General features: G+C 70.9%; 50 protein-coding genes and 9 pseudogenes (2 of these 59 cut by a window edge). 31 read left to right on the forward strand and 28 right to left on the reverse strand.

Translation table 11 applies throughout. From position 1 onward, the window contains the following. The 3 genes from ACZ470_RS18785 to ACZ470_RS18795 form a co-directional block, all read right to left on the reverse strand. A protein-coding gene (locus tag ACZ470_RS18785) for a type I polyketide synthase (protein ID WP_468428476.1) crosses the window boundary here: on the reverse strand, positions 1-5,833 show its 5' portion. The gene continues 2,462 nt to the left of window position 1, outside the view; 5,833 of the gene's 8,295 nt are visible here — the first part of the coding sequence; it begins with the start codon at positions 5,831-5,833; its stop codon lies beyond the left edge, outside the window. Between the two features lie 615 nt (positions 5,834-6,448). Continuing rightward, on the reverse strand, positions 6,449-6,916 hold the full coding sequence (locus ACZ470_RS18790) for a hypothetical protein (RefSeq protein ID WP_468428478.1): 468 nt from the start codon (positions 6,914-6,916) through the stop codon (positions 6,449-6,451). 231 nt (positions 6,917-7,147) lie between these two features. Next, positions 7,148-8,059 carry an SDR family oxidoreductase gene (locus tag ACZ470_RS18795; protein WP_468428479.1) on the reverse strand — a complete coding sequence of 304 codons (912 nt, stop codon included), beginning with the start codon at positions 8,057-8,059 and terminating at the stop codon, positions 7,148-7,150. 437 nt (positions 8,060-8,496) lie between these two features. On the opposite strand from ACZ470_RS18795, the gene ACZ470_RS18800 reads away from it, so the two are divergent. Next, a complete protein-coding gene (locus ACZ470_RS18800; protein WP_468428481.1) occupies positions 8,497-9,144 on the forward strand; it encodes an SMI1/KNR4 family protein in 648 nt (215 codons plus the stop codon). Positions 9,145-9,608: 464 nt separating this feature from the next. Here ACZ470_RS18800 and ACZ470_RS18805 read toward each other — a convergent pair whose 3' ends face one another. Both ACZ470_RS18805 and ACZ470_RS18810 read right to left on the reverse strand, forming a co-directional pair. Then, complete coding sequence (locus tag ACZ470_RS18805; RefSeq protein ID WP_468428483.1) at positions 9,609-9,815, reverse strand: transposase; 207 nt, start codon at positions 9,813-9,815, stop codon at positions 9,609-9,611. Positions 9,816-9,901: 86 nt separating this feature from the next. Further along, positions 9,902-10,423 (reverse strand): SMI1/KNR4 family protein, encoded by a 522-nt coding sequence (locus tag ACZ470_RS18810; RefSeq protein ID WP_468428485.1) that lies wholly within the window; start codon positions 10,421-10,423, stop codon positions 9,902-9,904. Between the two features lie 232 nt (positions 10,424-10,655). Between ACZ470_RS18810 and ACZ470_RS18815 the strand changes: the two genes are divergently transcribed. Both ACZ470_RS18815 and ACZ470_RS18820 read left to right on the forward strand, forming a co-directional pair. Next, positions 10,656-10,925 carry a hypothetical protein gene (locus tag ACZ470_RS18815; RefSeq protein ID WP_468428487.1) on the forward strand — a complete coding sequence of 90 codons (270 nt, stop codon included), beginning with the start codon at positions 10,656-10,658 and terminating at the stop codon, positions 10,923-10,925. 176 nt (positions 10,926-11,101) lie between these two features. Then, positions 11,102-11,296 (forward strand): hypothetical protein, encoded by a 195-nt coding sequence (locus ACZ470_RS18820; protein WP_468428489.1) that lies wholly within the window; start codon positions 11,102-11,104, stop codon positions 11,294-11,296. Between the two features lie 473 nt (positions 11,297-11,769). Here ACZ470_RS18820 and ACZ470_RS18825 read toward each other — a convergent pair whose 3' ends face one another. From ACZ470_RS18825 to ACZ470_RS18840, 4 genes and pseudogenes are all read right to left on the reverse strand, one after another. After that, positions 11,770-12,153, reverse strand: a complete 384-nt coding sequence (locus ACZ470_RS18825) for a hypothetical protein (RefSeq protein ID WP_468428491.1) — start codon at positions 12,151-12,153, stop codon at positions 11,770-11,772. A gap of 47 nt (positions 12,154-12,200) precedes the next feature. Then, positions 12,201-12,284: pseudogene (locus tag ACZ470_RS18830) on the reverse strand (IS5/IS1182 family transposase); the annotation flags it as partial. Between the two features lie 386 nt (positions 12,285-12,670). Then, positions 12,671-12,864 (reverse strand): annotated as a pseudogene (locus tag ACZ470_RS18835) (IS5/IS1182 family transposase); the annotation flags it as partial. Between the two features lie 36 nt (positions 12,865-12,900). Further along, positions 12,901-13,335: an Rrf2 family transcriptional regulator gene (locus ACZ470_RS18840; protein ID WP_468428493.1), complete on the reverse strand. Its 435-nt coding sequence runs from the start codon at positions 13,333-13,335 to the stop codon at positions 12,901-12,903. Positions 13,336-13,461: 126 nt separating this feature from the next. Here ACZ470_RS18840 and ACZ470_RS18845 point away from each other — a divergent pair, with 126 nt between their 5' ends. Then, entirely contained in the window at positions 13,462-14,199 is a 738-nt protein-coding gene (locus ACZ470_RS18845) for an SDR family NAD(P)-dependent oxidoreductase (protein ID WP_468428494.1), read from the forward strand. A 25-nt stretch (positions 14,200-14,224) separates the two neighbouring features. Here the strand turns inward: ACZ470_RS18845 and ACZ470_RS18850 are convergent. Together ACZ470_RS18850 and ACZ470_RS18855 are read right to left on the reverse strand one after the other, a co-directional pair. Then, positions 14,225-14,834 (reverse strand): annotated as a pseudogene (locus tag ACZ470_RS18850) (RNA-guided endonuclease TnpB family protein); the annotation flags it as partial. Continuing rightward, a complete protein-coding gene (locus ACZ470_RS18855) occupies positions 14,800-15,054 on the reverse strand; it encodes a GntR family transcriptional regulator (RefSeq protein ID WP_468428496.1) in 255 nt (84 codons plus the stop codon). The gene ACZ470_RS18855 and the pseudogene ACZ470_RS18850, both read right to left, overlap by 35 nt. 232 nt (positions 15,055-15,286) lie before the next feature. Between ACZ470_RS18855 and ACZ470_RS18860 the strand changes: the two genes are divergently transcribed. The 5 genes and pseudogenes from ACZ470_RS18860 to ACZ470_RS18880 form a co-directional block, all read left to right on the forward strand. Further along, positions 15,287-17,473, forward strand: a complete 2,187-nt coding sequence (locus ACZ470_RS18860) for an MMPL family transporter (RefSeq protein WP_468428498.1) — start codon at positions 15,287-15,289, stop codon at positions 17,471-17,473. A 106-nt stretch (positions 17,474-17,579) separates the two neighbouring features. After that, positions 17,580-18,302 carry a response regulator transcription factor gene (locus ACZ470_RS18865; protein ID WP_468428499.1) on the forward strand — a complete coding sequence of 241 codons (723 nt, stop codon included), beginning with the start codon at positions 17,580-17,582 and terminating at the stop codon, positions 18,300-18,302. After that, positions 18,299-19,735 carry a sensor histidine kinase gene (locus tag ACZ470_RS18870; protein WP_468428501.1) on the forward strand — a complete coding sequence of 479 codons (1,437 nt, stop codon included), beginning with the start codon at positions 18,299-18,301 and terminating at the stop codon, positions 19,733-19,735. Before ACZ470_RS18865 ends, ACZ470_RS18870 begins: the two co-directional genes overlap by 4 nt. Positions 19,736-19,805: 70 nt before the next feature. Then, the gene (locus tag ACZ470_RS18875) at positions 19,806-20,489 is read left to right on the forward strand and encodes a LuxR C-terminal-related transcriptional regulator (RefSeq protein WP_468428503.1); all 684 of its coding nucleotides are present in this window, start codon (positions 19,806-19,808) and stop codon (positions 20,487-20,489) included. Between the two features lie 78 nt (positions 20,490-20,567). Continuing rightward, positions 20,568-21,518: pseudogene (locus tag ACZ470_RS18880) on the forward strand (AMP-binding protein); the annotation flags it as partial. 366 nt (positions 21,519-21,884) lie between these two features. On the opposite strand, the gene ACZ470_RS18885 reads toward ACZ470_RS18880, so the two are convergent. Then, positions 21,885-22,754 (reverse strand): helix-turn-helix domain-containing protein, encoded by an 870-nt coding sequence (locus ACZ470_RS18885; protein WP_468428505.1) that lies wholly within the window; start codon positions 22,752-22,754, stop codon positions 21,885-21,887. Positions 22,755-22,951: 197 nt separating this feature from the next. Here ACZ470_RS18885 and ACZ470_RS18890 point away from each other — a divergent pair, with 197 nt between their 5' ends. Both ACZ470_RS18890 and ACZ470_RS18895 read left to right on the forward strand, forming a co-directional pair. Beyond that, positions 22,952-23,869, forward strand: coding sequence for an alpha/beta hydrolase (locus ACZ470_RS18890; protein ID WP_468428506.1), 918 nt, complete (start codon positions 22,952-22,954; stop codon positions 23,867-23,869). A 536-nt stretch (positions 23,870-24,405) separates the two neighbouring features. Then, positions 24,406-25,119: an Lsr2 family DNA-binding protein gene (locus ACZ470_RS18895; protein WP_468428508.1), complete on the forward strand. Its 714-nt coding sequence runs from the start codon at positions 24,406-24,408 to the stop codon at positions 25,117-25,119. Between the two features lie 34 nt (positions 25,120-25,153). Here the strand turns inward: ACZ470_RS18895 and ACZ470_RS18900 are convergent. Continuing rightward, a pseudogene (locus ACZ470_RS18900) lies at positions 25,154-25,390 on the reverse strand (IS5 family transposase); the annotation flags it as partial. Between the two features lie 281 nt (positions 25,391-25,671). Next, positions 25,672-26,622 carry a YcxB family protein gene (locus tag ACZ470_RS18905; protein ID WP_468428510.1) on the reverse strand — a complete coding sequence of 317 codons (951 nt, stop codon included), beginning with the start codon at positions 26,620-26,622 and terminating at the stop codon, positions 25,672-25,674. An 89-nt stretch (positions 26,623-26,711) separates the two neighbouring features. Between ACZ470_RS18905 and ACZ470_RS18910 the strand changes: the two are divergent. Next, positions 26,712-26,885 (forward strand): annotated as a pseudogene (locus ACZ470_RS18910) (APH(3'') family aminoglycoside O-phosphotransferase); the annotation flags it as partial. Positions 26,886-27,003: 118 nt separating this feature from the next. Here ACZ470_RS18910 and ACZ470_RS18915 read toward each other — a convergent pair. Then, positions 27,004-27,399: a winged helix-turn-helix transcriptional regulator gene (locus tag ACZ470_RS18915; RefSeq protein ID WP_468428665.1), complete on the reverse strand. Its 396-nt coding sequence runs from the start codon at positions 27,397-27,399 to the stop codon at positions 27,004-27,006. 120 nt (positions 27,400-27,519) lie between these two features. Here ACZ470_RS18915 and ACZ470_RS18920 point away from each other — a divergent pair, with 120 nt between their 5' ends. Then, positions 27,520-28,347, forward strand: coding sequence for an enoyl-CoA hydratase/isomerase family protein (locus ACZ470_RS18920; protein WP_468428511.1), 828 nt, complete (start codon positions 27,520-27,522; stop codon positions 28,345-28,347). A 455-nt stretch (positions 28,348-28,802) separates the two neighbouring features. Further along, positions 28,803-30,125 (forward strand): MFS transporter, encoded by a 1,323-nt coding sequence (locus ACZ470_RS18925; RefSeq protein WP_468428513.1) that lies wholly within the window; start codon positions 28,803-28,805, stop codon positions 30,123-30,125. A 139-nt stretch (positions 30,126-30,264) separates the two neighbouring features. On the opposite strand, the pseudogene ACZ470_RS18930 reads toward ACZ470_RS18925, so the two are convergent. Further along, positions 30,265-30,429 (reverse strand): annotated as a pseudogene (locus tag ACZ470_RS18930) (alpha/beta hydrolase); the annotation flags it as partial. A gap of 25 nt (positions 30,430-30,454) precedes the next feature. On the opposite strand from ACZ470_RS18930, the gene ACZ470_RS18935 reads away from it, so the two are divergent. The 3 genes and pseudogenes from ACZ470_RS18935 to ACZ470_RS18945 form a co-directional block, all read left to right on the forward strand. Beyond that, the gene (locus ACZ470_RS18935; RefSeq protein WP_468428514.1) at positions 30,455-31,147 is read left to right on the forward strand and encodes a molybdopterin cofactor-binding domain-containing protein; all 693 of its coding nucleotides are present in this window, start codon (positions 30,455-30,457) and stop codon (positions 31,145-31,147) included. Positions 31,148-31,208: 61 nt separating this feature from the next. Further along, positions 31,209-31,379: a hypothetical protein gene (locus ACZ470_RS18940; protein ID WP_468428515.1), complete on the forward strand. Its 171-nt coding sequence runs from the start codon at positions 31,209-31,211 to the stop codon at positions 31,377-31,379. A 158-nt stretch (positions 31,380-31,537) separates the two neighbouring features. Then, positions 31,538-31,753, forward strand: a pseudogene (locus ACZ470_RS18945) (class I SAM-dependent methyltransferase); the annotation flags it as partial. 125 nt (positions 31,754-31,878) lie between these two features. Here ACZ470_RS18945 and ACZ470_RS18950 read toward each other — a convergent pair. Further along, positions 31,879-33,075, reverse strand: a complete 1,197-nt coding sequence (locus tag ACZ470_RS18950; RefSeq protein WP_468428517.1) for a fumarylacetoacetate hydrolase family protein — start codon at positions 33,073-33,075, stop codon at positions 31,879-31,881. A gap of 54 nt (positions 33,076-33,129) precedes the next feature. Beyond that, on the reverse strand, positions 33,130-34,866 hold the full coding sequence (locus ACZ470_RS18955; RefSeq protein WP_468428519.1) for an IlvD/Edd family dehydratase: 1,737 nt from the start codon (positions 34,864-34,866) through the stop codon (positions 33,130-33,132). Between the two features lie 76 nt (positions 34,867-34,942). Here ACZ470_RS18955 and ACZ470_RS18960 point away from each other — a divergent pair, with 76 nt between their 5' ends. Beyond that, positions 34,943-35,686, forward strand: coding sequence for a FadR/GntR family transcriptional regulator (locus tag ACZ470_RS18960; protein ID WP_468428521.1), 744 nt, complete (start codon positions 34,943-34,945; stop codon positions 35,684-35,686). Positions 35,687-35,755: 69 nt separating this feature from the next. On the opposite strand, the gene ACZ470_RS18965 is transcribed toward ACZ470_RS18960, so the two are convergent. After that, positions 35,756-36,073: a tetratricopeptide repeat protein gene (locus tag ACZ470_RS18965; RefSeq protein ID WP_468428667.1), complete on the reverse strand. Its 318-nt coding sequence runs from the start codon at positions 36,071-36,073 to the stop codon at positions 35,756-35,758. Then, entirely contained in the window at positions 36,010-37,866 is a 1,857-nt protein-coding gene (locus tag ACZ470_RS18970) for an AfsR/SARP family transcriptional regulator (RefSeq protein ID WP_468428523.1), read from the reverse strand. The genes ACZ470_RS18965 and ACZ470_RS18970 overlap by 64 nt, the downstream gene beginning before the upstream one ends. Before the next feature lie 169 nt (positions 37,867-38,035). On the opposite strand from ACZ470_RS18970, the gene ACZ470_RS18975 reads away from it, so the two are divergent. Both ACZ470_RS18975 and ACZ470_RS18980 read left to right on the forward strand, forming a co-directional pair. Beyond that, positions 38,036-38,227 (forward strand): hypothetical protein, encoded by a 192-nt coding sequence (locus ACZ470_RS18975; protein WP_468428525.1) that lies wholly within the window; start codon positions 38,036-38,038, stop codon positions 38,225-38,227. A gap of 91 nt (positions 38,228-38,318) precedes the next feature. Then, positions 38,319-38,807 carry a MarR family winged helix-turn-helix transcriptional regulator gene (locus ACZ470_RS18980; RefSeq protein WP_468428527.1) on the forward strand — a complete coding sequence of 163 codons (489 nt, stop codon included), beginning with the start codon at positions 38,319-38,321 and terminating at the stop codon, positions 38,805-38,807. Between the two features lie 4 nt (positions 38,808-38,811). Here ACZ470_RS18980 and ACZ470_RS18985 read toward each other — a convergent pair whose 3' ends face one another. The 4 genes from ACZ470_RS18985 to ACZ470_RS19000 all read right to left on the reverse strand — a co-directional run bounded on the left by ACZ470_RS18985 (position 38,812) and on the right by ACZ470_RS19000 (position 42,583). After that, positions 38,812-39,651, reverse strand: coding sequence for a hypothetical protein (locus ACZ470_RS18985; RefSeq protein WP_468428529.1), 840 nt, complete (start codon positions 39,649-39,651; stop codon positions 38,812-38,814). Positions 39,652-39,690: 39 nt separating this feature from the next. After that, entirely contained in the window at positions 39,691-40,074 is a 384-nt protein-coding gene (locus ACZ470_RS18990) for a RidA family protein (RefSeq protein WP_468428530.1), read from the reverse strand. Positions 40,075-40,137: 63 nt separating this feature from the next. Then, entirely contained in the window at positions 40,138-41,646 is a 1,509-nt protein-coding gene (locus ACZ470_RS18995) for a carboxylesterase/lipase family protein (protein ID WP_468428532.1), read from the reverse strand. Between the two features lie 22 nt (positions 41,647-41,668). Then, positions 41,669-42,583 (reverse strand): MBL fold metallo-hydrolase, encoded by a 915-nt coding sequence (locus tag ACZ470_RS19000; protein ID WP_468428534.1) that lies wholly within the window; start codon positions 42,581-42,583, stop codon positions 41,669-41,671. 130 nt (positions 42,584-42,713) lie between these two features. Between ACZ470_RS19000 and ACZ470_RS19005 the strand changes: the two genes are divergently transcribed. The 6 genes from ACZ470_RS19005 (at position 42,714) to ACZ470_RS19030 (ending at position 49,851) form a co-directional block, all read left to right on the forward strand. Then, complete coding sequence (locus tag ACZ470_RS19005) at positions 42,714-45,707, forward strand: helix-turn-helix transcriptional regulator (protein ID WP_468428536.1); 2,994 nt, start codon at positions 42,714-42,716, stop codon at positions 45,705-45,707. Between the two features lie 181 nt (positions 45,708-45,888). Next, positions 45,889-46,533 carry a hypothetical protein gene (locus ACZ470_RS19010; protein WP_468428538.1) on the forward strand — a complete coding sequence of 215 codons (645 nt, stop codon included), beginning with the start codon at positions 45,889-45,891 and terminating at the stop codon, positions 46,531-46,533. Positions 46,534-46,751: 218 nt separating this feature from the next. Beyond that, positions 46,752-48,347: a serine/threonine-protein kinase gene (locus tag ACZ470_RS19015; RefSeq protein ID WP_468428540.1), complete on the forward strand. Its 1,596-nt coding sequence runs from the start codon at positions 46,752-46,754 to the stop codon at positions 48,345-48,347. Positions 48,348-48,355: 8 nt separating this feature from the next. Further along, entirely contained in the window at positions 48,356-48,871 is a 516-nt protein-coding gene (locus ACZ470_RS19020; protein WP_468428542.1) for a DUF2975 domain-containing protein, read from the forward strand. A 263-nt stretch (positions 48,872-49,134) separates the two neighbouring features. After that, on the forward strand, positions 49,135-49,452 hold the full coding sequence (locus tag ACZ470_RS19025) for a helix-turn-helix domain-containing protein (RefSeq protein ID WP_468428668.1): 318 nt from the start codon (positions 49,135-49,137) through the stop codon (positions 49,450-49,452). A gap of 60 nt (positions 49,453-49,512) precedes the next feature. Further along, entirely contained in the window at positions 49,513-49,851 is a 339-nt protein-coding gene (locus ACZ470_RS19030) for an MmyB family transcriptional regulator (protein WP_468428544.1), read from the forward strand. Here ACZ470_RS19030 and ACZ470_RS19035 read toward each other — a convergent pair. Then, positions 49,841-50,872 carry an SDR family NAD(P)-dependent oxidoreductase gene (locus tag ACZ470_RS19035; protein WP_468428546.1) on the reverse strand — a complete coding sequence of 344 codons (1,032 nt, stop codon included), beginning with the start codon at positions 50,870-50,872 and terminating at the stop codon, positions 49,841-49,843. The genes ACZ470_RS19030 and ACZ470_RS19035 overlap by 11 nt on opposite strands. Positions 50,873-50,945: 73 nt before the next feature. Between ACZ470_RS19035 and ACZ470_RS19040 the strand changes: the two genes are divergently transcribed. After that, a complete protein-coding gene (locus ACZ470_RS19040; protein ID WP_468428548.1) occupies positions 50,946-51,899 on the forward strand; it encodes an AraC family transcriptional regulator in 954 nt (317 codons plus the stop codon). An 89-nt stretch (positions 51,900-51,988) separates the two neighbouring features. After that, the gene (locus tag ACZ470_RS19045) at positions 51,989-52,120 is read left to right on the forward strand and encodes a hypothetical protein (RefSeq protein WP_468428550.1); all 132 of its coding nucleotides are present in this window, start codon (positions 51,989-51,991) and stop codon (positions 52,118-52,120) included. A 135-nt stretch (positions 52,121-52,255) separates the two neighbouring features. Here ACZ470_RS19045 and ACZ470_RS19050 read toward each other — a convergent pair whose 3' ends face one another. From ACZ470_RS19050 to ACZ470_RS19060, 3 genes are all read right to left on the reverse strand, one after another. Next, on the reverse strand, positions 52,256-53,191 hold the full coding sequence (locus tag ACZ470_RS19050; RefSeq protein ID WP_468428552.1) for a hypothetical protein: 936 nt from the start codon (positions 53,189-53,191) through the stop codon (positions 52,256-52,258). Between the two features lie 164 nt (positions 53,192-53,355). Next, complete coding sequence (locus ACZ470_RS19055) at positions 53,356-53,484, reverse strand: hypothetical protein (protein WP_468428553.1); 129 nt, start codon at positions 53,482-53,484, stop codon at positions 53,356-53,358. 262 nt (positions 53,485-53,746) lie between these two features. Then, entirely contained in the window at positions 53,747-54,298 is a 552-nt protein-coding gene (locus ACZ470_RS19060) for a TetR/AcrR family transcriptional regulator (protein ID WP_468428555.1), read from the reverse strand. Between the two features lie 121 nt (positions 54,299-54,419). Between ACZ470_RS19060 and ACZ470_RS19065 the strand changes: the two genes are divergently transcribed. From ACZ470_RS19065 to ACZ470_RS19075, 3 genes and pseudogenes are all read left to right on the forward strand, one after another. Beyond that, entirely contained in the window at positions 54,420-54,860 is a 441-nt protein-coding gene (locus ACZ470_RS19065; protein ID WP_468428556.1) for a nuclear transport factor 2 family protein, read from the forward strand. 111 nt (positions 54,861-54,971) lie between these two features. Beyond that, positions 54,972-55,172, forward strand: a pseudogene (locus tag ACZ470_RS19070) (helix-turn-helix domain-containing protein); the annotation flags it as partial. 197 nt (positions 55,173-55,369) lie between these two features. Then, on the forward strand, positions 55,370-55,411 hold the 5' portion of the coding sequence (locus tag ACZ470_RS19075; RefSeq protein ID WP_468428669.1) for an MmyB family transcriptional regulator. Its footprint extends 264 nt past the window's final position; 42 of the gene's 306 nt are visible here — the first part of the coding sequence; its start codon is at positions 55,370-55,372; its stop codon lies off the right edge, out of view.

Raw genomic sequence — 55,411 nt, forward strand, 5'->3', positions numbered from 1 at the left:
CCGCGGCCGGGTCCTCGGCCCCACCGGCCGTCTCCGGGGGCGGCGGGAGCGGTGCGACCACCACGGCCGGTGAGGCGTCGGCCGCCGCGGCCGGGTCGGCGTACACCGGGACGCCGGATCCCCGGGGCGCGAGGGCGTCCACGGGCCGGGTGCCGACCGCGCCGAGGACGCCCCACACGGGCACCGGGGGCGGCACGGGCGGCTCCGACAGCGCCACCCACTCCATCCGGTGGAGCGACGCCGTGGCGGTGTCCGCCGGGCCCGGTCCGGCCGGAAGGGGGCGCAGCGTCAGCGCGCGCAACGTCGCCACCGGCGCGCCCGCCGCGTCGGTCAGCTCCACCCCGGCCCGTCCGTCCGGCCCGGGGGCGACCCGTACCCGCACCGCGCGTGCACCGGGGGAGTACAGGCGCACCCCGTCGAAGGCGAACGGCAGGGACACACCGCCCCCGTCGGCACCATCGGGCCGCGCCACGCGGCCGTCGAGCGCCAGGACGTGCAGGGCCGCGTCCAGCAGCGCGGGATGCAGCAGGAACCCCGGGCCGTCGTCCTCCTGGGTTCCCGCACTCCCCGGGAGCTCGACCTCGGCGTACAGCTCGTCCCCGAGCCGCCAGGCGGCGCGCAGGCCCCGGAAGGCGGGGCCGTAGTCCAGGCCCCCTTCGGCCAGCAGCTCGTACGGATCGGCGTGCGTCCCGCCGGCGGTCAACGGCACCGCCCCCGACGGTGGCCACGTCGCGGCACCGGCCGCGCGGTCCGCCGACGGCTGCTCCGGCGCGAGTGTCCCGGACGCGTGCCGCTGCCAGGGCCGGTGACCGGCCGACGCGTGCGCCCGGCCGTGGAACAGCACGGTCCGCCGTCCCGCCCCGTCCGGCCCCGACACCGTCACCTGGAGTTCGACCGCTCCGTCCGCGGGCAGCGACACGGGCGCGGTCAGGACGAGTTCCTCCAGAACGGGCGCGCCCACCGCCGCACCCGCGTGGAGGGCCATCTCCACGAAGGCGGTCGCCGGCAGCAGCACCGACCCCGCGACCTCGTGGTCGGCCAGCCAGGGCCGGTCCGGCACGGAGAGCAGCCCACCCAGCAACAGCCCGTCGTCCTGCGCCGTTTCCGTGCGCGACGACAGGAACGGGTGCCCCGGGGAGTCCCTCAGCGGGGCGGCCCCGTGCTGCGCGGAGGCGTCCAGCCAGTAGCGGCGGCGCTGGAAGGCGTACGTGGGCAGGGGAACGCGCCGCCCACCGCGTCCCGCGCCATACGCCTCCCAGTCCACCGGCACGCCATGGGCGTGCAGAGCGGCGACGGTGTCGGTCAGCGCGTCCGCCTCCGGCCGGGCCGCGCGCAGCGTCGGCACGACCAGCGGCACCGTCGGCCGCTCACCGTCGTGCGCCCGATGCCCGCCCTCGCCCGCCGGTGCCGGTCCCGACGCGGCGAGGCAGCCGCGCACCAGGCCGGTGAGCACCCCCTCCGGGCCCAGCTCGACGTAGTGTCCCGCGCCCCGCTCCCGCAGGTACGCCACCGTGTCGGCGAAGCGCACCGGACGACGGACGTGGTCCACCCAGAACTCCGGTGTGCACAGCTCCTCGTCGGTGGCCGCCCGCCCCGGCACGGCGGTGACCAGGCCGAGGCGGGGCGCGGCGAAGGACAGGCCCCGCACGACCTCCGCGAAGTCGGCCAGCACGGGGTCCATCCGCGCGGAGTGGAAGGCGTGGCTCACCCGCAGCGTCGTCGTGGACCGGCCCAGCTCCCGGAAATGCCCGACGGTCTCCCGCACCGCGGACTCGTCCCCGGAGACGACCACCGAGCCGGGCCCGTTGACCGCGGCGATCTCCACCGCGTGCCCCCGCTCGGTGAGCCGGGCGGCCACCGCGGCCACCTCGTCCTCACCGGCGGCCACGGAGGCCATCGCGCCTCCCGGCTCCAGCGCGTCCATCAGCCGGCCCCGGGCCGCCACCAGCGTGCAGGCGTCCGTGAGGGACAGCACCCCGGCGACATGCGCCGCGGTCACCTCGCCCACCGAGTGCCCGGCCACCAACTCCGGGCGTACGCCCCAGGCCTCGAGCTGCCGGAACAGGGCCGTCTCCAGGGCGAAGAGGGCCGGCTGCGCGAACCGGGTCGTGTGCAGGAGAGCGGCCTCCCCGGTGCCGGGAGCGGCGAACACGACGTCCCGCAGGGGCACCGGCAGCAGCGGGTCCAACCGGGCGCAGGTCTCGTCGAACGACCGCGCGAAGCCCGCATGCAGCTCCCGTGTCGCGTACAACTGACGTCCCATGCCCACACGTTGGCTGCCCTGCCCGGTGAAGAGGACGGCTGTCGGCGCAAGTTGGCGGGCCGTGCCCGTGTGAACCCCCGGTCCGTCGGTGCCTTCCGCGACCGCCCGCAGGCGGTCGAGCAGTTCCGTACGGCCGCGCGCCACCACCACGGCCCGGTGCTCGAACGCCGACCGGGTGGTGGCGAGCGCGTACCCGATGTCCACCGGGTCGGCGTCCGGATCGGCGGTCACCCGCTCGTACAGCCGCCGTGCCTGGTCCCGGAGTCCCGGCCCGCTCCTCGCCGACACCGGAACAGCCACGGACACCGGCGCACGGTCGTCGACGCGGCCGCTTCCCGCCGCGTCGTCCGCACCGGGCACCCGCGCCGCTGCCGCCAGGTCTGCTGGGGGCTCCTCGAGCACCACGTGGGCGTTGGTGCCGCTGATGCCGAAGGAGGACACCCCCGCTCGGCGCGGACGGTCCGTCCTCGGCCACGGTACCGCCCGGTGCAGCAGCTCCAGCCGCCCCGACGACCAGTCGACCCGGCCGGTCGGCTCGTCCGCGTGCAGAGTGCGCGGCAGCATGCCGTGCGCCATCGCCTGCACCGTCTTGATCACACCCGTCACCCCGGCGGCGGCCTGCGTGTGACCGATGTTCGACTTCACCGACCCGAGCAGCAGCGGACGCTCCCGCTCCCGCCGCCCGTACGTCGCCAGGAACGCCTCCGCCTCGATGACATCGCCCAGCCGGGTGCCGGTGCCGTGCGCCTCCACCGCGTCGATGTCGCCGGGGGACAGCCCCGCGTCCGCGAGAGCCTGCCGGATCACCCGCTGCTGCGCCGGACCGTGCGGTGCCGTCAGCCCGTTGCTCGCCCCGTCCTGGTTCACCGCCGACCCGCGCACCACCGCCAGCACCGGCAGCCCGGCGCGGCGCGCCTCCGACAGCCGGCTCAGCAACAGCATCCCGGCGCCCTCGGCCCACCCCGTGCCGTCGGCTGCCGCCGCGAACGCCTTGCAGCGGCCGTCCGGGGCCAGCGCCCGCTGCCGGCTGAACTCCACGAAGGACGAGGGCCCCGACATCACCGTGGCCCCGCCGGCCAGCGCGAAGGAACACTCGCCCCGGCGCAGCGCCTGGGTCGCCAAGTGCAGCGCCACCAGAGACGACGAGCACGCCGTGTCCACCGTGAGCGCCGGTCCCTGCAGACCGAACGTGTAGGCGATGCGCCCCGACGCGACGCTCCCCGCGTTGCCGAGACCGAGGTAGCCCTCGACATGTTCCGGTGTCCGCGTCAGGCGCCGGGCGTAGTCGCTGTACATCAGACCGACGTACACCCCGGTCGGCGAGCCACGCAGGGCGCGGGGGACGACACCGGCGTGCTCGAAGGCCTCCCACGCCACTTCGAGCAACAGCCGGTGCTGCGGGTCCATGGCCAGCGCCTCGCGCGGGGAGATGCCGAAGAACCCGGGGTCGAAGCGGTCCACGCCGGACAGGAACCCGCCCTCGCGCACATACGTCCGGCCGGGGCGCCCGGGGTCCGGGTCGTACAGCGCCTCGATGTCCCAGCCCCGGTCGGTGGGGAAGGGGCCGATGGCGTCCGTGCCCTCGGCCACCAGCCGCCAGAGCTCCTCGGGGGAGGTCACCCCGCCGGGGGCGCGGCAGGCCATCCCCACGATCACCACGGGATCGTCGTCCGGCCGGACCGCGCCGCCGTGCGTGACCTCCGTGTCCGACGGTGTGCCGGCGCTCCGCGCACGCAGGTGGGCGGCGAGCGCGGCGGCCGTGGGGAAGTCGAAGGCGACAGCCTCGGAGAGCGGCAGACCGGTCGCCGCGGACAGCCGCTCCCGCAGCACCGTCGCCGTCAGCGAGTCCATGCCCAGGTCCCGCAGCGCCGTCATGGGCTCCACCGCCTCCGCCGCCCGACCGAGCACGGCCGCCGCCTCGCGTCGCACGAGGGACAGCAGGTCCTTGGCCGGTTCCCCGGCCGCTGCCGTGCCCAGTGCCCGCGCGGGCAGGGCGGCCAGGGCGTGCCGCCGCACCTTCCCGGAGGCGGTACGGGGAATGGCGTCCACCTCGTACAGTTCGGCGGGCACCTTGAACGCGGACAGTTCCGCCCGGCACGCGGCGAGGACCGCCCCCTTGTCCGGCGCGCCGCCGCCCGGCTCGCGAACCACGTAACCGACCGGCACCTCGCCGAAGACGGGGTGCGGGCGCCCGGCCACCGCGGCGTCCGCCACGGCGGGTAACCGCCGCAGCACCGCCTCCACCTCCGACGGGTGGATGTTCACCCCGCCCCGGACGATCAGCTCGCTCACCCGGCCGGTGATCACGAGGTCACCCGAGGACTCGATCCTCGCCAGGTCACCGGTGCGGAACCAGCCGTCGCGCAGCACCTCCGCGGTGGCCTCCGGCCTGCCGTGGTAGCCGGCCATGACGCCGGGCCCGCTCACCCACAACTCGCCCTCGCCGGCCTCCCGTCCGTCCGCGCCGCCGCCGACCCGCACCCGGGTGCCGGGCAGGACCCTGCCGCACGACGCGGTCGGCGTCGCGTCGTCCGGCCCCGCCATGGTGACCGGGCCGGCCTCGGTGCTGCCGTAGTGCTCCAGGTAGGGGACGCGGCAGACCGCCTCGAAGGACCTGCGGAATTCCTGCCCCGCCGAAGCGCCCCCGCTGACACAGCCCCGCAGGGCGGACGTCCCGAGACCGCCGTCGCTCCCGTCGCGACCCTCCTCGCCGCGGACCGCGTCGAGGAGCGCCGAGTACGTCGTCGGCACCCCGCCGAGAAGGGTGCAGGGGTCGTCCGTGCGGCGCAGTTCGCGGAGCACTGCCGCCACCGAGAAGCGGGGCAGCAGCACGGCGCTCGCCCCGGTCACCGTCACCCCGAGGACGCAGACCACCTGACTCATGGCGTGATGGAGGGGCAACGGCCACAGCAGCCGGTCCCGTTCCGACAGGCCGAGGACCCCGACGAGCCCCGAGGCGACCGGCGCGAGGCGGTTGCGCTGGGTGGACATGACCCCCTTGGGGACGCCGGACGACCCCGAGGTGTACAGCAGCCAGGCCACCTCGTCCGGCCCGAGGTCGTCCCGGGCGGGAAGCCCCGGCTCGGTGCCCGCCAGATCCTCGTAGCGCAGCACACCGTCCATCGGCGTGTCGCAGCCCCCGGCCGCCGGGGCGTCCCCGTCCTCGTCCTCGCCGCCCTCGGCCACCACCAGGGTCAGCCCGGGACGGGCCCGGAGCTCCGGCCGACGGGCCAGCCGCGCCTCGTCGGTGACGAGCACGCGCGCGCCGCAGTCGTCCAGCAGACGGGCCAACTCGGCCCCGGAGCCGCCGGGATCCAGCGGTACGCCGACCCCGCTCGCCCGGGTGACGGCGAGCAGGCTCTCGACCGCCTCGACGCGGTTGCCCAGCAGGATCGCCACCCGCTCGCCCCGTGCCACACCGAGCCGCGCCGCGTGACCGGCCAGCCGCCCGGTCCTGCGCTCCAGGTCGCGGTAGGTCAGCCGCGTGCGGCCGTCCTCGAAAGCGACCTTGTCCCCGAGACGCCGGGCATGCTCCCGGACCGATTCCGGCAGCGGCCTGATGATGTCCATGTCCGTACCCACCCGTTCGAACCCCCCTTTGTGGACCCGTGGTTGAGGATGCCGCGAACGCCCCGCGGGGTTGCGTGCCCGCGGCCACCTGCGCGGTGCATCCGTGCGACTCCCCGGGCCACCGGTAGCAAGGAGTTCGACGACGCCCTCAGGGTCGTCACGCTTGCCTTCGCCGTCGCAGAAGAAGACGTCGAAAGGGGCGTGCTGCTCGAGTAGCCGCCAGTCCCCGGTGAGCACGCTGACGCGGTCGTCGTCCGCGAAGACGCCAGCCGCTCGACGGGCCAGTTCCTCGTCCCGTTCCGCGGTGAACAAGCGGGCCTCGGCACCCATCCCACTGTGCAGCCAGGCGGTACCCACGCCCGAACCAGTGCCGCTCTCCGCGATGACTCCGTGGGGATTCGCAGCGGCGGCCGGCCTGAGCAACCTGCCCACCTCAGGGACGCAGCTCCTCTTGAAACCCGCCTCGGAGGCGAGACGCTTCGCGGCCACGACACGAGGCGGGACCGCACGCTCTGCCATGCTCACGAATCCCCCTACATCATGAACACGACGCTATCCCTCAGCAGAGGCGTCCGTACGGTGTTTCGCCTGTCCGGACCCGGCATATCTTCCCGGTCAGAGCACTAGTCGGGGGAGTGGCGCTGCGGGACGCCGGCCATTATCGGCAGCACCGGCTGGGAGCGGTCCAGCGCCGGGGCTGAGACTTCTCGTCCACGCAGAACACCAGAGCGCGCCCGGGCGGGTCCGGATACAGGCCGACGTCGTCGTGGACCTTGTCGACGAGGTAAGGGACCGCGGACAGCTTGAAGGTCTCGGTGCGGCCGCGGGCCGAAGGCCCGCCAGATCCGCGACACGGTCGCCTGCGACAGGCCCATCTCCTGGGCCATGGCCCGCGTCGACCAGTGTGTGGAATTCCTCCAGGCCGACTCCAGCGTCCGTTTCACCACGCGGCGACCTCTCGGCGGTCACTGTCCTCGGCCCGCCGGACCGCGGCATGTCGCCCAGGCCGGCGATCCGGTGCTCGACGAACCGCTTCCGCCAGCGGCTCACCGCAGGCGGTGTCGAACCTAGCTGGCCGGCCACCTCCTTGTTCGACGCGCCGGTCGCGCAGGCCAGGAGGCTCCGTCACCGCAAGGCCCACGCCTGGGGAGTGGAACGGCGCCGCACCCATCCCTCCAGCGCAGCCCGGTCCGTATCCGACAGGATCAACTCGGCCTTCGGCCGCCCAGTACGCGGCACCCCGCAACGCCACACATCTGAACAGCATTCCCGACTCAGAGGACTGGCGCCGGCCGTGCACGGTGCTCCGGGCGGTCAGTCGGTGGTGGTGATTCCGCCGGTGACGGCGATGACCTCGCCGACGGTGAAGCTGGAGTCGGCTTCGGAGGCCAGGTACACGTATACCGGCGCGATCTCCTCCGGCTGCGCGACACGCGCGAGCGGACCCTCACTGCCCAGACGGGCCAGGCCCTCCTGCGGCATGTTCGGGTCGGCGACGTTCAGCACCGTCCAGGTGGGTCCGGGAGCGACCACGTTCGCGCGGATGCCGTCCTTGGCGAGATGCTCGGCGATGGACTTGGTGAAGTTGACCAGCGCCGCTTTGGACGCCCCATAGTCGATCATGGTGTCGCTGCCCCTGAGGGCCTCTTCCGACGCGGTGGCGATGATCGCGTCGCCCGCCCGCAGGTGCGGGCGCGCGGCCTGTACCAAGTGGTAGTAGGCGTACACGTTGACCTTGAAGGACCTGTCCCAGTCCTCGAAGCTGAGCTGCGAGAGGTCGGTCTGGCTTTTCAGGTGTGCCGCGTTGTTCACCAGGACGTTCAGGCCGCCCAATTCCTGCGCCGTTCGCTCGACGGTCTCCCGGCAGAAGGAGCCATCGGCCAGGTCGCCGGGCAGGAGCAGGCACCTCTGCCCCACGGCCTCCACCGCGTCGCGGGTCTCCTCGGCGTCCGGCTGCTCCTCGGGCAGGTACACGATGGCCACGTCCGCGCCCTCGCGCGCGTACAACAGGGCGACGGCGCGGCCGATGCCGGAGTCACCGCCCGTGATGAGCGCGACCTTGCCGCGGAGCTTGTCCGCCGCACGGTAGCGCTTCGCCTCGTAGCGCGGCCGTGGGCGCATGTCCCGCTCCAGCCCCGGGGCCTGCTGCCGCTGCTTGGGGTAGGGCGGCTCCGGTTCGGTGCGGTTCCGCAGACCGGTGCTCTCTGTCCTGCCGTTGTCCTGCATGTTCGAGAACCTCCTGAGGAAGTGGGGCATGCTCCGCAGTCAGGTATCCCATGGCGTCCGGCACACACCCGGCTGGCCCGCGGGCTCGTCGGGACAGGTGATGAAGTACGCCGGCCACTCGGATCACCCCGTCTCAAGGCACGCTCCGGGATTGATCCGAGGAACTTCGCCGCCGCTGACTGGTGCGAACCGTCCGGCCTCACGTGCGGGCTGAAGCCGGTTCTGGAGGCAGCCGTGCGACGTGAGATCGCCGTACGGATCCCAGTTCACGCGTACGCAAGCTGTCGGGGATGTTGGTCGTACCGCGTTGGGTGATCACGTAGATTCCCGACCCTGGTGCGGTATGACGGCCAGCTCAGCCCTGACCGAAGTCCTCGACTGACATTCCACACCCTCGAAACTCAATGTCGGTGGCGCCGGATACCTTGCATCAGACGATGCACACCACTGGAGGGGACATGCCGTCTCAAGGAACGGTTCTCACCGCACTCACGGCAGTAATGCCGCCACATGACGGGGCCGATGAGCAGGTGGACTGGGATGCGATCCGGCGGGCTTGGGGAGTCGGCTTCCCCTCCGACTACGTGGCTTTCATGAGCACGTACGGAGCCGGCTGCATCGACGGCGCGTTGAGCGTTGTGACGCCCGAAGCGAGCACGCAGCCGGCCGACAGCCCTGACCTTGGGGGCATGGCGGCCGAGACAGCCAACATGCGGCACATGTGGGCCAAAGGAGGACCGGACGAGGTCGATGCCGGACCTGGTTCTGTCGTTGCTTGGGGCGTCAGCTGCGGAGCCGACATCCTCGGCTGGCTCACCGTTGACCACGATCCCAACAAGTGGCCCGTTGTCGTGTGGGAACGGCACGGCTGGCCCCACTGGAAAATCTACGATTGCGGAATGGCGGAGTTCCTTCGGCGCCTGTTCACCAAGGGCTTCGACGAGTGCCCGCTCAGCGACGCCTCCCTCTGGGGAGAGCCCTCTCCGCACTTCGTCCACTGGCGCGAGGAACGCCGACGGTGGGAGTCCGGCCTCGACCCCTACACAGGCGAACCCGACCCGTACTTCGGTATGAAGTACGGCTGATTGCGCCTCGGCACCTTGCCGACGACCGCGACACCTCGCCGGCCGAGCAGGTGGCCGGCCTCACCGAGGGTGCAAGACGCGTCAGCGTGGGGCTGAAGAACAGGCTGCATGCTCAAGAACCAGCGGTTCGCCGCCGCTGGCTACATCTGGGCCTTCGCCTCTCTCCGGTCCGACGCCCCACGGGCTCACCACGACAGGTGCCGAGCCACACCTCATGTCGCTGAGGGTCAACTGCAGGGTTCACGTAGCGAGTGCAAGTGATGTCGTGAAGGCTTGGCCGGCGTCGTACTTGTCTCGTGGTCAGTCCGCCGCGGGACCGGCCGATGGCATGGTCGTTCGGCTCTCCGGCAGGGGCCTCCTTTTGCGGGTCCCAGCCGCGTGCTGGTGAGCCCGCACGATCGTGGAGTCGACCGACACGGCCCAGTTCAGGTCCTCATCCGCCTCGGCCTGTGCCACCAGTGCGGTCAACACCCGCTCAGGGTCCCGTCCACGGCCCACATCCGCAGCCGGTTGCAGGCACCTCGCCAGTTGCCGTCCCCCTCCGGCAGGTGCACCCACTGCGTGCCGGTCTGGGACGTGAAGGCGATCGCGTCGATCACCTCGCGGTGTCCCGCCAGCGGCCACCCCGCTTCGGCGTCCGGTGCGGGAGCAATGGCTCGATCCGCGCCCACTGCGCGTCAGTCAACGGCACATCCGGACCAACGATTGGTTGAGCCCGAAGGGTACTGCCCGGCGACGCGGAAGGTGAGCAGGTCAGTCAGTCCGAGAGTTGTCTCGGGCTGTAGGAACCATCCGTAATGTAGGCGACAAGATCGCGGAAGGTGTGGAAGAACATGTTGTCTCCCTGACCGCTCCACCAGAAACGTTCCAGGGCATCGTTGCTGTGATGAAGCATCAGGATCCCCGCAGATCCCTCGGCGTTCACATGGATCGGGAAGACACGCGTCTCTTCCGGCAGCCCGGCCTCGGTCAGCGGGCCGGTCTCCACGACGATCTCCCGGAACATGGAGCCAAGTCCGCTCCGTTCCGGGTCCTTCCAGTCACGACATCCCAGGAGCGGCATCGTGTACTGGAATCCGTCCAGCCCGTCCGTCAGGTACAGAAACCGCCGGTACTCCGGATCCAGCGGCTGGCCGGCCAGGGCTTCCAGTTCCCTGACCTGTGCGGGGGTCGCCGGGGACCTGAGCCTGGGCATTTCGTCCGGGCTCAAGGGCGAGGAGGAGAGGTACTCGCGCGTCCTGGCGCGCATCAGCTCACCAATGAGCATCCACACCTCCACGAGTTCCTCCACTTGGACGGCGAAGACTGACCACTCAGTATCCGTAACCGCCCACGCGCGACAGCAACCCGTGATCCAAAACGAAAGACCCTAGTCCAGGACTGCGCCCGCGTGCCGTCATGGTCGGGTCAACCAGGACCCCGACCATGAGGCCGACCATGCCTCCGGCGGCAACGCGTCCAAGCCCCGACCATGGCTGGTCAGCGCACGGCCGGGGTGGGCGACCACTCCAGTGATCTTCCACTTCGTTGACTTCACCGTCGCCCTGTCGGCCGTGTGCATAGCCCTGATCAGCCTCCCCGGCTCCGCCGCCACCCTGGGACCGATCCCAGTCTGGCTGGTCGCGGGAACGCCCGACCTCGCTGTCGCCGCCATGATCTTCGTCATCCACCTGCACCGCGAACGCGCCCGCTTCCCCCTCTGGTCAACTTGCCTGCGCGTCAGCCTGGGTGCGGCCGTCGTGGTCGGGCCGATCGAAGCAGGGGTTTCCGTCCTGCTGTGAGTTCCCGAAACCCGGCCTCACACGGGCCGCCGTCGCTGATCACCGCCGCATCCCGGTGCGCTGTCTGCGCCGGCTCTTCCACGACCACGAGAGCACGGCCGCGATTCACCCGGTGCCGCACCGGGACGGCCAACAGAAAGAACTACTCGGGCAAGAGCAAATGCCACGGCCTGCTCGTGATCGCCCTCACCGACGACCGGGGCCGGCTGCTGGGGATCTCTGTGGCCCGGCCCGGACGCACCTCGGAGATCACCGCCTGCCGACACGACTATCTCACCGCCCACCTCCGCACGGCCGGCCTCGGCGCCATCGCCGACCTGGGCTCATCGGCCTGGACGACGCCGACGAACCCGACGCGGACCCGGCAGTGATCACCGGCTACAAAGCCGCCCGCAACGGGCCCCTCACCTCTGGCCAGAAACGGTCGAACACCGTCCTGGCCGCCGTCCGCGCCCCCGCCGAACCCGGCTTCGCCCACCTGAAGAACTGGCGCGTACTGAGTCTTCGGCAGCGGACGCAGAGCCGTGTGATCACTCACGGCCCGGTGCCCGATGACCTCGCCGTGGGTGCCGTGGACCTTCGCCCGACGCAACGGAAACCAGGCAGCGAAAGCGGCGTTCATCTCCTCGACCGCGGCGAACACCCGCCCCGCGAGCACGTGGTCCCGGACGATGCCGACCTGCCGCTCGACCCGGTCCTTGCCCTGGGGGCCAGCAGGCGGCCAGCACATCGATGTCGAAGCCGTAGTGCCCGGCGAAGACGACCGCCTCAGGATGCAGCGCAACCGCCTCGCCCGGAGCGACGGGCCGGCGCACGACCGTCGTGGTGCGGTCGTAGACGATGCTCATCGGCACCCCGGCGAGGTGCGCGAACGCCTGCCGGCGGCAGTCGAAGAGCGTGGCCAGTCCTGGCTGGTGGTGAAGCAGCGGAACGGATCACGCGAGTACGACAGCGTCATGTGGAACGAGTAGACCTTCGGAATGCCGACATGGGCGAGGATTTTGCCCTCGTCGCCCCAGTCCACCTGGGCTTGAGCTCCTGGAACGACCTCGAACGTCGGTGGAGGCCCCGCCAGCTCGCCCGGACTGGTGCCCAGTTCCTTTGCGATCCGCGGCCGGGCCTCCTGCAGATAGAGCTTCTCCCGCTGGTAGTTGATGCTGACCGCATAGTCCTGGACCAGGCGTTCATGGATCACCGACGCCTTCAGCAGAACCTCGGCCCTGAGCATTGCGTCGATCAGCGGCTGACCTCGTCCACCACCCGTCGCGGCTGGGCGAGCAGCTTTCCGAAGGCTCGCGGACTCAGCCCGGTGAACGGGGCTGTCCAGGAAGACTTCGACGCCGAGATCACACGAGGCACCGCAAGATCATCGCAGCCGCCATGGGAGCGCTGGAGGCCGGACCAGCCTCAGAACTCCCACCAGAGGTCGATGCTCGGATGGACTCGCTCGCGCAGACAGCTCGAGTGGGCGTAGGCCTTCTGCCGCACCTGGCCTCCGCGCCTCGGGTCCACGGCGCCAAGCCGGAGCTCGGTTGCTGCTCCGTCTTGGTCGAGGTCGATGACCTGGTAGCAAAAGCAGCAGGTGGGGTTCGGGTGCAACGATGCCCTCTCAGATCGGCAGGACGGCGCCACTGGCCGTGCCGTCCCGCCGACCCTACGCCGCGGAGGTCGATAGCGGGACAGCCCTTGAAGCATGTTGCACAAGGCCGTGTTCGGGCAGGTCAGGGCCTTGGAACGCGGTCTTCTGGTCATCGTGCGGTAGTAAACCGCAACCATGAGCACCCGGTCGGCCAACGGCAGCGACCACGGTGGGCCCCCGCAAGGTGCCGTTGCCGCCCCGCTCCCGCACCACCTGCCACAGACCCGAAAACTGCGTTACCCGCAGCCCCGTGAACGTCTCCGCCCACACCTGCTCAGCCTCAACACCCTGGCCATGCAAGGGAGATGTCTAGTTCACAGCCTTGTGCAACACCCTTCAACGAGGTGCTGCGAGTACGTCCTGGAGTACGTTCTCGAGTGTGACGCGGGCGAGTTCGTGTTTCAGGGTTTCCTCGATGCCCTCGTAGATGTTCTGCATGGCCGGCTGGATGCCGTGGCCCACCACGCATTCCTGGTCCGGGGTGGTGCGGTGCATGGCGAACAGCGGGCCGGTTTCCACTGCCTCGTACACGTCGAGCAGGGTCATCGACTCCAGCTCGCGCGCCAGTGACCAGCCCGCGCCCACGCCCCGCCGGGACTCCACGAGCCCGGCCCTGCGCAGCTCGCCGAGCAGCCGCCTGATCACCACGGGGTTGGTGTTCGCGCTGGTCGCGATCTGCTCGGAGGTGGCGACCTCATGACCCTGGCGCTGGTAGAGACCGATCCATGCCAGCGCGTGGGCGGCAATGGTCAGCCTGCTGTTGGCACTCATGAGCCCCTCCTCCCGGCCGCAACGCTTCATGTTACGACAGCGCAGTCGTAACAGTGAAAGTTGCAACAGGCTGTCGTAACAATTAATGTTGCGACTGTCAGGAAGTCGATCGATGAGGTGGGAAGAATGAGCAAGTCGCTCACGGGCAAGGTCGCCGTGGTCACCGGAGGGAGCAGCGGTATCGGATTCGCGACCGCACGCGCATTCCGCGACGAGGGCGCCAGGGTTTTCATCACCGGTCGCCGCAAGGACGCGCTCGACGCCGCGGCCGCCGAGCTCGGACCTGCCGTGACTGGCGTGGTCTGCGATGTTTCGGTGCCCTCGGACCTCAACGCGTTCTACAGCACGGTGCGCGACCAGGCAGGCCGCATCGACGTGCTGGTCGCCAACGCCGGCATCGGCACCGCGGCTCCGTTCGGCGAGGTGACGGAGGACCTGGTCGACTCGGTGTTCGCCACCAACGTCAAGGGAACGATCTTCACTCTGCAACAAGCGCTGCCGCTGCTCAGCGCCAACGCTTCGGTGATCCTCACCGGTTCGACCGCCACGACACGGCCCAGCCAGGGACTCGAGGTCTACGCGGCATCGAAGGCCGCAGTCCGCAACCTCGCCCGCGGTTGGGCCCTCAGCAGCCGCGCGCATGGCTTCCGGGTCAACGTCGTATCCCCGGGCGGTACACGCACCCCTGGTCTGCTCGAGCTGCTCCCGCCCGAGGTTCTCAAAGAGGCCGAAGGCGAAGTCCCCCTTGGTCGGCTCGCCGAACCCGAGGAGATCGCCGCCGTGACGACGTTCCTTGCCTCGGACGCGTCGAGTTACGTCAATGGTGCCGAGTTCTTCGCCGACGGGGGATACGCGCAGGTGTGAGTGCTCTCTTGACGTGCTCCCTGGCCTAAGGTCCAGGGATTCCGGCCTGGGTCGTCCGACCTTTCCGGGGGCTTCCTGCTTCACTGCGCCGTGCGGGCACGGGTGCCCGTCTTACCGGCGTTCCACAGGCGTTCGGCGTCGCCGCCCGTCCGGCGGCGACGATTCGGCGTCCTTCGAAGAGGACGTTGCGGGCTGCGTTGTGGTCACGGTCGTGCACGGTGCCACAGGCCCCGCACGTCCACTCCCGGACGTGCAGGGGCTTGGGACCGTCCCGGAATCCGCAGGCCGAGCAGACCTGAGAGGAGGGGAAAGCACGGTCCGCCCTGGCGAAGGTGCGGCCGTGCAGAGCCGCCTTGTACTCCAGCATGCCGACGAACGCGGACCATCCCGCGTCGTGCACGGACTTGGCGAGCCGGGTGCGGCCCAGGCCGGACACCGCGAGGTCTTCCACATACACCGCTTGGTTGTCGCGGATGATCTGTGTGGATGCCTTGTGGTGCCAGTCCCGGCGCCGGTCGGCCACCCTGGCGTGCTGGCGTGCTGGCGTGCTGGCGTGCGACCTTGACGCGGGCCTTGGCCCGGTTCCTCGATCCATTGGCCTTACGGGACAGCTCCCGCTGAAGACGCATGAGACGCGGACAGATCCGGGCCCCGTCCGCTCCACCAGCGGTCCTGTTCCAGTCGCCGCAGCGCCTCGGGCACAGGGGTGGTGCTGATGCCGAGCGACTCGGCCGGCCCTCGCTCCGTGACCTTCTCGCCACACCGCAGCGTGCCGGTGACGATCGCGTCGCGGATGGCCGCGTAAGCCTGATCGCCGAGCGTCACCGGCGACGAGAGTTGAGGTAGCCGACCCATAGCGGCCTGTTATTTGCTACAGCATCAAGCCAATCGCGGCTCCCGTGGCCGTTCGGCTGCGGCGAACCTGACGGTGCCGCGGCGAGACCGTCAAGAAACCCTCAGGTTCGCCGGCGGGAGGCCGTCAAGTCGGCCCGGAAGAGTCGGGGTCTCAACCACCAACGATGAGGGATGAGGCATGGCTACGCTCTTGTACCGCCTGGGGGCTTTCGGCGCCCGACGGTGGCGAACGATGCTGGTCGGATGGCTGCTGGCCCTGGCGGCCGTGATCGGTTCGGGCTTCTCGCTCGCCGGTGAGTTCGAGGACAGCGGCTCCATTCCCGGCTCGCCCGCCCAGACGGCGCTGACGAAGATGGACCGTCACTTCCCGTCGCCGGACACCCAGTCCGCCCAGATCGTCTTCCAGGCACCCACGGGGCAGAAGGTGACCGACCCGGGACTCGGTGAGGCGCTGGAGTCCAGCCTGGCGGCCATCGGCGACGTGAGGGGAGTGACGGAAGTCGGCAACCCCGTCCAGGACGACGCCGTCTCCAGGGACGGGCGCACCGCGGTCGCGGACGTCTCCTTCTCCACCAAGGCGGAGGAGGACGTGCCCGCCGGCACGCTGGACGCGGTCAGGAAGGCCACGGATCCCGCCGAGCGGGCCGGTCTGAAGACCATCCACGGCGGTGACGCCTTTGCCGAGTCGACTCCTCCCGTGGGGCCGACCGAGCTGGTGGGCATGGGAGTGGCTTTGGTCATCCTCATGATCACGTTCGGCTCGCTGGTCGCCGCCGGTCTGCCGCTGCTGACCGCCGTCCTTGGTGTCCTCGGCACCATGGCCGCGATGATGGGCGCGGCCTCGATGCTCGGGGTCAGCGACAACGCGCCCACGCTGGCGATGATGCTCGGTCTCGCGGTCGGCATCGACTACGCCCTGTTCATCGTGTCGCGGCACCGTGCCCAACTGGCCACCGGTATGCCGGTAGTGGAGTCCGTCGCGCGGGCCAACGCGACCGCCGGCAGCGCCGTGGTCTTCGCCGGAGCCACCGTCGTCATCGCCCTGGCCGGCCTGACGGTGGCCGGTGTCCCCATGCTGACCTCCATGGGGCTGGCCTCCGCGGGTGCCGTCGCCTCCGCCGTCGTGCTGGCGCTGGGCCTGCTGCCCGCCCTGCTGGGCATGGCCGGCGGTACGCTCGTCCCCAAGACCGGGAGCGACATGCGCCGCGGGCCGGTACCTGGCCTCGGCCGGCGAACCCGGCGGCGGGCGGTGCCCGGCGGGCGCACTCCCTGGGGGGTGCGCTGGACGGAGGCCGTACTGCGCCGCCCCGTCCGTACTCTGATCGTCGGCACGGTCGCGGTCATCGCGCTCGCCCTTCCGGCGATCCAGCTCAAGCTCGCGGTCACCGACGACGGCAACAGCCCCGCCACCTCGTCCAGCCGTCAGGCCTACGACGCCATCAGCGACGCCTTCGGTCCCGGAGCCAACGGTCCGCTTGTCGTCCTCGTCGAGGACGAGGACCCCAAGGCCGTGGAATCGGCGGCCGCTGCCGTCAAGGACGAGCTGGCCGATGTCGCCGGCATCGCGGATGTCAGCGGTGTCGACGTGGCCGAGGACAAGGGCGCCGCACGGATCCGGATCGTCCCGGAGACCGGCCCCAGGACCCCGGAGACCAGCAGCCTGGTCTCCCACCTGCGCACCGAGCTGAAGCCGCTGGCCCCGTCCACCGGCACCTATATCGCCGTGACCGGTCTGACCGCCGTCAGCATCGACGTCTCCGACAAGCTCAGCGGCGCGCTCGTGCCCTTCGGGATCGTGGTGGTGGGCTTCTCGCTGCTGCTGCTGATGGTCGCGTTCAGGTCCGTCGCCATCCCGGTGAAGGCCACCATCGGGTTCCTCCTCTCCCTGGGGGCCGCGTTCGGTGCGACGGTCGCGGTGTTCCAGTGGGGATGGCTGTCCGGGCTGCTGGGCGTGGACAGCACGGGGCCGGTGGCCAGTTTCATGCCGATCATCGTGATGGCCGTACTGTTCGGTCTGGCCATGGACTACGAGGTGTTCCTCGTCTCCGCGATGCGCGAGGACTACGTCCGCCACCGCAACCCGCGGCTCGCGATCTTCACCGGTGCCCGCAACGCGGCCCGCGTGGTCACCGCCGCGGCCCTGATCATGATCTCGGTGTTCATCAGCTTCCTGTTCTCCCACGACGCGGACACCATGGCGATCGCCTTCGCGCTGGCCTTCGGCGTGCTGGTCGACGCCTTCGTCATCCGGATGACCCTGGTTCCCGCGGTCATGGCACTGCTGGGCGACCAGGCCTGGAAGCTGCCCCGCGGGCTCGACCGGATCCTGCCCCACCTCGATGTCGAGGGCGAGAAGCTGAACGCCCCCGGCACCACCACCCCGGTTCCCGCCGAGCCCGCCGTCCCTGTGAACCAGTGATGCCATGATCAGCCGGGCCGATACCGGGACACATATCGCTTGCGCCGCACCGGCCCAAGCAGTGGTAGGAGTCGGGCCGCAGCACGAGCCCGTCGAAGGAGCACTCATGAACACCGCCGAGGCACCGCACCCCACTGACCGCGTCCTCGTGGTCGACGATGATCCCGGTATCCGCCGTCTGCTGATCTCCGCCCTCGGCTTCGCCGGCTTCGAGGTCGACGTGGCCGGCGACCTGACCGAGGCACTCCGGCAGGTCGACCGGCAGCCCCCCGACGTCATCGTGCTGGACGTCATGCTCCCCGGAGCCGACGGCTTCGAGATCCTCCAGTTGCTCAGGGCCCGCGCCGTGGCCGTCCCGGTCCTCTTCCTCACCGCCCGTGACGCCGTGGAGGACCGCGTGCGCGGACTGCGGCTGGGCGGGGACGACTACGTCACCAAGCCCTTCAGCGTCGTCGAGGTCGGCGCCCGCCTGCACGCCCTGCTCCGCCGTGCGCGCGGAGGGGCCCCCGCCCAGGAGGAGACCGGCCGGCTGCGGTGCGGAGATCTGGAACTCGACGACCCCCGCCATGAGGTCCGCCGCGCCGGCGAACTCGTCGAGCTGTCGCCCACCGAGTACCGGCTGCTGCACCACCTGCTGTCCCACCAGGGCCAGGTCCTCTCCCGCGCCCAGATCCTCGAGGCCGTCTGGCAGTACGACTTCGGCGGCGACACGGTCGTCGTCGAACGTTTCGTCTCCAACCTCCGCCGCAAGATCGACCACGGCCGGACCCCGCTGCTGCACACCGTCCGCGGGGTCGGCTACACCCTCCGGGAGCAGGCAGCCCAGTGAAAGCGAAGCTGCGTCTCGGCTGGTCCCGTTCCAGCGTCCGCCTGCGCCTGCTCTCAGGTCTGGCAGTCCTCCTCGTGTTCGGCCTCACGGCCTCCACCGTCATCAGCGCCTTCCTCCTGGAGGACTTCCTGGACAAACGCTACGACGACACGCTCAGGGGCAGCGCCGAGCGCGTCGCCGACGCCATCTCGAAAGGTCCGCAAAGCGCCGACGCCGACCAGCTCGCCGCGCTTCTTGGACCCCCGCTCGGCATCATCGCCGTCGACCGGGACAACCAGGTTCTGGAGAGCACCGGGTCCGCGACCGCATCGGCCGACGCAGTGGCACGGCTCAGCACGACCGTTCCGGCCGGCCGCATCGCCACCTACGACGGCCACGACGACCAGGAACATGGCCTGGCGGCCATCCGCGTCCCCAGCCCCGGCCTCCGCATCGTCGACGTCTCGGGCGCTTCGGCGCCCCTGCGGCCGGCCGCCCTCGTCCTCACCATCGACACCTCCATCGACGACAGCACCACCGCCGCCCTCATCAAACGTCAACTCGCGCTCGTCGGTGGCGCGCTCCTGCTCCTGCTGGCCCTCGCCGCCCTCGTCCTCCGGCTCGGCATGCGCCCCCTGACCCGCATGGCACGCACCGCCGACGCCATCGCCGAGGGCCATCTCAGCGAACGGCTGCCCACCCGGGGCGACGGCAGCGAGACCGACGTGCTCGCCGAAGCCGTCAACCGCGCCTTCGACGCCCAGGCCCGCGCGGAGGCCACCGTACGCTCCATGGCCGCCGACACCTCCCACGAACTGCGCACCCCCCTGGCCACCATCTCCGGCTGGCTCGACCTGCACCGGCAGGGCGGCGTCACCGGACCGGGCCTGGAGACGGCCTTCGAGCACATAGAGAACGAGGTCGGCCGGATGCGTCTGCTCGTCGAAGACCTCGCCCTGCTGGCCCGCCTGGACGCCGGCCGGCCCGTCGAACAGGACCCCCTCGACCTCACCGCGCTGGCCGCCGGCGTCGTCGAGGACGCCCAGATCATCTACCCCGAGCGGGGCATCACCATGGCACCATCGTCACCGGCGCCCGTGCTCGGCGACGCCCACCGGTTGCAGCAAGTGGTACGCAATCTCGTCGGCAACGCCGTCCAGCACACCCCCGCACACACTTCCGTCCTGGTCGAGATCACACAGCTGGACACGGACGTGCGGCTGCGCGTCGTCGACGACGGGCCGGGCATCTCCCCCCAGGACCTGCCCCGGGTCTTCGAACGCTTCTGGCGCGCCGAAGCCAGCCGCAGCCGCGCCTACGGCGGCTCCGGCCTCGGCCTCGCCATCGTCGAAGCCATCGTCCATGCCCACCAAGGGCGCGTGGACGTCGAATCGGAGGTGGGAGTCGGAACCACCGTCACCATCCGGCTGCCGCGCGCGCCCCGCACGGGCTGACCCGCCCGCCACCACCTTCCCCGCCCGAAGCCCTGCCGGGCCGCGTCCCACGCAGAAAGGCCAGCCACACATGTCCATGGTGCTCCTCGTCGGCGGTCCGACGCTCGTACGCGCGGCTATGGCCCGGGTGATCGAGGCGAGCGGCCTCCTCGACGTCGTCGGGCAGGCCGCCGACGAGATACGACTACGAGCCGCACTCACAGCACCCGCACGGCCGGACCTGGTCCTGCTCGACCACACCCTCCGCGGCGGGGACATTGGCCAGTTCGCGCAGACCGTCCGCATCGCCTCCGAGGCTGCCCGGACGATCGTCTTCGGCATCGCCGACGTCCGGGAGGCCGACGCATGTCTGCGGGCCGGCGCGACCGGGGTCCTGGCCGCCGACGTCACCGCCGCCCAACTCGTCGCGGCCACGGAAACCGTGCTGCGCGGAGGACTCGTCGTCGTGCTGGAGACGGCACCCGCAGTCACGCCGCTCCGTCACCGGACGGCCGGACCCGACGCGTTACCGCCCCTGTCGGGACGAGAGCGTCAGGTCCTCACCCTGCTGGCGCACGGCCATGAGGCCCCCGCCATCGCGGACGCGCTCGGCATCAGTCCCCTCACCGTGAAGACACACATCGCCAACCTCCTCGCCAAGATCGGGGTCCGCCAACGAGGCCAGGCCATCGCGTTCGCCTACGCACACGGCATCGTCCTTCCGAGCGCGACGCTCGTCGACCCTTTCGTCGTCCGGCTACCCGCGGCGTCCTGAGCACCGGCCGCCACGGAACAGGCACCGGGTGCCGACCACCGGTTACCAGTCAAGGGTCATCTGTCATCGGAGGAATCCGTGAACGACATACACGACCGCATCGAGAACCGTCCGGCGTCGGTGGCCGCCCTCTTCCGGCAACGCGTCGCGGCCGCGCCCGGTGCCGAGGCGTACCGCTACCCGGTGCCCCCGGCCGCGGGCACCGGCCCAGGTACGCGTGGGCGTCCCTGACATGGAGCGGCGCCGCCGACCGCGTCCACGCCGTCGCTGCCGGCCTGATCGAGCTGGGCGTCCGCCCCGAGCAACGCGTCGCCCTCGCCTCCACCACCCGGATCGAGTGGATCCTCGCCGACCTCGGCATCACGTCCGCGGGCGCCGCCACCACGACCATGTACCCGCAGACCAACGCCGAGGAGTGCGCGCACATCCTGTCCGACTCCGAGGCCGGGTGCTGATCGCGGAGAATGCCGGCCAACTCGCCAAGGTGCGCGAGAAGTCGGGCGAGTTGCCCGAACTCACCCACGTCGTGGTCATCGACCCCGCAGGCGTGGACCTGTCGGACGGACGGACTCTCTCCCTGGCCCAGCTGGAGGAGCGTGGCACCGCATACCTGGCGCGGTACCCCGGCGTGATCGACGAGCGGTTCGGTGCGGCCCGGGCCCAACTGGCCACCCTGATCTACACCTCCGGTACCACAGGCCGCCCCAAGGGCGTCCGGCTCCGGCACGACAACTGGTCGTACATGGCCAAGCCGACCTCGGAACTGGTGACCGGGGAGGACGTTCGTACCTGTGGCTGCCGCTCGCGCACGTCTTCGGCAAGGTGCTCGTCTCCGCGCAGATCGAGGTAGGGCACGTCGCCGCCGTCGACGGCCGTGTCGACCGGATGATGGAGAACCTGCCGGTCGTCCGGCCGACGTACCTCGCGGCCGTGCCACGTGTCTTTGAGAAGGTGTACAACGGCATCGCCGCGAAGGCCCGGGCCGAGGGACGCGTCAAGTACAGGGTCTTCCAGTGGGCCGCGGAGGTCGATGGCGGGCGCGTACGCCTTCGCGGAAGAGCTCGCCGCCATTCCGGTGATCACACCCGTGCCTCTGCCGCCTACGAGTCGAGGCTCCGCCGTGAGGTGGGACCGCGGCAGCGACGCGTCGGTCTGCTCTCCCGGCTCATGGTGCCCCGCTCCCGGCCGGGCCTCGCTGTGCGCAACACGGTGGGCCGCGCGGTGTCTCGCACGAACCGGATCGGCTTTCGCCGAACCGCGGACTCCTCGACGTAGCTCCGGGCGCCCCGGCGGGTCAGGCATCCCGGGCTCGCGTCAGCGCTCGCGCCGGAGCGGCGTCGTAGGCATCACCGTGGACGAGGGCCGAGACCATCGGCAAGGGCGGGGTTCCATCCGCTACCGGCCCTCTTCCGGGCGATCGGCGATCGCCCCGGTCCGCGAGGCGAGGGTGCGCAGGCGGTCGTGACTGGTCGTTCCGGGCTCGGCGGTCAGGGTGATGAGCTGCTGATCGGGATCGTCGGTGGAGACGAGGAAGGACCAGTCGAGGGTGAGCGGGCCGACAACCGGATGCTCCAGCACTTTCGTGCCGGATCTCTGGGCGGCGACACGGTGGGTGCCCCACCAGCGCCGGAAGTCGGGGTCCTGCAGCGACAATTCGCCGACAAGTTCGGTGAGACGTGGATCCTCGGGATCGCGGACGGCCTCCATGCGCAGCTGCGCCAGGGTCATCCGTGCCGCCCACTCCCAGTCCGCGTACAGCGCTCTGATGGCCGGCTCCCGGAAGACCAGTCGTACGAAGTTGCGGTCCTTTTCCGGAATCTGCGCGAAGTCGATGAACAGGGCGGTTGCCATGGCGTTCCAGGCGAGGATGTCCGTACGCCGGCCCAGAACGACGGCCGGCGTGGCGGAGAGGTCGTCCAGGAGGCGCCGTAGTTGCGGCTGGACCTTCTGCGAGGTGCGCCGGCGCGGCCGGGCGGCGTCCCGGCCCGACAACTCGAACAGGTAGGCACGCTCACCGTCGTCGAGACGCAGTACACGCGCGAGGGTGTCCAGTACCGGTTCGGAGGCCTGGCGGCGGCCCTGTTCCAGACGCGTGTAGTAGTCGGCGCTGATCGACGCCAGCGACGCCACCTCTTCGCGGCGCAGACCTTTGACCCGGCGCCTGCCGGCCGCGTCGGGCAGTCCCACTTCGGCCGGGCTCAGCTCCGTGCGCCGCGCCTTGAGGAACGCGCCTAGTTCGCTGACATGACCGTTACTGCTGCTCATGGACAAAAGTGTGACAGCCCGCCGCTCCTGTGACAGTGGGACTGCTGTGTCCCAGGACAGCCCTGTCCGGGGACGGAAGAAGCCCCTTACCCGCCCCTGTGCCGCATGGGAGCGTCGGTGACGACGCGGAAGGCCCGGAGGAATCCGCGCCGTCCGCGGTCACATCCCTTTCCCACCTGTACCAGGAGACGCAGACCGTGAAGACCGACGTCACCTTCCCCAGCAACGATCTCGCCCTCGCCGGGATTCTCTTCACCCCCGACGACCACATCGACGCCCGGCTGCCGGCCGTTGTCATCTCCCATCCGGGAGGGGGCGTGAAGGAGCAGAGCCCGAGTGTCTACGCGGAGCGTCTGGCCCGGGAGGGATTCGCCTCGCTCGTCTTCGACGCGGCCTACCAGGGCGAGAGCGAGGGCGAGCCGCGAGGGCTGGAGAACCCCTTCCAGCGGGCCGAGGACATCAAGTCCGCCGCGACCTATTTGACGACCCGTGACGATGTCGATCCGGAGCGCATCGGGGCTCTGGGGATCTGTGCTTCCGGTGGGTACGTCCCCTACGCCGCGCAGACAGACCATCGCATCAAGGCGGTCGCCACGGTCAGTGCCGGGGACATGGGCTCCGTGATCCGTGAGGGACTGGGCCGTACTCAGGATCCCGCGGTCCTCACGGCCCTGCTCGACCGGGCCGCAGCGGCGCGTAACGCCGAGGCACGCGGAGAGGCTCCGGAGATGACGGCCTGGATCCCGGACGACGCCGAAGACATGCTGGAGACTGCCACCCGGCAGTTCCGGGAGACGTTCGAGTTCTACCGCACCCCACGTGGATACCACCCCCGTGCGGTGCAGGGATGGGTACTGCGCAGCGTCGACCAGCTCGCCCAGTACGACTCGTACGCGATGATCCAGCTCATCGCGCCACGCCCCGTGCTGATGATCGTGGGTTCGGAGGCAGAGACCGCCTACTTCAGCAGGGAAGCGATCGAGCGGGCGGCTGAGCCGAAGGAACTGTTCGTCATCGACGGCGCCACGCACATCGACCTGTACGACAGGGACGAACACGTCACGCTTGCCGTCACCAAGCTCACCGAGTTCTTCGGGAAGCACCTGGCCGGCTGACCGGCCGTCACCGTGGCGGCCCGCATCAGAAGTGGCCGGTACGTCGAACGGGCGGCAACGGGCCCAGTCTGTACGTGGCCAGGGCCGCCGCCTCGCGGGAGTCCGGCGGCAGGCGAGCCATCAGCCCAAGGCCGTCCCGGCGGCCCACCGCATGCGGTGTCGAACCCACCTGCGCGGCCACGTCGTTGTTCCGCACGCCGTTCGCGCAGGCCAGGATGATCCGGCACCGCAAGGCCCACCCACGCCTGCGGAGTGGAACGGCGCCGCACCCATCTCTCCAGCGCGGCCCGTTCCGCATCCGAAAGGATCGACTCGGCCTTCGGCCGCCCAGTACGCGCCACTGCGCAACCCTGCACATCTGAGTCACTGTCAGTGGGCCCGCATACGGTTCTCCAATGGATCATCAGCTGTCGTCGCCTCATCAAGAGGACAACTTCACAGTCCGGGAGACAGACCAAGCAACGCTTCCTGCGAGCCGGCGGGATGGGCGGGCCTGCTCCAGGTATGTGCGCATCCTGCCGGGGTGGAGACCACACATGAGCGGTACCTCGATGCACGAGACAGGAGACGTGAGAGAGGCGTGGGGCCGGATAACCGCGTGGCTTGAACGCAACGACCCTGTAACTCTCGCTACGCTCGGCCGCCCGGGGAGCCATGCGGCCATCCGGGAAGCCGAACTGCGCATGGGCTTGGACCTGCCGAGGGAGATGCGGCAGTGGCTGCTGGCGAACGACATCGATGCCGGCAGGCAGCCCGACGGTCAGTCCTGTCTGGTGGCGCTGGGCTGCGAGATAGACATCCCCGGCGGCCAACTGCTTCTCGGGCTGACGGATATTCAGCGCGTCTACCTCAGCCGGATGGACTTGGAGGAGATGGAGCCGTCCGCAGACCCCGACCACCCGTTCTGGCGTCGTGAGTGGGTGCCCATTGCCGCAGAACGCGACGGTTTCTACGGGACGTTCTTGGACACGCTCAGCGGAACCATCGGGTCCTGGGATGAGGCATACGGTCCCGAGGAGGGCGCATACGCTTCGTTGTTCGCCTTCTTCCAAGAGACAGCGGACCGGCTCGAAGGTGTGTCCACGGGCGACTGGAGAGGCCCTGGCCAGACTGCTGGACCCCGTAGGCCCGATCCTCGTTCGGAAGACGAGCCGATACGTCTTTGGGCACGCGCCAACGGATATCTGGTAAATGACCGTGGACGCATCCCTGCCTCCATCCGCGAGGCTTACGAGGTATCACAGACGTGAGCTAGGGCTGGGCCGGTCAACGACCATTGGTGGGTCACAGCCATTCGTTGATCGCGGCAATGAGGACGGTGGCCTCGAAGCGGACCGCGAGTTTGTCGAGGCGGCAGGCCACCGACCGGTTGCGCTTGAGCCGGTTGATTCCGCACTCGACCGCGTGCCGGGCCTTGTAGTCCTCGCGTTCGAAAGCCGGAGGCCGGCCGCCGGCCTGTCCGCGTCGCTTACGGTTGGCGGCCTGGTCGGCAGGCTCCGGGATCGCGCACAGGAATCTTCGCCCCACTCGGTCCGGCTCTCAATGGACGGGGGAAGCCTGGAAGCTCAGTGAGCGGCGGGCCGTCGGTGCACCGGGGCCACCCGCTCGTTCAGCGTCCGGGGCGAGTCGGCCCGCGTCAAGGCCCCGAAGTCCTGACCCAGACACCAGCCGCAAGGTTGACCGGCGGCCTTCAGAGCTCGTGCCGCGGGGCTACACGGTTCTTACCACCCGGCTGACTGCGCGGCTTCTGCTGCCCGCCGCCGCGAGATGATCTCCTGGCCCGCTCGGAGACCCTGGTCCGCTCAGAAGTCGTAGCAGGCGTAGGCGCCGTCGGGCCCGCGGGCGATCTGGTCCGAGCCCCAGCAGTGGAGCATCGGCCCAACGCGGTACAGGGCGGCACCACCGGCCAGTAGGACAAGGATGGCGAGTACGGCAGTCACGATCCGCATGGCCGTCATCCGCCGTACGAGCCACCAAGCCCCGGCGACCGCGAGCGTCCCCAGCACCAGCATGACGGCCGATACCGGGGCGGTGTTGTTCCGGATCCCGGGAAAGCGGTCCGGGTGCGAGGCGTGTTGGACGGCGGCGACGGCGAAGAAGAACAGCAGCAGCCCCAGCAGCAACAGTCCGACGGAGCAGGCCCCGCGGCCGACGGCCCGGTCCCGGTTCCGCGGACTGCCGGGGGCCTCGGCGGTGTCCGCGCGCAGGAGCCGCCGGTCGAGGACCGCGCGCAGCCGGTCCACGTCCTGCGGGTCCGCCACGGCCCGCTTGGGCAGGACGACGACGCCGACGGCGGACTTGTCGGCGCTGAGAAGCACGAACAGCTCCGGGGTCTCGGCATAGCGCGGGTAGAGGTGCCAGTCGAGGGTGGCCGAGCTGTGCGTGGTGGTGAGCCGGACCCCGGTGTCGTCGATCGTCCCGCGGATGTCCCCCTGCCGTTCGGCGAGCCGGTGGAGCCGGCGCGCCTGCGACCACGGCGCCGCAGTCATGAAGGCGGCGAAGACCACCAGGCCCGAATACAGCACCCACGGTGTGTCATCGCGGCCGGAGCCGACTGCCGACAGCAGGGCGCCGACGGCCGCGACCGCCACCGTGAAGACGAGCGCCCGGCGCTGAATGCGTCCCGCGCAGGTGCTCCTCGTGCGTGCGCGCAGGGCGGACGCCAATTCACCGACGGTCGGCCGGTAGGCCAGCTCCACCGGTCTCTCGGCGACCGCGTCCGTTTCCCGGCCCTCGGCCAATGTTCCCTCCACGGTTCGGTGATCAACCGGATCGTAGAGGCTCTCTCAGCCGCTCCGGCGACCGGGCGGTGGTCGGCGCCGGGCTGGCTAGAGTGGCTGCTATGAGCGATCACTCCGGACCTCAGGCCGTGTCGCCCGCGCTGCTCGGCGCACGTGGTGGCGACTGGCTTCCTGTCGCCGCGGGTGAGTCGGGAGCCCGCGTCTTTCGCAGTGCGGATGCCAGCCGGTATGCCAAGCGCGTACCCGCCGCGGATGCAGCCGACCTGAGGGCGGAGCACCGTCTCTTCAACTGTCACGGCTCTCCGCATGGGCTTAAGTCGCAGGTCGGCGGGCGGCACAGGTGATCGGGCCGGGTAGGCGCGCTCGTTCCGGCTCGGCTGCATGGTCGTGGTGTCAGCGCTGGGTTCGCTGGTCGTAGTCGCGCTGGCGTGCTTGGATCTCGGAGGCGTTCGCGACGGTCCAGTCGTAGAGGTGGGCGAAGGGCTCGCGCAGGGATTCACCGAGGGAGGTCAGCGAGTATTCGACGCCGACCGGCGAGGTCGGCAGCACGCGGCGCTTGATCATCCCGTTGCGTTCGAGCCGGCGCAGGGTTTGCGTGAGGACGCGTTGCGTGACGCCGTCGAGGCGGCGCTTGATCTCGTTGAACCGGCGTGGTTCGGCCAGGACCGCCATCACCATCATCGACCACTTGTCGGCGATCTGATCGAGGATAGGCCGGCTCGGACAGTCGGCTCGAAATACCACATCGCGCTCCGCGATGGCTCGGTAGACGGCCTCAGAAGTGGCCATGGCGGTATCCTCCACGATCCCTAGGGTGCCTGAAGTGCGTTATTGACGCAGGTCGAAGACGGTTTCACGGTAGGTATGCAACAGGAACCAGAATCCTGACAGATACCTAGGAGAAAAGCCATGGGCCACGATGCCTACCAGACCCTGCGGGTCAGCCAGAGGGACGCAGTCGCACACGTCACGATCGACAACCCGCCGATCAACGTCCTCAGCGTCGCGGTCATGACCGACCTGCGGCGCCTGCTCACCACGCTGGCCGGCGACGACACCGTACGCGTGATCGTGTTCGACAGCGCGGACCCGGACTTCTTTCTCGCTCACGTCGACATGACCGCCACCCCGGACGCCCTTGCCGGGCTCATGGCCGACCTGCCGGACGGCGTCAACGTCTTCCAGGCCGTCGGAGAGCAGCTACGCCGCCAGCCTCAGGTGACCATCGTCAAGCTCGCCGGCAAGGCGCGCGGCGGCGGAGCCGAGTTCGTCGTGGCCGCGGACATGGCGTTCGCAGCGATCGGCAAGGCCGGACTTGGCCAGATCGAAGCCCTCATGGGCATCGTCCCCGGCGGCGGCGCCACGCAGTACCTCACCGAGCGCGTCGGCCGTAACCGTGCCTTGGAGATCGTGCTCGGCGCCGACCTGATGGACGCCGAGACCGCCGAGCGGTACGGCTGGGTCAACCGAGCCGTTCCCGCCGACCAGCTCGACGAGTTCGTCGACCGCCTCGCCGGTAACATCGCCGCCTTGCCCGACGGCGTCGTCGCGGCAGCCAAGCACGCCATCGTCTCCCGAGATCATTCTGATGGCCTGGGGCGGGAGAACGACGCCTGGGCCGGGCTTGTGTTCCGCCCCGCCACAGCACAGCTCATGGGTGCCGGGCTGGCCAACGGCGCCCAGACCCGCGACGGCGAACAGGATCTCGAGGGTCTGTTCCGCAATCTCGCCGGGTAGCGGAACCTGCCGCTTCCTCTGCCTCACCGCCGTCCTTGCCACTGCTGCACGGCCTGCCGCAGCCCCGCGGCTTCCGTAGTGATCACTCTCTCGCCCGGCCATCAGCACCTCTGCCTGCGGCATCGGCTCTGGACCCGTTCCACGCACGCGTCGCCATGCCGCAGACCAGCGCGCGAGTCACGGCCGATCATCGCGTGCGGGCCGACGAGCGTGGGCTTCAGCGCCCGGACGCCATTGTCGTGCAGAGCTCAGCTATCGCCCCGAAGCAAGCACCCGGGCGTTTCCTGGACGTGCCGGTGGGTGAGGGCCCCTGCGTGCGGCCCGGTGTCGCGGCTGTTCCCTGCTGGGCCGTCAGCACTCGCTCCACTCCGAGAAGCGTCCCGTGGTGGCCTGATCACGGGGTGGAGACGGTCAGTGTCACTACGCTGAGCGCCTTCGTACCTCGGGAGGTTCGGTTGGTACGGCGGAGCACGCTCGGGCAGGACTTCCGTCGGTTGTGGGTCGCCTACGCGGTCAGCGCCGCGGGCAGTGCCGTCGGCATGGGGGCGTTGCCGTTGATTGCCCTTCTGGTGCTGGATGCCTCGGCGTTCCAGGTTTCTGTGCTCGCTGCGTTGTCTGCGGTGGCCAGTGCGGTGATCGCTCTGCCGCTCGGTGTGCGTATCGAGCACCAGTACAAGCGGCCAGTCATGATCACCGCCGACCTGACGCGCTGCGTGATGCTGGTGAGTATTCCGGTCGCCATGGCGTTCGACCAGCTCACCTTTACCCAGTTGTGTGTCGTCGGCGTTCTCCAGACGGCGGCTTCTGTCGCGTTCGACGCGGCAAGCGGGGCGCATCTGAAGGCGCTTGTCCTGCCCGAGCATCGTCTTCGCGCCAACAGCCTGTTCGAGACGACCAACTGGATCAGCGTCAGCGCCGGCCCGCCCGTCGGCGGGCTTCTGATCGGGGCACTGGGCGCGGCCGCCACGATGGTGGTCGACGCACTGTCCTTCCTCGGATCGGCCCTGGGCATCCGTCGCATCCGACAGCCTGAACCCGCACCACCGGCACGCGCCGCCACCTCTCACCTGGGCCGCGACATCGCTGCCGGCTGGCAGTACCTCCTGCGGCACCCAGGACTGCGGCCGCTGTTCTTCAACGCGCTCCTCTTCGGCGGATCCGTCATGATGGCCTCACCGCTGATGGCCGTCCTCATGCTGGATGACCTCGGCCTGGCACCGTGGCAGTACGGACTGGCCCTGGGACTGCCGTGCCTGGGCGGCGTGCTCGGCTCACGCCTGACCCCGATGCTCACCCGGCGATTCGGACAGCGCCGCATCCTGCTGTTGTCCGGTGTCGCACGCACCCTGTGGACGATCCTGCTGCCCCTGACGCCCTCCGGTGCCCTCGGCCTGTTCCTGGTCGTGGCCGCCGACTTCGGCCTGCTCTTCTCAGCCGGGGTCTTCAACCCGTCGTTCACCACCTATCGCATGGCGGCCACACCGGACGCGTACATGTCCCGCGTCGGCACCTCCTGGTCCGTCGGCGCGAAGACATGCCAGGCCGCCTTCGTGATCGCCGGTGGGCTCATCGCCGCCACAGCAGGGGTACGCGGCGCCCTGCTCATCGCCGGCCTGCTGTGCATGGCGAGCGCACTGCTCCTGCCATGGCGAAAGGAACGCATCTCCACCGGGCATGTTCCAGCGCCAGCGCCAGCGCCAGCGACGGAGGCGGTTCCATCCCCGGCCACAGAGGGCACGCCCGCACAGCGGTTTCGCCGGGGCGGCCGGAGGCGTTGATGAGGAAGGTGTATGGCTGCCGGTTCCCCTCGAGGTGACCTCCGTGGGGCGGGCATGCGCGTGGCGCAGTATTCGCACGGAACGGTCAGCTCTCGTAGAGATCACGCAACACGTCCCAGAACTGCTGGTTTCGGTGGCGTTATGCTGCGGGGTTCGTGGACAGGACTCGGGCGAGCCAGTCCGTGCGGGTTCGGCGGGCCGTGGCCGAGATGTGTGCCTGCGGGTACAGAGCGTCGAATCCGTGGAAGCCGCCTGCTCAGACGTGGAGTTCGGCCTGGCCGCCGACCGCCCAGATGCGGGTGGCGGACTTGGGCGGCGATCGTCAGGCCGTGGCGTGGACCATGACCAGCGTCGGCGCCGCCGTGCGGGCGGCCTGCGACCAGCTCCGCGAACAGGCCGTCAGGATGGCGGTCGAGGACGAGCGATGGCCGCTGCACGGTGTCGCGGTCGACGACGTCATCGTGCGCGGCGGCCGGATGCGGGTGCGCAACGACCCCACCCGCGGGGAGACCTACCGGCAGCTCCTGGCCCGCAACAACCGCTCCCACCCGGAGCGGGTCGGGACCTACGCCCCGCCTGAGGAGAGCGACTTCTCCATGTGCAACCACGCCGCGGTCTTCGCCGAGGTCGGCGTCGACGTCCGGCTGGGTGTGGTGCGGGTCCGGCGCATGGTCGGGGTCTTCGAAGCGGGCCGGATCATCAACCCCCGGCTCGCCGACAGCCAGGCGATCGGCGGCATGATCGGCGGCATCGGCCAGTCACTCCTGGAGCACACCGTCACCGACCACCGTGACGGCCGGATCGTCAACGCCAACTTCGCCGACTACCTGATCCCCGTCAACGCCGACATCCGCGGCATCTACGTCGACAGCGTCGACACCGAGGTGGGCCCGCTCGGAGTGACGGGCATCGGCGAGATGGTCATCGTGGGGGTCGCCCCCGCCATCGCCAACGCGGTGTTCAACGCCACGGGTCGCAGGGTCCGCCAGCTGCCCATCACGCCGGAGTCGCTGCTCGGCTGATGAACCACGGTATGCGGCCCGGGGCCACATCCGTCCTGTCCGAATGGTGGGGAGAGTCTTGATGTCTGGTGCAGCCGCTGTCCTTGTCCGCTACGCGCAGGGCGTGCTCGGCTCCCCGTTGCCGCTGCGGATCCGGGCCTGGGACGGCAGCGAGGCCAGTCCGGCGGACGCCCCCGTGCTCGTGCTGCGCAGCCGACGAGTCCTGCGCAGGCTGTGTGGCGGCCCGGTGTGAGCTGGGGCCGGCCCCCGCCTGGGTGGCCGGTGAACTGGCCATCGAGGGGGACCTGTACGAGGCGTTGAGCTGTGCGCCGCCCGGCCGGAGCGGCGCGGCATTTCCTCCCGCGGACGCGGCAACGGCAGCCAGTCGGGTCGACGGTCTCCGTGCTGTCCGTCGGGTCGACGGTCTCCGTGCTGGAGGACGTCGGATTCGAGGTCCGCGACCTGGAGGCGCTGCGCGAGCACTACGCGCTGACGCTGCGCGCCTGGGTGGCCAACCTGGAGGAACACTGGGGCGAGGCGGTGCGCCTCGCCGGGCCGGGCCGAGCGCGGGTGTGGCGGCTGCACCTGGCCGCTTCCGCGCTCGGTTTCGAGAGCAGCACCATGGGGGCCAGGGCCACTCCGGCCTGCCCCTGGTCACCTGGCGACCAGTGGCCGTCCGGTCGACCGGGACGACGGAACCGGGCACGGGCGGCCACCACGGCTGAGACGCGCGGGCCGGCCCCGCCGCGGGGTCACAGCATGCCGCGCCGGGCCAGGTTGTGCATCAGTGCCCGCACGCCGAACGACCACGGCGCCGCCTGCTCGCTGGGTACGACGGTGTTGACCAGGGCGCCGAGCGGCGGGCTGGAGATCCGTACGATGTCGCCGTGCTCGTGGGTGAAGCCCGCGCCGGGCGCGTGCCGGTCCTCGGTGGGCGCGAACAAGGTGCCGGTGAACAGTACGAAGCCGTCCGGGTACTGGTGGTGCGCGCCGTGCGTCGCGGCCACCAGGTCCAGCACGTCGCGGCTGATCTCGCGCATCGAGCTGCTGCCCTGGAGGACGTAGCCGTCCGCGCCGTCGACGCGCAGCTCGATGTCGAGTCCGCGTACGGTGTCGAGGCCGAAGCCGTCGTCGAGCAGGCGGACGAACGGCCCGATCGCGCAGGAGGCGTTGTTGTCCTTGGCGCGGGAGAGCAACAGCGCGCTGCGTCCCTCGATGTCCCGGAGATTGACGTCGTTGCCGAGGGTGGCGCCGCGTACCCGGCCGCGCGAGTCGACGACGAGGACCGCCTCGGGCTCGGGGTTGTTCCACACCGAGCCGGCGAGCACTCCGATGTCGGCTCCGGTGCCGACCGCGGACAGCACCGGGGCCTTGGTGAACACCTCGGGGTCCGGCCCGATCCCGACCTCCAGGTACTGGGACCACAGTCCCTCGGAGACCAGCAGGTCCTTGACCTTGCCGGCCTCCGGTGACCCGGGCCGGAGTCCGTCGAGCGCGCCGCCCACCGCCTGCCGGACGCGCTCCCGCACCTGCGCGGCCCGCGCGGGATCACCGCCCGCGCGCTCCTCGATGACGCGTTCCAGCAGACTGCGGGCGAAGGTGACGCCGGCCGCCTTGATCACCTGGAGGTCGATGGGGGCGAGCAGGTGCGGGACGTCGCGGCGCCCGGTCGCGGTCGCGTCCAACAGCTCGTGGAGGGGCCAGACACGGCCACCGGCGGCCTCGCGGACCACGGTGGCCGCGTCGTCGCGTTCCAGCAGGTCGGAGACGGTGGGCGCGAGAGCGGTCAGGTCGACGACCTGCTCACCGCGCACCGCGGCCACACAGGGCCCGTCCCACTCCGGGTCGTGGACGCGTGCGACGAGTACGGCCCGGTCGGCGTCGTCCGGCAGGACGGAACCGGGCGTGAGGGCGGGGCGGGGGAGAGGGCGGGCTGGTGCCGATTCCACGCTGGTGGTCTCCGGGGTCGGGGGAGTGGGGCTCGAGGGCCGGCGAGGGCCGGCTCAGTGGGAGTCGCGGGGGACCTCGTGGCCGCGGCTGCCGCGCAGGAAGCCGAAGTCGGCTCCCCGGTGGGCCTGTTCGACGTTCTCGGTGTAGAGCCAGGTGTAGCCGCTGGTGTACCGGGGCGCGGGCGCCTCCCACTCCTCCCGGCGCCGCTGGAGCTCGGCGTCGGCCACGTCCAGCCGCAGGGTGCGGTTCGGCACGTCGAGGACGACCGGGTCGCCGTCCCGCACCAGGGCGAGGGGGCCGCCGACGGCCGCCTCGGGGGCCACGTGCAGCACCACGGTCCCGTACCCGGTGCCGCTCATCCGGCCGTCGCAGACCCGCACCATGTCCGTCACGCCCGCCTTGAGCAGCTTGGCGGGCAGCGGCACGTTGGCGACCTCGGGCATGCCGGGGTAGCCCTTGGGGCCGGCGTTGCGGATGACGATGACGGTGTTCTCGTCGACGTCGAGGTCCGGGTCGTCGGCGACCGCGTGGTACGCCTCGGGGGAGTCGAAGACACGCGCGGGACCACGGTGGGTGAGCAGGTGCGGTGACGCGGCCGACTGCTTGATCACCGCGCCGTCGGGGCACAGGTTGCCGCGCAGTACGGCGGTGCCGGTCCCGGCCGGCTGGAACGGGGCGTCGAGGCCGGTGATGACGTCCGGGCCGACGTTCTCGGCGTCCGCGACGTTCTCGGCGACGCCGCGGCCGGTGACGGTGATCTGCTCGCCGTGCAGCAGGTCGCCGCGCAGCAGCTCGGCCATGACGGCGGGCAGGCCGCCCGCGTAGCAGAAGTCCTCCATCAGGTACTTGCCGCTGGGCATCAGGTTGACCAGCGTCGGCACCGCGCGGGCCAGCTCGTCGAAGTCCTCCAGGCCCAGGTCGACGCCGACGCGTCCGGCGAGGGCGGTGAGGTGGATGATGGCGTTCGTGGAGCCGCCGATGGCCGCGTTGACCCGGATGGCGTTCTCGAAGGCCTCCCGGGTCAGGATCCGCGACGGCCGCAGCTCCTCCTCCACCATCCGCACGATGCGCTGCCCCGCCGCCTGCGCGGTCTCCATCCGCCGCGCGTCGACGGCGGGCCAGGCCGCCGAGCCCGGCAGCTGCATGCCGAGTGCCTCGGCCATGCAGGCCATCGTCGAGGCGGTGCCCATCGTCATGCAGTGCCCGTTGGAACGGGCCATGCAGCCTTCGGCGAAGAAGCACTCCTCCTGGGTCATCCGGCCGGTCTTGAGGTCTTCCTCGAACTTCCACACGTGGGTGCCGGAACCCACGTCCTGGCCCCGGTACTTGCCGTTGAGCATCGGCCCGCCGGTGACCATGACGGCGGGCAGGTCGACGCTGGCGGCGCCCATCAGCATGGCGGGCGTCGTCTTGTCGCAGCCGGACAGCAGGACGACCCCGTCGAGCGGGTTGGCCCGGATCAGCTCCTCGACCTCCATGGCCATGAGGTTGCGGTAGAGCATGGCGGTGGGGCGCATCAGCGTCTCGCCGGTGGCCATGGTCGGGAACTGGAGCGGGAAGCCGCCCGCCTGCCACACGCCGCGCTTGACGGCTTCGGCGACGCGGGTCAGATGGGCGTTGCACGGGGCGAGTTCGGAGGCGCTGGTCGCGATGCCGATGACCGGACGCCCGTCGAACACCTCGTGCCCGAAGCCCTGGTTGCGCATCCACGAGCGGTACACCATCCCGCCGCGGCCCTCCGCGCCGAACCACGCCTGACTGCGGCGACTCGTCGTCTTCCCGTCCGTCATGTTGGCTGCTCCTACGGTTCGTGTGCCGACCCGGGCGTGATGCCGTACCGTGCACAATCATTAAATGATTCGATGAATGGCGTCCAGGGGGCGAACGAAGATCGTGGTGACTTTCCGGACCATGCATCAGCGCGTGGTCGACGAGCTGGGGCGGCGGATCGTCGGCGGCGCCTGGGAGCCGGGACGGCCGCTGCCCGTCGAGGACGCGCTCGCCACCGAGATCGGCGTCAGCCGCGGTGCGCTGCGGGAGGCGGTCAAGGCCCTGGTCGCCAAAGGGATGCTGGAGGTACGCCCGCGTACGGGTACGCGCGTGCTGGCCCCGGAGCACTGGAACCACCTGGACCGCGACGTGCTGCGCTGGCAACAGGCCGGAGATCCGGCGGCGTTGCTGCGCGACACGGGTGAACTGCGCCGGATCGTCGAGCCGGAGGCCGCCCGGCTCGCCGCCGGACGGGCCCGGCCCGATGACGTACGCGCCCTGTCCGACGCCCTGGCGGCCATGGAGGCCGCGGCGGCGAGACCCGGACGCGGTGGCTACGTCGAGGCCGACATCGCCTTCCACCGCGCCCTGCTGGACGCGAGCGGCAACCGCCTGCTCGGCTCCCTGGGGCGCGCGGTCGACATCGCGCTGGAACACAGCTTCCACGTCAGCACCCAGACCCCCGGCGCCGTCGAGGCCTCGCTGCCCGCTCACCGCGCCATCGTGGACGCGGTGGCGGCGGGTGATCAGGCCGCGGCGTCGGCGGCCGTGCTGTCGATCATCGGAGCGGCGGAACAGGAGATCGCCGAGTCGCCCGGGCTGCCGCGGCCCCCTGCCTGAGTGGCCACCGCCGAACCTACCGCCCCACCGACTCGCTGGAAGCAATCCCGCCCGCCGGGTGCGGTGGTGTCAGGCGATGGAGCCTCTGTCGTATCCCTCGGCGTCCGGGTGGCCGAACTCCTCGAAGACGGCCAGTGCTTCGAGCCAGTTGCCGCGGGCGGACTCCGGTTCACCGACGGCCAGGTGCACGTCGCCGAGGTGACCCAAGGTGTGGCCCTGTCCCCAACGGTTGCCGTGGGCGCGCAGGACGGTCAGCGCCTTCTCCAGGCACTCGACGGCCTCGTCGAACCGGCCGAGCCGCTGGTAGGCGTCGCCCAGGTTCGTCAGGGCGATGCCCTCGCCCCAGCTGTCGTCGAGACAACTCTTGAGGCCCGGCGCCCGACGGATGTACTCGACGGCTTTGTCGAGCTGCCCCTCTTGCGCCCGGGGGTGAGGAACGGACAGGTGGCGTCCGCCGTGTGCAGATACCAGGACAGCACCCGCATCAGAGCCCGGCCCCGGCAGAACGGGCGCTCCTCGGCCCGGGCGCGCTCGGTGGCGTAGACGCGCAGCAGGTCGTGCAGCCGGTCGCGGCCGGGCCGCGGCTCGCCGAGCAGATGGGCCTGGCTGAGTACGGCGATCAGGACCCGGGGGTCGCGCAGCGGGAGCCCGGCCAGCGCCGCCGCCGCGGGGGCGGAGAAGTCGTCGGGGCCGGGGTGCAGACCCAGGAGGCGGAAGTACCGCGCCGCCGGCGCGGAGAGGGACTCGTAGGACCAGGAGAAGACCGCCCGCGCATCCGTGCTCAGATCGCCGCTGGTGAAGGCGTCGAGGCTGTCACGACTGTCACGCAGCTCGTCGGTGGTGGCGCTGAGCGGGAGGCCCGGACGGGTCGCCGCGCGGGCGGCGACGATGGCCAGGGCCAGGGGCAGACGGCCGCAGCGGGTGATGAGCTCGTCCGTCGCCGTTGACTCCGCCGCCAGACGGTGGGTGAGGAAGCCGTGAGCCTCGATGGGCGTCAGCTGGTCCAGCGCGACCGGCTGCGCCCCGTACCCCGCGATGAGGCCGGTGTGCCTGTTACGGCTGGTGACGACGACCAGGCAGCCAGGGGAGCCGGGCAGCATCGGGCGGACCTGATCGGTGTCACGGGCGTTGTCGAGAACGATCAGCACCCGCCGTCGGGCGAGCAGACTGCGGTACAGGGACACCTGCGCGTCGAGCCCCGCCGGAATCCACTGCGCGGGAACGCCGAGCGAATCGAGGAAGACGCGGATCGCCTCCCCCGGCGGCATGGCCCGGTCGGCCGGATCGAAGCCGCGCAGGTTAATGAAGAGCTGTCCGTCGGGGAAGCGGTCGGCGATCTCGTGGGCCCAGTGCACGGCCAGGGTCGTCTTGCCGATGCCCGCCATACCGGCGATCCCGGAGATCACCACCGCCGTGGGACGGCCCTCGCCGCCGGACAGCAGGGCGCGGACCTGGTTGAGTTCGGTCTCCCGCCCGATGAAGGTGGGCAGGTCGGCGGGGAGTTGGGCCGGACGCACGGAGTGCGCGGGTTCCGGCGGTGCGGGTTCTGTCGGCGGATCCGTCCGTGGGGTGGTGGCCGGGGACAGGTCCAGCGACGCGTCGGTCGCCAGGATGCGATCGTGCAACTCGCCCAGAACCGGGCCGGGTTCGACACCCAGGTCGCCCTCGAGGATGCGCCGGGTCCTGCGGTAGTACGCCAGCGCCTCGGCCTGCTGCGCTGACCAGTACAGGGCCAGCATCAGCAGATGGCACAGCCGCTCCCGCAACGGGTGCTCGTCGGTGAGCGCGCACGGCTCGCCGATCACCTCGCCGTGCCGGCCCAGCTGGACATCGATGTCGAAACGGATCTCCAGGGCGCGCAGCCGCTCCTCGTCCAGCCGGGAGCGTTCGGACTCGACGAGCACACCGCTCAGACCGGCCAGTGGCGTGCCGTTCCAGTCGTCGAGGGCGGCATGGAGGAGATCCGCGGCGGCGACCGACTCCCCGGCCGCGTGCCGTGCCCTCGCCTCCGCGACCCGGCGCTCGAAGACGCCGAGGTCCAGGGCGTCATCCGGGACCTGGGCCTCATATCCGTCGGTGGCCGAGACGAGGACGCTCGCGACCTCACCCGCGTCCCGCCTCGGCTCCAGCACCTTGCGCAACCGCGACATGTCGGCCTGGCAGAACATGCACTCGCCCACGGATACCGCGGGACCGCACGCATGCCAATGGGACGCGGCGACCGACAGGTTCTTCCTCTGGATCTACGTCTAGAAGCCACGGAACTGCGACGATGCCGCCACACGTCTGCTTGAGGTGAGACCCGGCTGAGAAGGCGGCACGGGCCATCGCATGAATGAGGGGTGGAGCATGCTCGTGCTCATACTGTCCGTCGTTGTTCTGCTCGTCATCGGCGGCTGCGTCTGCGTCTACTGGTCGGCCCGGGGCGATGCCCCTCGCTGGGCACGTGGTGTCGCCAAGGCGACGCTGCTCGGCAGCGATCTGACCCGCAGCGCGAGCCGGAAGTCCCGCACACAGCAGAGCGGCGCCGCGGACGCCTGAGGGCGGCTGGGTCCCCGCCGGCATTTACCTGCTCGGACATGTTTCTCTTGTACGATGGGAAAGTCACCGTCGATGCAAGGGAGACGCTTTCGTGGCCGAAGCCGCCAGCCAGAAGGTTGTCCAACCATCCACTGCGGTGAGAGGGCCGATCAGCCATGCGATCTTCCGTGTCTCGCGCCTGCACCGCATGCTCGCCGGTGCGCTGCTGCGCGATGTGGGCCTGTATCCAGGACAGGAACTCGTCATGATGCAGCTGTGGGAGACGGGGGCGCAGCGCCAGTCGGACCTTGCCAAGGTGCTCGACTCCGACGCCGCGACGATGACCCGGACCATCCAGCGTCTTGAGAAGTCCGGGTTCGTGCGGCGCAGCCCGGACCCCACCGACAAGCGCGCCTCCCTCATCGAGCCCACCGCGGCCAGCCAGGTGCTGCGTCGGCAGGTGGAGGACGTGTGGAGCCGGCTGGAGGAGCTGACGATCAGCGACATGCCCTCCGAGAGCAGTGCTCGGATCCTCGACGGGCTGCTCGCTCTGGAGGACAACCTCCTCGCCGCCGCGGACGACTTCCGTTCAAAGAACTGACCCCTCACGGGCCGCATCGTCCGGCGGCGAGCGCTGTGATCGCGCACTCGGCCGCGTGCCGGGCCGCGAGCGCGGACGGGAAGAGTTCGGGGGCACGGTCGTCGGGTCCGTCCGTGAATCCCCACTGCCAGGCCGGGTGTTGGGCAGCGGGCGAGGCGCGGGGCCAGACCGGCCGCGTGGCCGGGGGCGTGTTCCCCGCCTTCTGGACCAGGACATCGCGGAGCACGCCGCCGATCACGGCTGAGGCCCGCCGCCCACCATCGGCTCCGACAGTCCAGTCCAGTGGAGTCGGGGTCGATTCCGACACCTCCAGAAGGGCGTCGGCGAGGTCGGCCAGAATCCGGTACAGCGCGGCGCGTACCGTGTCGGCGTGGTACCGGCCCCACTGGCAGGGGGTCCGCTCGGCGATCTCCTCCACGAGGGTTTGCGCGGCAAGACCGACCAGGGGATCCGCCCCCTCCAGGGACCGTTGGAACAGGGTCGTGGCGGCGCCCCACGCCAGTTCGTCACGGGTCATGGCGGTGCCGCGGGCCATCGCCCACAGGTCGGCGGGCCCCAGGTCGTCGACCGTGTGCTGGACGCAGCGGGCGGTCGCTTCCGACGGCGGCGGGATGTCGGCGTCCAGGAGACCGGCGCGCACCTCCGTGGCCGCGCTGATGTCGCCGGGTTGCAGTGCGCCCAGCGGCAGAGCGGCCACCGTGTCGAGCACCCGCTCGTGGACGCGACGTATGGGATGGAGTCCCGGAGGCGGCGACGGGCGCCCCGACAAGGCGCACATCGCGTCCAGGAGGGCCGCCGGCGCAACCCTCAGGTTGGCGCACGCCCTCGGCAGACGACCGTCCATCCCGCTCCCCTTTCGGGTCTCAGAGACGGTGCGAACGGTTCAGTCGTCCAGCACGGCCAGGGCGTCGATCTCCACGAGCAGTCCCGGCGGAAGCCGCATGTAGACGGTGGTGCGGGCGGGGAACGGTTCGCCGACGGCCGCCGCGTACGCCTCGTTCATCTCGGCCAGGTGGGCGGGATCGGTGAGGTGGACGCGGAGCATGACGACGTCCTCCAAGCCGGCGCCGCCCGCCTTGAGTACGGCGGTGACGTTGCGCAGGGTCTGAATGGTCTGCTCGGCGACCGTGGTCCCGATGACGGCGCCGGTGTCCGGGTCGAGCGGGAGCTGCCCGGAGACCTGGAGGAGCGAGCCCTTGCGGATGCCCTGGGAGAGCGGGGCGGGCAGGGCGGGCGCGTTCTCGGTCGTGATGACGGTTCTGGCCATGGGTGGCGTGTCCTTGAGTCGTACGGAGTGGTGCTGAGGCGGCGAGCGGTGGGTGGGCGCGGTTCAGGCCCAGGAGCGGAGTTCCTGGCCGCGAGGGTCGTCGACCCGGGCCCACTCGGCGGTGTCGTTGTCGGCGTCGATGTGCAGCGTGGCGCGGCGCTCGGTGTCGTAGGGGTCCCAGCCAGGGTGGCCGGTCGTGGCGAAGCGGACCCAGGCGGCGTGCACGCGGGTGGCGAGCCGCGCGGGGGGCTCGTCGGCGCCGAGCAGGGCGGCCGGGCCCCGGAGCTGGGGGAGGTGCGCGAGGTCGAAGACGAACGGGAGTTCCACCGCGTGAGCGGCGCCGAGTTCTCCGTTCAGGGCCGTGGAGCGCCAGGCGAACTCGTAGGCGAAGGTGGCGGACCCGGAGTGGGCGGCGTGCGCGTCGGCCAGGGCCCTGCTGCCCGCGCCGAACAACGCGTCACCCAGGATGGCGGAGCGCAGTTCGCCGAAGGACGCCCCGGGGCGGGAGGCGCGGTACGTCTCGACGAGCTTCGCCGGGTCCGGGTGCGCACGCGTCGCCACGTCGTCGACGTCGGCGGCGGTGGAGGTGGCGTACTTGTCGACGGGGACGAGGTAGAGGTTTCCCTCCTCGGTGTTGGTCCCGATGAGCAGGTCGGTGTCGGCTCTCGGGCCGGCGGCGACGGATGCGGCGGGCTGGGTGTCCAGCACCAGGCTGAAGGGGCTGAGGCCGAGCAGCGGGTCGTGGTGTGTGGCGGTGCGCAGGTCGATGCCCGCGAGCCGGGAGGCGGCCTCGACCAGGCGTTCGTCGGGGATGCCGGCGAAGGCGTCGGCGTGCGGCTTGACGCCCAGCACCTCTGCGGCGGCCCTGGCGACGCGGGCGGCCTGTTCGGACGTGAACGCCCCCAGCCCGCTGCCGCTTTGGACGATCGCCCGGCGGAACAGGCCGGTGGCGTCCGGGGTGGCGAGGACGCCGCCGACGATGGTCGCCCCGGCCGACTGGCCGAAGAGGGTGACCGCGTCGGGGTCACCACCGAAGGCGGCGATGTTCTCCCGCACCCAGCGCAGGGCGGCGACCACGTCGAGCAGGCCGCGGTTGGCGGGCGCGCCGGGGAGGTCGAGGAAACCGACGATGCCCAGCCGGTAGTTGAGGGTGACGAGGACGACGCCGTCGCGGGCGAAGGCGGAGCCGTCGTGCAGGGGGGAGCGCGTCGATCCGGCGACGAAGCCGCCGCCGTGGACGAAGACCATGACGGGCAGGTTGCTCCTCGTGTCCGCGGGGGCCCAGACGTTGACGGTGAGGTAGTCCTCACCGCGGCTCCAGCCGGTACCGAAGTAGGGGGACATGTCCACGCTGCCGAGCCTGCGCTCGGACTGGGGCGCGTTGGGTCCCGGCACGGTGGCGTCCCGGACGCCGTCCCAGGGCTCGTGCGGCAGCGGCGCGGCGAACCGGTCGGCGCCGCGTGGCGGGGCGGCGTAGGGGATGTTCAGGAAGGCGGTGGTGCCGTCGTCCTGGCGCAAACCGCGGACGGCTCCCCGCGTGGTGGTCACGACGGGTTCGGGGTGGTGGCTCATTGGTCCTGCCTTTCCGCGGGCGTCAGCCCTGCTCCGTGTACGGGCCGAAGGGGGCCCAGCCCTTGATGGCGAACGTGTCGCCCTCGCGTACGACTTCGGCGGCGCCGTGGCCGCCCAGGTGCGCGGGGATCACCAGGGCGTTGTTGTCGGCCGCCCAGCCCAGCACCCTGCGCCGGGTCGCGCGGGCGCCCGCGGGGTCCTCGCAGAAGCAGCTGTTGGCGTCCGGTTCGAGGATCTGCACCGGGCTGTGGAGCATGTCGCCGACGAACACCGCGCGGTCCGTTCCGGAGGTGAGGGTCAGGACGGAGGAGCCGGGGGTGTGGCCGGGGGCCGCGTCCAGGCGCAGGGCGGAGTCGATCCGGTGGCTCTTCTCCCACAGCAGTGTCAGGCCGGCCCGGTGCACCGGGGCCACGCTGTCCTCGAAGACGTTCTGGTTGCCACGGCCGAGCAGCGGCTTGTGGCCGTTCTCGGGGTTCCAGAAGTCGAAGTCGTCCTTGGGCATCAGATACGTGGCGTTCGGGAAGGTGGGCACCCATTCCCGGCCGTCCAGGTACGTGTTCCAGCCGACGTGGTCGATGTGGAGATGCGTGTTGATGACGATGTCCACGTCCTCGGGCTCGACGCCGGCACGGGCGAGATTGGCGAGGAAGTCCGTCTTCAGATGGTTCCAGACGGGCGCGTACGGGCGCTCCTTGTGGTTGCCCACGCCGGTGTCGACGAGAATCGTCCTGCCCTCGCTGCGCAGCAGCCAGGTCTGGATCGCGGAATTCACGGTATTGGTCCCGGGATCCAGGAAATGCGGAGCAAGCCACGGTTCGCCGGATTTCCAGATTTCCCTTGAGCTTTCCGGGAAGAAGGTGTCGGGCGTCATTTCGACCGAGCCGTAGTATTCCCAGACACGAGTGATCGTGACGTTGCCGAGCTTGATCTGTTCCATGGTTCTCCATCAGGAGTCCGGTGAGTTCTCCGCAACGCTAGGAGCGGTCCGGCGGACGCGGTATCAGTCAGGTGACTGCACCGTCCGGCGGGACCGGGTGACCAGGCCAGGCCACTTGTAGCCTGGTGGGGTGGATGAGCACGTAGGCGACCCCCGAGCGAACGCGGGAGAGAATCCGGACGGAGAAAGGAATCTCATCGGCCGGGACACTGAACTGGCGCGTCTTTTTCGCGCGGTGGACGCGGTGGACGCGGTGGACGCGGTGGCGTCGGCGGACCCGGTACTCGTTCTTCTCGGCGAGGTGGGCGTCGGGAAAAGCGCGCTGCTGGACCGCGCGGCGCACCGGGCCGAAACCAACGGCACGCGCGTCCTGCGCGCCGAGGGCAGCGAGTCGGAGGCGAACCTGGCGTTCTCCGCCCTGCACCTGCTGCTGCGGCCGGTGTCGGCCGAGGTCGGCGCGCTGCCCGAGCGGCAGCGCGCGGCGTTGCACAGCGCCTTCGGCGGTGGTGCGGCCACGGCGGAACCCGACCTCATGCTCATCGGTGTCGCCGTCGTGAACCTGCTGTCCGCCCTGGGGGACCGAGGGCTGGTACTCGTGGTCCTGGACGACGCGCACTGGTTCGACCGCGCCTCCCTGAACGTACTGTCCTTCGCCGCCCGGAGACTGGCGGGCGAACCGGTCACGATGCTGATCGCGGCCCGGCCCGGCGACCGCCTCGCCGGCTTCGACCGACACCTGCCGACACTCACCATTGGCCCGCTCGACAACACCGCGGCGAACCGGTTGCTGGACCAACAGCCACGGCGCCCGACCGGTCGGACGCGGACGCGGATCCTCGCGCAGGCCGAGGGCAATCCGCTGGCGCTCACCGAACTGACCAGGGCGGCCACCACACCCGACGCGGCGGCCACCGAACAACCGCCCGCGGGCCCGCTCCCCCTCCCCGAACACCTGGAGCGGATCTTCGCGGCACGCCTGCCCGACCTCCCGACCGCCACCGCCCGCGCCCTGCTGCTCCTGGCCGCCATGGACCCCGCCGACTCCGCGACCACCGGTCCGGTCCTGTTGCCGGGCTCAGCCGACTCCGGGACCGTTCCCGCCCAGCTGCCGGACCCCGCCGACTCCGCGACCACCGGTCCGGTCCTGTTGCCGGGCTCAGCCGACTCCGCGACCACCGTCCCGGCCATGCCGTCGGACCCCGCCGACTCCGCGACCACCGGTCCGGCCGCCCCGCTGCCGATCACCGAGGACGAGGTCTGGTCGCCCGCCGAACAGGCCGGGTTGATCCGGCGGACCGGGCGGGGGTTCCCGCGCTTCAGCCACCCGCTGATCCGGTCCGCCGTGTACCACGCCGCCTCCGCCGACGCCCGGCGCGCGGCCCACCTCACGCTCGCCGAACTGCTGCGTGCCGAGCCGGACCGGCGCGCCTGGCACCTCGCCGCCGCGGCCGCCGCCCCGGACGCGGCCGTATCGGCGGAGCTGGAGCGGACCGCCGAGCGGGCCCGGCGTCGCGGCGGCCACGCGGCGGCGGCGACGGCCCTGCAACGGGCCGCGGACCTGGCGCCGCGACGCGAGGACGCCGCCAGGCTGCTGGTCGCCGCCGCCACCCAGGCCGTGCTCACCGGTGACCTCGCCTGGGTGGAAGGACTGGCCGGGGCGGTACGCGCACGTACCGACGACCCCGCGCTCCTCGCCGAGGCCGCCGTACAGGTGGGGCGACTGGCCGCACTGACCGTCCGCCACTCGGTGGTCTTCTCCCGACTGGCCGACGCCGCCGAGGAGTTGGCGGCCGACCGGCACCGGTCCGACACCGCGCTGGATCTTCTGGCGGGTGCCGCCGTGGTCCGCTTCTACTGCGCGCGGGACGCCCAGCGACAGCGCGTCGAGGCCGTCCTGGGCCGCCTTCCGGAGGACGACGCGGCACAGGCATGGCTGCGCACCTGGGTACGGGCCGTCTCCAACCCCTTCGGCAACAGGGCCGAACTGCTCTCCCTGCTGCCGAGGGTCGCCGCCGAAGCGCGACGGCGCCCCGACCGGCTCACCGCCTTCGCGGTCATGGCCTGGCTGCTGGACGAGACCCCGCAGGCCGTCCGCGCCTTCGACGAGGCCTTCGACCGCTGGGGACTGCGCGGCCCGCTGCCCGACGGGCTCGGCGGCGCCGCCGCCTGGAGCTATGTGGAACTGGGACGATGGGGGCGCGCCCGGGAATCCTGCGCCCGCAGCGGTGCGCTCGCCGCCACGGCCGGCCTCGACCACGCCGTGGCCTGCGCCGCCGCCGTGGACGCCACCGTGCTCGCCTACCAGGGCGACACGGCCGGGGCCCGCGTCCGGGCCGCGGAGGCGCTTGCCCTCATCGACCCGCTGGAAAGCCGCTCGGTGGCCGTCTGCGCCCGTCGCGCACTCGGCGCCGCGGCCCTCGGCGAAGGGGCACACGAGACGGCGTACGACCAACTCCGCGCCGTTTTCACGGCGGACGGCGCGCCCGTGCACTACCACGCGTCCTATCCGGCCCTCGCGGACCTGGCCGCCGCCGCGGTCCGCAGCGGCCACCGCGACCAGGCCGCCGCGATCGTGGAACGCTCGGCGCGCGCCCTCGCCGACAACGCCTCCCCCCGGCTGCGCGCACTGATCGAGCGGGCCCGTGGTCTGCTGGCCGACCCCGAACAGGCCGAGCCGCACTTCCGGGCCGCCCTGGCCGACCCCGTACTGGAGCACTGGCCCTTCGAACACGCCCAGGCCCTGCTGGACCTCGCCGAGTGGCTGCGCCGCCGTCGACGCATCGCCGAGGCGCGAGCCCCACTCGCCGAGGCCCTGGACACCTTCCGGCGTCTGGGCGCCCGCCCGTGGATCGAGCGCGCCCGCGCCGAGGCACGCGCCGCCGGACTCGACGTCACGGACTCCGCTCCCGACGCGCTCGCCGAACTCTCCCCGCAACAGCAGCAGATCATCCGGCTCGCCGCCCGCGGACTGACCAACCGCGAGATCGGGGAGAAGCTCTTCCTCTCCCCGCGCACGGTCAGCTCGCACCTCTACCGCAGCTTCCCCAAACTCGGCATCACCGCCCGCTCCCAGCTGCGCGACCTGGTGGAAGGCGCCCTCGCCCCCGCGAACCATCAGGACTGAAGCACACATCCGGAGACCGAGCAGTCACCTGGCACACACCGCTGACTGAGCGTCAAATTTGCTTACTGCGACGTGATTTACATCATACCGGGGTCTTGAAATTTATCTGCGCAGGCAACTTGTTCGTTCCCGGTGTCAGGTTCTGGAGATGAACCTGACCCACAGCGAAAGGGAAGGTCTCATGACACAGCAGCGTTCAGTCCGGCGCAGGCTCTCCTCGGCAGTCTCCGGCATTGCCCTCGCGGCCGGCGTGCTCACCGTCTCCGCTCTGACCGGTCAGTCCGCGACGGCGGCTCCGTCGGCCTTGCAGGTCATCAACGCGCAGCGCACGAGCGTCTCCGAGGACTTCACGGGATGGCAGCACAGCAAGCCGCAGGACGGCTGGACCATCGACCCCACTCCCAGCCTGTACGCGAACAGTTGGGGCTTCGTTGACACGTCCTTCAACCGGCCACAGGGTTCCGAAGGAACCTTCGCCGGCGTGTACGGCCGCCGGGACAGCGCCCACCAGGAGTACGTCCTGACCGCTCCCGCGGTCGACCTGACCGGCAAGGACAGCCCAGTCGTCGAGTTCGACAGCTCCTTCTTCGAGTACGTCGCCCCCTCCCCGGTGGACGCCCGCGTCGAGCTGAGCCTGGACGGCGGGAAGACGTGGTCGGCCGTCTGGAGGCCCGAAGCGGTGACCGGAACCCAGAAGGGACATGTGACAGCGCCGATTCCGCAGGCCGCGGGGGAGTCGGACGTCGTCGTAGGGTTCCACTTCACCGGACGGGCCATCATGTACGGGAGCTGGTCGATCGACAACGTGTTCATCGGAGCCAAGTGAAGACGGACGACCAGGCAGACGTACGGCAGCACGTGACTGACACGATCTGCCGCGCGGCAACCAAGTGACAACCGGTGGGTGCGCCGTCGACCGACGGCGCACCCACCGCCACATCTTCCGGCAGTACGGGACCGGCACCGGCCGGTCGCCGCCTAGGAGTCGGCGGGGCGGCAACCGTTGATCGAGTTCCGGCGTCCCAGAAGCTGAGGAGGGGTCAGTTGGCGAAGGAATTGCTTCCGGAGGATCCGGAGAAGCTGGGGGGCTACTGGTTGGCCGCCCGGCTCGGATCGGGCGGGCAGGGCGTCGTCTACGAGGCGTACGACCCGGAGGGAAGGCGGGTGGCGCTCAAGGCGCTGCACGGCGACGCCGACCCTTTCACACGCTCGCGCTTCCTCAAGGAGGCCGAGGCGGCACGCCGGGTCGCTCCCTTCTGCACGGCCCGGGTCATCGAGGCGAGCCCCGGCGGCGACACCCCGTACCTCGTCAGCGAGTACGTCGAGGGGCCGACGCTCGGTGACCGCGTCCGCGACGACGGTCCCCTCCCCGAGGGCTCCCTGACCGGGCTCGCCGTCGGCGTCGCGACCGCCCTCGCCGCGATCCACCACAGCGGCGTGCTGCACCGGGACCTGAAACCCGGCAACGTGCTGCTCAGCAACGAGGGCCCGAAAGTAATCGACTTCGGCATCGCCCGTACGCCCGACATGTCGCTCACCAGGACCGGCGCCATGATGGGAACCTTCGGCTACATGGCGCCCGAGGTGCTGTCGGGGAAGCGGGCCACACCGGCCGCGGACGTGTTCGCGTGGGGCGCGCTGGTCGTGTACGCGGCGAGCGGCACCGAACCGTTCCGCGGCGCGAACATCGGCGAGGTCGCGCACCGCACGGCGTTCGTCCACCCCGACCTGTCCGTGCTGCCGCCCCGGCTCCGCCCGCTGGTCGCCGCCGCACTGGCGAAGGAGCCGGAACTACGGCCCTCCGCACTGGATCTGCTGGTCGGTCTGGTGGGCGAGACGCCCCGGTCGGCCGATCCCCGGCGGGCGCTGCTGGAGGCGGGCGCGCGCCAGGCGGAACCGGCCGCCGGGACCACGGTGGCACAGCCCCCGCTCGGCGACCGCGCCGAGGCGGCCTACGCCTCGCTGGACGCCGCCGCCCGGTCGGCCACCGAGGAACTGATGCTCCGGCTCGTCGTCCCCGGCGAGGCCCCGGACGGCTCGCTGGACTCGGTGCGCATGGCGAAGCCCGAGGACTGCACGGCCGGGGAGGAGGCCCTGGCCGAGACGATCGACGCGCTCACCTCCGCCGGAGTCCTGGCCCCCGCCCAGCTGCGGTCGCTGCGCCCCGGCCGCGGTCCGGCCCAACCCCTTGGAGCAGCTCTTCCTCCAGGCATCGCAGCAGCACACGGCTCGCGCCGTCCGCCGCCGCCGACGCCTCATGCCCACCGTCGCCGTGGTGTCGGTGATCGCGCTGATCGTCGGCGTCGTCGCCTGGCGCCAGTACGAGGACGCCGAGCACCAGCGGGACGAGGCCACCGCCAAGGCCGTCGCCGAATCCTCCCACGCCCTGCGCGGCACCTCGCCCGAGACCGCCCAGCTCCTGAGCCTGGCCGCCCGCGGGGCGGCCATCCACATACTCCCGTTCGGCCTCTCCGTGTAGGCCGGCGGGTGGTCCGGTGCCCGGCCGGGGCAGGGTGTGGTCCGCCCGGAGGCTCCTGGTCGGCCTGTGTCGTGGGGGCAGAGACCGGCCAGGCCAGGGCCCGGGGCGTTTCGGTGCCGGGCCCTGGAGCACCAGGGCGCCAAGGGAACATGAGGGAGTAGCACCAGCGATGGACAGTCAGCGCATGCACCGGTTCTTCATAGCCGTGCTCCGGGTGGGAATCGTCGCGGCGATCCTGTTCGGTCTCTTCGGACAGGCCGTGATCATCCCCGGTGCGGCGGCCGAGGAGGTCGACCGCTTCCCTCCGTACTCCCCGTACGCAGCGCCCTATGTGACGGTGGCCATCGTCGGTGTCGCCTGCGCCCAAGTCGTGCTCGTCGCCGTGTGGATGCTGCTCGGCCTGGTCCGGCGCGACGAGATCTTCACGACGTCGGCCCTCCGATGGATCGACACCATCATCTGGTCGACGGTCGCGGCGACCGTGCTGGCGTTCGGGGTCGTCTGCCATCTCGCCGTGGCCGACATCCCCGAGCCCCCTCAGAACGACATGGCCGCTCTCAGCGCCATGGCCTCCGCGCTCGCCTGTGTCGGCGCGGGCGGGGCGTTCGCCATGTTCGTCGTCATCGTGCGGAACCTGCTGCGCAAGGCGACGGACCTCCGGGACCGGGCCGCCGCGATGGCGTGAGGCCGGTCCTGCCGCCCGTCGCGCTACGGCGCGCCGCCGACTCGTGCCCAGCGGCCACCGCGGAAAGTGAACCGTTCGCGCGCTCCAGCCGTTGCATGGCATGACGGCGGCCGCCAGGGCGGTCCCCCGCCTGGTTCGACCGTCGGGCGTGCCGGGCACAGTGACACGGCGGCCGGCACGCCACGTTCGAACAGGACCCGTGAACCCCGGGTGCCGCTGTCAGGCGGGTTGGGGGGGGCGGCGACGGCGTAGGCCTTGGTGTTCTGGAACTCGCCGCCCTGGCTGGGGTGTCCGTGGACTATCTCGTACGCCTAGAGCAGGGACGCGCCACCCGGCCGTCCGAGCAGATCGCCCAGGCACTGGCCCGTGCGCTGCAACTGGAGGCGTCCGAGCGGGATCACCTCTACCGTCTCGCGCATCTCCCGCCGCCCGGGGCCGGGCGCGTGTCGCTGCACATCCCACCCAGCGTGCAGCGCCTGGTCGCGGCCCTCACCGATCAGGCGCTGGGTGTCTTCGCCGCGGACTGGACGCTGGTCACCTGGACCCGCTGTGGTCCGCGCTGGTCGGAGACCCCCTGCTGATCCCCGTGGACCGGCGCAACCTGCCGCTGGCCGGTCCGGTCGGAAAGCGGTCAGGAGTTCGTGGAAGCCGCTCTCGTCGCCGATCTGCGTGTCACCCAGGGCGCCTTTCCGGACGACCCCCGGGTGCACACCCTCATCAACACGTGCCGGACCGGCAGTACCCGCTTCGCGCAGCTCTGGGAGCAGGGTGCCGCGGGCGCGCTCGGCCACGACCGCAAGACCGTCGCCCATCCCCTCGTGGGGGACGTCACCCTGGACTGCGACATCCTCATCGTCCAGGAATCGGACGTCCGGATCGTCGCCTTCACGACCGCCGCCGGAACGGAGCAGGCGGAGAAGCTCAACCTGCTCAAGGTCTCCGCCGTGCGCACCCCGTTCGCGACGGACGTCACGCCTTGAGCAGTTGCTCGCTCAGCTCCCAGAGGCGACGGGCCTCGTCCGGGTCGATGGAGTGCGGTACGACGGTGGACGGGATGTCCTCCTCGGCGCCGAAGTTGATGGGTTTGGGGTCGGTGTCCAGCGGCGAGATGTCGTTGTCCTTGAGATAGACACCGCCGATGTCGGCGAGCAGGGGGCTGGTCGCCGCGAACACGCTGGTGGCGGCGCCCTGTTGGGGCGTCTTCAGCTCCCGTTCGGGGTCGCGGACGGGCGCACCCGCGTCGTCGATGATTCCCATGGCCCGCAGTTCGTCGTCGCTCAGCCAGGCCGTCCGCTCCGTGCCCTCGGTCAGGAAGGGGCCCAGGTTCGTGCCGAAGACGATGCCCGGGTGCACCGCGTAGCCGCGGATCGTGTCGTCGGCCGGGTGCTCGTCGGCCCAGCGACGGTCCAGTTCCACGGCGAACAGGACGTTGGCGGCCTTGGACTGCCCGTAGGCCAACATGGGCTGATAGCCGGAGGTGAAGTGCGGGTTGTCCCAGCGGATGCCGGAGATGCGCTGGGCCCCGGAGGACACGTTGACGACCCGGGCGCCGTGCGCGGCCCGCAGCGCGGGCAGCAGGCCCACGGTCAGCTGGAAGTGGCCGAGGTGGTTGAGCGCGAAGTGCGATTCGTAGCCGCGCGCGTCACGGACCAGGGGGCCGCCCATGATGCCCGCGTTGTTGACCAGGATGTGGAGCGGTTGGCCCGAATCGAGGTACCGGGTGGTGAAGGCGTCGACCGAGGCCGGGTCGAGAAGGTCGAGCCGACCGGTCTCGACGCGTTCGATGCCCGCGAGCGCGGAGGCGGCGCTGTCCGGGTTGCGTGCGGCGACGGTGACATGGGCGCCCGCCTTGCTGAACGCGCGGGTGGTTTCCAGGCCGATCCCGCGATGACCGCCGGTGACGATGACGTTCCGGCCCGAGAGGTCGATGCCCTCGAGGACGTCGTCGGCCGTCGAGGCCGCGGTGAATCCGGATCCGATGGGGTGCTGCTTGTGCGTCATGGCACCACTGTGCGCGGACCGCTCCGTACTTTGAATCATTGATCGTCCGCTGTTTTTGCGCGATAGTACGGGAATGGCCGGTGATCAGCTGTCCGAGGTGCTCGACCTCATCGAAGTGCGGGGCCACATGACGGGCGGGTTCGCCGCGCGGGGCCCATGGGTGTCGCGCGCCGTCATCGAAGCACCGATGAAGTTCATCGCGGTGGTGCGCGGCGGCAGGGTCCGGCTGACCACCGACGGTGTCGACCGTCCGGTCGACCTGGAGCCGGGTGACGTCGCCATCGTGAACAACCGGTCGTGGTTGCGGGTCGAGGGCGGCACCGGTGACGGACCGCCCCGCGAGGTTCTCCCCGAGGCGGACTTCCCCTTCCCCGCCCTGCTGCGCGCCGGCCCCGGTGACGACGCCGACGGCGACGTCGTACTCGGCGGACGCATTGACCTCAGCTCGGCCGGTCGAGTCCTGCTGGCGCAGGCGCTCCCGCCGGTCGGACACGTACGGGCGTCGGCTGCCGTGGCGACCAATCTGCGCGGCAGCCTCGACCGGCTGTTCGACGAGGCGACCGCCAACCGGGTCGGCTCGGCCTTTGCGATCCGGCAGTACAGCCAGTTGCTGTTGCTCGACGTGCTGCGCGCCTACATCGAGCAGACGGAACTGCCGCCCGGCTGGCTGCGGCTGCTGACGGACGTACGGCTGAGTCCGGCGCTCAGCCTCATGCACGCCGAACCCGGCCGTCCCTGGCGGCTGGAGGAACTGGCACGCGCCGCGGCGATGTCACGGACGTCGTTCGCCGAGCGTTTCCGGGCCGTGGCGGGCGTACCGCCGCTGACCTATCTCGGGCGCTGGCGGATGCTGCTGGCGCAGCGCGCCCTGCGTGACGGAGACGTCCGTGTCGGATCGCTGGCGGCCGAACTGGGCTACGGCTCGGAGAGTGCGTTCAGCACCGCGTTCAAGCGCGAGGTGGGCGAGTCACCGCTGCGCTACCGGCAGCGCGTGGACCGTGGGCCGGCGGCCACACCGGGCGGGTAGCCGTTGGACCGGGAGGCGGCTCCGGTCGTGTCACTCGGAACCCGTCGCGGTGCCGTCGGATCGCCCCGTTCGGGCGCGCCCGCCTCGACGTGACCGACACCGCCGGGACCGATCAGCTGCTGGGCCGGGCCTTCGCCGAGCACGAGCGCATCCACGTCGTCGTGTCCAACGCCGGCTTCGGTGTCTTCGGCACGGCGGAGGATCCTCGCAGTTGCCGGTGACCGGGCCGACCATCGGGTGCCAAAACGTCTTGGCGGAGGTGGGATCGGCCGAGACATCGTGGAGTTCGCCCACCAGCTTGGCCGTCTCGCGGTCGATGACCGGGGCCGACTGGGACGCCTCGCCGGGCCGGTGGGTCAGCCATGGCGAATCGTCACCCCGTGGTAAGTGCGCAGCCGGTGGTGTTCCCACCATGTGATCGCCGTCACCGTGATCGGGCCGCCGATGAGGAAGACGTACTCAACTCCCAGCGGCTTAGGAGGCAGTCCGCTGATGGCGGCGAACTCCCAGACCAGAACCGTGGTCAGCAGCGCCGGGGCGGTGCGATGCACCGTGGCCGAACCGAAACCGGTCCGCGCGACCGCGGCCGACGCGAACAGGAACAGGAACGCCGCCCACACACAGGCCGCCACCCATGCCAGGCTCAGCCACCCAGCGAGACTGCCGCCCACCCGGGAGGGTTCGGCCACGGCGAATCCCACGATCAGTGCCGGGGCGAGCAGCAACGAGCCGACGAACCAGGCGAGTTGCCGCAGCGGTGTGCGCAGGGCGCCCCGCATCGCCCGACGCCGTTCGGACGGCGCACACCAGAAGAGAACGGCGAACACCGCCGGACCACTGGCGATGAGCAGCCAGGGGGTGGCCAGGAGCGCGAGCCAGCGATCCTCGACCAGCCCGCTCACGTCGTCGAAGTTGCCGGAGGCCGCGAGCACGGCGACGGACACCGCGACCGCGACCCAGGTCCGCAGGGTCTTCACCCGTGCCACGGCCGGATCGTGCGGACCGACGGTGCCCTCACCGCGGTGGAAGAGATGCCAGGCGGCGAGGCGGGCACTGCGGGCGAGGGAGTACAGCACCATCAAGGGGGAGAGCAGCAGCAGGGCCGGCGACAGCAGGAACAGCACGCCGCCGGGCAGCCGCCGCAACAACCGCCACAGCGGCGGCCAGGCCCGCGCCGGCCGCTGCGGCGGATGGGCCGGCGGAGGGTCCGACGGGTCTCCTTCAGGGGGCGTGGAGGCGGGGCCGCGCGCCCAGTGCAACCGGGGATCGACTCCAGGCCGGACGACTGTCACGTCCGCACACCTCGCTTTCCGTCACTCCCGCGCCGTCAGAGCGGACTGCCCGACTGGACGCCGGGTCCCCGGGACGTGGTTCCCCGTCTCCTGCCTCACGCCGCCCACGCGGTCGTCATCCGCCGACGGCGTACTCGGCACGACGCGAGGGCAGCCAACCTGCTTCAACCACCCGTGCCGCACGCACGGTGTTCGCGCAAGAACTCGGTGATGTCGTGGGTGCGTTCGGCCCAGCTGCGGGGCGGTGTGCTCAGGTCGGCGGGGAACAGGGCGACGGCCGTGGGGATGTTCACCCGCCGCACCGCAGGGCTGCGCGATCGCCGCCCGGGTCGCCTCCCGTGGCTCCGGCTCGGTCGCGAGGAGGGCGCGCATGATCAGCCCTTCGAGCAGGGCGTCGAGGCGGCCGGCGGTCTCCTGCCCGGTGAAGCGGGCCAGGGTCGCCCGGGTGGGGCCGTCCGCCGGTCGACGTACCGGGTGAACGCCTGGGTCTGGAGTTCGGCCAGGCTGGAGAAGGGGCCATCAAGGTGGGTCGGTAGGGCGATCTCCGCAGGGTGGCTACACGCAACGCCGTGGCGACAGTCCGTCCAGCACCATGTCGACCGCCCTGTCTACGACAGCCCGGTCGCCCCGGGCGTTGGCCAGCGCCCTGATCAGCACGTAGATGTCGTCCACCGTTGCGTCCGCGCGCACCTCGCCGGCTTTCTGGCCCCGGGACAGCAACACCTCGACGGCGTTCTGCAACGCAGAGGCTGCGGCTTCCACCTCATCGGGGGCGCCCGCCGGAGCGGCGGACTCCTCCAGCAGCGCGAGGAGCGCGAGCTTGGCCGGAGCGCCTGAGACCATCTCCCGGAACGTCGTCCGGAAGGCAGCCCCTGCCTCGCTGTCCTCGCCTCGCGCACGCGCTGTGTCGGTGAGCAGGGTGAGGTGCCGCACGATCGTGGCCTCGATCAGTAGTTGCTTGGTCGGGAAGTGTCGGAACACGGTGCCGATCCCGACGCCGGCCCGGCGTGCGACCTCCTCGGTCGAGCCGGCTCTGCCGAACTCGCCGAAGACCTCTTCGGCTGCGGCCAGCACCCGGTCCCGATTCGCCTGCGCGTCGCTTCGCATCCGGCCATTCTCCCTCTCCGGGTGATCCCCTCGCTCCGGTGGGATCCGTGATCCCCTTGCAATCGGAGTCTTCACTCCGTATCTTCCGGAGTGAAGACTCCGATTAGAAGGGTCGACCGTCATGCGAACCCCTGAAGAGACGTTCCGCGAAATGCTCGACGGCGCCTGCCGGCTGAACAACGGCGACCGCAGCCAGGTCGACAAGCTGGCAGAGTTCTACGCCGAGGAAACCTACGTCCGACACCCGATGACCCCGCTCGGCGACACCCCGCTGCTCAGCCGCGAAGCACTCCGGCAGCACTTCGCCACGGCGGTGTCGGCCGGCCTGGCAGGCGTCCGGGTCGAGGACGTACGCGTCCACCAGACCGCTGACCCCGAGGTGGCCATCGGTGAGTTCACCTACCGCGGCGACGGGGGCTGGGCCGCGCCGGGCATCATCGTCTTCCGGATCCGCGACGGGCTGATCGTCGAGTCGCGAGACTACCTCGATCACCTCGGGCTCGCCCGTGCCACCAACACGCTCGACGCCCTCTGCGCGCAGCTGAGAGGAGCAGCGTCGTGACAGCACGCACCGGATCGTCCGTCCCCGCCGATGTGTGAGCCGGGGTCCTAGGAGTACCTCACCCACCCTCATGGCTCGTGTCGGCGCGGGTCCGTGCCTGGCCCCGTAGTCATGGACACCAGCACGGAGAATCCGCTCGGGCAGTTCCTGCGGGCCCTCCGCGAGCTGCTCCGGCCCGAGGACGTCGGCGTGGTGGCCCGTGGCCGGCGCCGCGTGGTGGGGTTGCGTCGCGAGGAGGTCGCGCAGCTCGCCGGTGTGAGTACCGACTACTACGTACGTCTGGAGCAGGGGCGCGAGCGTCACCCGCCGGTCCAGGTCGTCGAGGCGCTGGCCGAGGCACTGGCGCTGGACGGGGAAGCGGCCGCGCACCTGCACGGGCTCGCTCTCCCGTCCTCCGGGAGGCGGCGGCGCCCGGCCCCGCCGAGGCGCGACACCGTCAGCCCTCACCTGCTGCGCATGATGGCGGCCTGGCCTCATCGCCCGCCGTGGTCCTGGACCGCTGTCTGCGCGTGCTGGCGTCCAACACTCTGGGAAGGGCTCTCTTCGACGGT

The organism is Streptomyces sp. NPDC031111 (genome assembly GCF_055570675.1).

Coding starts and splice junctions, on each gene's coding strand:
- ACZ470_RS18975 (WP_468428525.1), top strand. CDS start 38,036: ATGCTCGTGCTCATACTGTCCGTCGTTGTTCTGCTCGTCATCGGCGGC.
- ACZ470_RS18940 (WP_468428515.1), top strand. CDS start 31,209: ATGTCTGGTGCAGCCGCTGTCCTTGTCCGCTACGCGCAGGGCGTGCTC.
- ACZ470_RS18855 (WP_468428496.1), bottom strand. CDS start 15,054: ATGGGTCGGCTACCTCAACTCTCGTCGCCGGTGACGCTCGGCGATCAG.
- ACZ470_RS19040 (WP_468428548.1), top strand. CDS start 50,946: ATGGCCGGTGATCAGCTGTCCGAGGTGCTCGACCTCATCGAAGTGCGG.
- ACZ470_RS18960 (WP_468428521.1), top strand. CDS start 34,943: ATGGCGTCCAGGGGGCGAACGAAGATCGTGGTGACTTTCCGGACCATG.
- ACZ470_RS19065 (WP_468428556.1), top strand. CDS start 54,420: ATGCGAACCCCTGAAGAGACGTTCCGCGAAATGCTCGACGGCGCCTGC.
- ACZ470_RS18885 (WP_468428505.1), bottom strand. CDS start 22,754: ATGAGCAGCAGTAACGGTCATGTCAGCGAACTAGGCGCGTTCCTCAAG.
- ACZ470_RS18860 (WP_468428498.1), top strand. CDS start 15,287: ATGCTGGTCGGATGGCTGCTGGCCCTGGCGGCCGTGATCGGTTCGGGC.
- ACZ470_RS19010 (WP_468428538.1), top strand. CDS start 45,889: ATGACACAGCAGCGTTCAGTCCGGCGCAGGCTCTCCTCGGCAGTCTCC.
- ACZ470_RS18995 (WP_468428532.1), bottom strand. CDS start 41,646: ATGAGCCACCACCCCGAACCCGTCGTGACCACCACGCGGGGAGCCGTC.
- ACZ470_RS18800 (WP_468428481.1), top strand. CDS start 8,497: ATGCACACCACTGGAGGGGACATGCCGTCTCAAGGAACGGTTCTCACC.
- ACZ470_RS18955 (WP_468428519.1), bottom strand. CDS start 34,866: ATGACGGACGGGAAGACGACGAGTCGCCGCAGTCAGGCGTGGTTCGGC.
- ACZ470_RS18875 (WP_468428503.1), top strand. CDS start 19,806: ATGTCCATGGTGCTCCTCGTCGGCGGTCCGACGCTCGTACGCGCGGCT.
- ACZ470_RS18915 (WP_468428665.1), bottom strand. CDS start 27,399: ATGGCCACTTCTGAGGCCGTCTACCGAGCCATCGCGGAGCGCGATGTG.
- ACZ470_RS18795 (WP_468428479.1), bottom strand. CDS start 8,059: ATGCAGGACAACGGCAGGACAGAGAGCACCGGTCTGCGGAACCGCACC.
- ACZ470_RS18985 (WP_468428529.1), bottom strand. CDS start 39,651: ATGGACGGTCGTCTGCCGAGGGCGTGCGCCAACCTGAGGGTTGCGCCG.
- ACZ470_RS18825 (WP_468428491.1), bottom strand. CDS start 12,153: ATGCTCAGGGCCGAGGTTCTGCTGAAGGCGTCGGTGATCCATGAACGC.
- ACZ470_RS18920 (WP_468428511.1), top strand. CDS start 27,520: ATGGGCCACGATGCCTACCAGACCCTGCGGGTCAGCCAGAGGGACGCA.
- ACZ470_RS19020 (WP_468428542.1), top strand. CDS start 48,356: ATGGACAGTCAGCGCATGCACCGGTTCTTCATAGCCGTGCTCCGGGTG.
- ACZ470_RS19000 (WP_468428534.1), bottom strand. CDS start 42,583: ATGGAACAGATCAAGCTCGGCAACGTCACGATCACTCGTGTCTGGGAA.
- ACZ470_RS18895 (WP_468428508.1), top strand. CDS start 24,406: ATGAGCGGTACCTCGATGCACGAGACAGGAGACGTGAGAGAGGCGTGG.
- ACZ470_RS18990 (WP_468428530.1), bottom strand. CDS start 40,074: ATGGCCAGAACCGTCATCACGACCGAGAACGCGCCCGCCCTGCCCGCC.
- ACZ470_RS19060 (WP_468428555.1), bottom strand. CDS start 54,298: ATGCGAAGCGACGCGCAGGCGAATCGGGACCGGGTGCTGGCCGCAGCC.
- ACZ470_RS18845 (WP_468428494.1), top strand. CDS start 13,462: ATGAGCAAGTCGCTCACGGGCAAGGTCGCCGTGGTCACCGGAGGGAGC.
- ACZ470_RS18865 (WP_468428499.1), top strand. CDS start 17,580: ATGAACACCGCCGAGGCACCGCACCCCACTGACCGCGTCCTCGTGGTC.
- ACZ470_RS19035 (WP_468428546.1), bottom strand. CDS start 50,872: ATGACGCACAAGCAGCACCCCATCGGATCCGGATTCACCGCGGCCTCG.
- ACZ470_RS18840 (WP_468428493.1), bottom strand. CDS start 13,335: ATGAGTGCCAACAGCAGGCTGACCATTGCCGCCCACGCGCTGGCATGG.